The following is a 44,474-nucleotide window of genomic DNA, read 5'->3' as shown; positions in this document are numbered from 1 at the left end:
CCGGCCGCCGACGCTGCGGCCCCCGCCGGCAACGCCACGGCGCCCGCCGCCGAGGACTCCGCGCCCGCCGGTGGCGCCGCCGCCACGGGCCCGGCCGCCGACGCCTCCGCCTCCGCGCCCGCGGAGACCGAGAGCGCGACCGCCCCGGGCGGCGACCAGCTCGCCTCCGCCGTCGCCGACGCCGCGGGCTCCACCCCGGCCGGCGACGCCGCGCCCACGGCCGAGACGACCGCCGACACCGGCACCGCCGCCTCGGCTCCCGCCGGCCAGGGCGCGCCGCAGGGCGCCCCGCGCGGCGACCGTCCCCCGCGTCAGGGCGGCCAGGGCCAGGGCCGTGGCGATCGCCCCGAGCGCCCGCGCCGTCGCCGCCTGACGGCCGCCGAGCGCCACCGCCGCACGTTCTTCGCCAAGCTCACCGAGCTGCGCAAGGCCGAGCAGGCCGCGCTGGAGGCCGGGCTGGAGCCGCCGTCGGACGAGCCGGAGCCCGCCGAGGGCGAGACGGCGCCGGTCGCCGAGGGCGAGGAGCAGCCGGTCGCCGAGGGCGGCGAGGAGCAGGCCGCTCCGCAGCAGCAGCAGGCGCCGCAGGCGCCCGCGACGTCGCCGACCCGCTCCGCGCGGGCGCAGGCGCGCCTCGCGGCCGCGATCGAGCGCGTCGGCGGCCCCGAGGCCGTGCTTGAGGCCCTGCAGCCCAAGCGCCGCGACGACGGCGAGACGATGAAGTGGTCCTCGGTGTGCGCCGAGCAGGCCCAGGGCGTCAAGCCCGGCGACCCGACGTTCACCGCCTGGGTGCGCCTCGCCGCGACCCCGGTCCGTGACGTGAAGGCGATCGTCAACCCGCGTCCCGCGTTCGATCGCGGCGGCCGTGGCCGCGGCGGTGGCGGCGGCCAGGGTGGCCGCGGCGGCGGTCGCGGTCAGGGCGGCGGCGGCTACGGCGGCGGCCGTGGCGGCGGCTACGGTGGCGGCCGCGGCGGTCGCGATCGCGGCGGCTACGGCGGCGCGGGCCGCGGTGACATCGAGCAGCACGGCCGCGACGGTGGCTTCAGCTCGCGCGTCCGCATCATCGGCCTGGAAGCGCTCCAGGACGCCGTGTCCAACAACGCGCCGGCCGAGTCCGAGGACGCCGGCAACGGCAACGGCGCCGAGAGCGGCGCCGCCGAGAAGCAGAACTCGTAAGTCGCGGCGCGCGCGGCCCGGCGACGGGCCGCGCGCCGTGCGAACCGCGAGTTCGTGGGGCTCAGCCCGACGAAGTCGCGGTTCGCGTCCACCGCGCCATCCGCCCGCGCGCCGGACCCGTACACCTGGCATATGCGAGTGACCATCACCGGCGCGAGCGGGCTCATCGGGTCCAAGCTCGCCGAGGCCCTCAAGCAGCGCGGCGACGAGGTCATCCCCGTGTCGCTGCGGACCCCCGGCCCGATCGAGCTCGGCGACGTCGTCGTGCACCTCGCGGGTGAGAACGTCGCCCAGCGCTGGACGGACGAAGCCCGGCAGCGCATCGAGCAGTCGCGCGTGGAAGGCACGCGGCGCGTGGTCACCGCGATCAACGAGGCCGGCCCGAAGCCGCGCGCGTTGATCAGCTCCAGCGCCGTCGGCTACTACGGCAAGCACGGCGACGAGCGCCTCGACGAGAGTCAACCGCCCGGCGACGACTTCCTGGCCAAGGTGTGCGTCGCGTGGGAGCACGAGGCCCAGCAGGCGGACACGCGCGTCGTGCGCGTGCGCACGGGCGTCGTGCTCGACCAGTCGGCCGGCGCGCTCGCGAAGATGATTACCCCGTTCAAGCTCGGCGTCGGTGGCCCGGTCGCGAGCGGCAAGCAGTACATGCCGTGGATCCACCTCGACGACGTGGTCGGCATCTACCTGGCCGCGATCGACGACGAGCGCTGGACCGGCCCGGTCAACGCCACCGCCCCCGAGCCCGTCACGAACAAGGAGTTCAGCCGCGCACTGGGCCGTGCGCTGCACCGCCCCGCGATCGCTCCGATCCCCGCGTTCGCGATCCGCACCCTCTACGGTGACATGGCGGAGATCGTGACCGAGGGCCAGCGCGCCGTTCCCAGGCGCACGTTGGAGCTCGGCTATCGCTTCCGTTACACCGATCTGGACGAGGCGCTCAAGAAGGCGACATCAGCCTCGGCCTAACGGCATGATTGAAGAAGAATGGGTCTGACGCCGGAACTGGATCAGCTCGGTGGAGTGTTGACGCACGCCGCCGCACGCCAACGCACACGCGAGGAGCGGCGCCGCCGCATCACGGGCGGCATCGCCGCCGGCCTGCTCGTGTTCGCGGCCATGACCCCCTCGCAGCTCGAGCGCGCCGACCAGCCGATCCTGCGGCTCGCGATGGGCTCGAGCGCCCACGCCGCGGAGCTGTGTGACCAGCCCCGCGGCCCGAGCTTCGACGCGGACGACAACTGCGCGGACATCCCCGCGCCGCAGGCCGTCCGCTAAGCGGCGACCTTCTTCTGCCGGCCGAACGGGCCGAGCACCTTCCACTTCGACTCCGGCTTGGCCGGGACGATCAGCCAGATGATCGCGCCGACGGCCGACAGGATCAGGCCGGTCGCCAGGCCCGGGCGATCGCCGTAGCCCTTGCGCTCCGACAGGTACGAAGCGGCGATGGTGGACGCCAGCCAGAGGTACATCCAGAACAGGTTCCAGGCACCGTCGGTGAGTCCAGCGATGAGGAGGGTCATGTTCCGAGGTACGCCTTCTGCACGTCGGGGTTGGTCCGCAGCGTGTCGGAGTTGTCCGTCATCGCCACCTTGCCGGTCTCCAGCACGTAGGCGCGCTTGGAGACGTCGAGCGCGAAGTTCGCATTCTGCTCGACCAGCAGGATCGTCATGCCCTGCTGGTTGATCTCCGCGATCGTCTCGTAGATGCGCTCGGTGAGCACGGGCGAGATGCCCATCGACGGCTCGTCGAGCAGCAGCACCTTCGGGTCGGCCATCAGCGCGCGCCCGATGGCGAGCATCTGCTGCTCGCCGCCGGACATCGTGCCCGCCTTCTGGGCCTGACGCTCGTCCAGGCGCGGGAACAGCTCGAACACCCGCTGCAGATCCGTCTGGATCTGCGACGAGTCCCGGCGCAGGTAGGCGCCGAGCTCGAGGTTCTCGCGGACCGTCATGCGCTGGAAGCACTTGCGGCCCTCGGGCGACTGGGCGATGCCCTTGCCCGTGATCTCCTGGGCGGGGAGATGCGTGATCTCCTCGCCGTCGAGCGTGATCGTGCCCGTGCGGGCGGGCGTGAGGCCCGAGATCGAGCGCAGCGTCGTGGACTTGCCGGCGCCGTTGGAGCCGATCAGCGTCACGCACTCGCCCTGTTCCACGGTCAACGAGATGCCCTTGAGCGCCTGGATGTTGCCGTAGTAGGTGTGGATGTCTTCGACCTTGAGGAAGCTCATCCCTTGTTCCTCTCTCCCGTCTCGGCCGCCGCCTTGCCCAGATAGGCCTCGATGACCTTCGGGTTGGCACGGACCTCGGCGGGCAGGCCCTCGGCGATCTTCTCGCCGTGGTCGAGCACCGTCAGGCGCTCGGACACGCCCATGACGACCTTCATGTCGTGCTCGATGAGCAGGATCGTCATCCCCCGGTCGTCGCGCAGCTTGTGCATGAGGTCGGTCAGCGCCGCGGACTCCTGCGGGTTCATGCCGGCCGTCGGCTCGTCGAGCAGCAGGATCTTCGGATCCGACGCCAGCGCGCGAGCGATCTCCACGCGGCGCTGGTCGCCGTAGGAGAGGTTGGTGGCCAGCCAGTCGTTGTGGCGCTCGCGGATGCCCACGTACTGGAGCTCGGCGCGCGCCTTGTCCCGCGCCTCACGCTCCTCGCGGATGACCCGCGGGGTCCGGATGATCGAGCCGAACAGCCCCGCCTTCATGCGCGAGTGCTCGCCGATCATCACGTTCTCGGTCGCCGTCATGGTCGAGAACAGGCGGATGTTCTGGAACGTCCGCGCCATCCCGGCCTTCATGACGATGTCCGGACGCGCGCCGGTGATGTTGCGGTCACCGAACGCGATCGTGCCGAACGTCGGGCGGTAGAAGCCTGTGAGGATGTTGAAGAACGTCGTCTTGCCCGCGCCGTTGGGACCGATGATCGAGACGATCGAGCGCTCCGGGAGGCTGAACGAGACGTCGCTGACGGCGGTCAGGCCGCCGAACTGCTTGGTGATGTTGGCCGCGTCGAGGACCGCCGGATTGGCGAGCGACGGCGCCGGCGTCGAACTTTGCGTCGCGCTCATGACCGTGCCGTGTAGAGGGTTTCGTCCGTCGTCTCGGCGTGCTCGGTGAGCTCCATCTGGTGCCTTCGCTCCGGGAGCAGGCCCTGCGGGCGCAGGATCATCATCAGCAACAGCAGGAAGCCGTAGATCGCGAACGTGATCTGCGTCATGTCGAACTCCAGCCCGACGTTGGACGGGAGGTCGTTGATGACGTCTGGGATCAGCCAGTTGTTGAGGATCGACAGCACGATCGCGCCGATCACGACGCCCCAGATCGAGCCGAGGCCGCCGAGAATGACCATGGCCAGGACCAGGATCGAGAACGAGAACTGGAACTGGTCGGCGTTGACCGTGTTCAGCAGCGACGCCAGGTAGGCGCCGGACAGCCCGCCGAACGCGGCACCCGCGCCGTAGGCCATCAGCTTGGTCTTGACCGCCGGGACGCCCATCGCCACCGCGGCGATCTCGTCCTCACGCAGCGCCACCCAGGCTCGGCCCATGCGCGAATCTCGCAACCGGAAGTTCACGAACAGCACGAGCACGACCAGGAACAATGCGAAGTAGAACCATGGTTTCTTGTCCAAGACCGTGAACGGGTCCAGGAACGGCAGGTCGATGCGGTCGACCGGCGAGATGCCCTGGCGGCCGGCGGTCACCGGGGTGCCGCCGAGGATCGTCGTCCCGTCCAGGTTGACCGCGAGGCGGCCGATGATCTCGCCGAACGCCAGCGTCACGATGGCGATGTAGTCGCCGCGCAGACGCAGGGTGGGCAGGCCGATGATCATGCCCGCGATCGTGGTCAGGATGACCGCGATGACCAGCACGATCAGGAAGTTGAAGTGGATGCCCGGCAGGTTGACGGTGTTGCCGCCGACCAGCAGGTGGATGCCCTGCTCGTTGTTGACGTAGGCGAAGTGCCCGGACGCGAACCAGCCGACCGCGAAGGCGCCGAAGGCGAAGAACGCCACGTAGCCGAGGTCCAGCAGGCCGGCGAAGCCGACGATGATGTTCAGGCCCAGCGCCATCACCACGTAGGCGAGCGCGACGGCCATCTGCTGCATGAGGGCCGCGTTCTCCCCGATGGAGGGGATCAGCGGCAGGACGATGGCGATCAACAGGACGATCGCCGGAATCAGGATCTTCTCCGCCCAACCGGGCAGCTCGAAGCCCTTCTTCTGCTCAGGCGGCGTCTGCTGCGCCTCGGAAGCCGCGACGCTCATCCCGCATCCCTCGTCTGCTCGCCGAGGAGACCCGACGGCTTGAACACCATGATCAGGACCAGATAGCCGAACACGATCGCCGGCGTCCACTCCGTGCCGATGCGGTTGTCCGACATCTGCTGGATGAAGCCGATGATCAGGCCGCCGAGCACGGCGCCCCGGAGGTTGCCGATGCCGCCCATGACGGCCGCGGTGAACGCGATCAGACCGCCCGTGAAGCCCTGGAAGAACCAGATCGTGGTCTGGTACATGGCGTAGATCAGGCCGGCCGCGCCGGCCAGCATGCCGCCGAGCAGGAACGTCAGCGAGATCGTCGTGTCGACGTTGATGCCCATGAGGCGCGCGGCCTCCGGGTCCTGCGCCGTCGCGCGCATGGCCTTGCCCAGGCGCGAGCGGTTGATGAAGCTCGTCATCACGATCAGCAGCGGGATCGTCACGACCACCGACAGCACGTCGGCGTTCTCGATCGTGACGCCGAAGACCGTGAACAGCGTGTTCTGCGCGTTCAGGAGGTCCGGCACACCCTGTTGGTTGCCGCCCTTCCAGAGCAGGCCGACGTTCTGCAGGATGAAGGACATGCCGACCGCGGTGATCAGCGGCGCCAGCTTGGGCGCGCTGCGTAGCGGTCTATACGCCACTCGTTCGATCAGCACGTTGAGCGTTCCCGAGCCGATCATGGCCAGGAGCAGCGCAGCGAGCAGACCGAAGAAGACGGGGACCGCGGCCGAGTCGACCGTGAGGCCGAGCGTCACGATGAGCGACGCGGAGATGAACGAGCCGATCATGAAGATCTCGCCGTGGGCGAAGTTGATCAGCTCGACGATGCCGTAGACGAGCGTATAGCCGATGGCCACCAGCGCCCAGATGGCGCCGTTGGAGAGGCCCGCGACCAGATTCTCGCCCAGGCGCACGAGATTGCCTTCGTCGGTCAGGTCCTGGATGGCGAACCAGACCGGCATGATGAGCAGGACGGCGGTAAGCCCGTACGTGCCGATCAGCTGCTTTACGCGCTGAGAGGCAGGCGGGCCCGCAGGGATGCTGGCGGCTTCCATTGATGAGTCTGTAGGTGTGGGTTGAGGTCCGACCGGGACAAAGGCGACCGGCCGGGAGCGGAAAAGTTCCGCTCCCGGCCGAGCATACGCCTATGTGGGGCGGTGGCCTATGGCCACTTGGGTGCTTAGCCCGCCTGCGCCTTGATCGTCTGGTCGAACGTCAGCTCGCCGTCCTTGACGCTGTAGGCGCCGTAGTCGGTGAGCGTCGTGTCGCCGTTCTCGTCGATCGAGTAGGTACCGAGCACCGAAGCGCGATCCTTGGTCTCGAAGATGGCCTTCTTGATGTCGGCCTTCTCGCCGGTGCCGGAGCGCTCGATGGCGTCGAGGGCCAGCTTCATGGCCTCGTAGCCGTAGATCGCGTACGGGTCCGGGTTGTCCACGCCGTACTTCTCCGTGAACTGCTTGAAGAACTCCTGGCCCTCCGGCGGGTACTGGTCCGGGGACAGCGTGGCGACGGTGACCTTGACCTGCGGGTTCAGCGAAGCCGGGATGCCGCCGTCCTTCTCGGAGACGAAGCCGGTCTCGGCGACGCCGTCCGGGCCGTACAGGCCGGCGTCGGAGCCGAGGGCGGCCGCGAAGTCCTTGAACTGCTGGACCGCGTTGTTGGCGGTGATGCCCGAGTAGACGAAGCAGTCAGCGCCGGCCGCCTTGGCCTTCTGGGCCAAGGAGCGGTAGTTGGACGCGTTCTTGTCGATCGCGTCGTTGCTCGTCAGCTCGAGGCCCTGCTCCTTGGCGGACAGCTCGATGACGCGAGCCAGGCCGGCGCCGTAGACCTCCTTGTCGTTGGTCATGGCGACCTTGGTGCAGCCGTCCGTCTTCATCAGCGTGACGAGGGCCGCAGCCTGGATCGTGTCCTTCGGGACGATGCGCGCGAACGTGCGGTCACCCGTCGGGTAGTACTTGTCCGGCTCGCCCGGCTCGGAGCCCGGGTCGTTCGTGGTCAGACCCACGTACGTGTTGGCCGGGGAGATCTGCGGGACGCCCGCCTCCGAAAGAATCGGGATCGACACCTTCGAGGCGCCCGAGTTGAACGCGCCGATGTAGACGGCGGTCGCCTCGTCCTGAGCGGCCTTGAGCGCGTTGGCGGACTCCGCCTCCGGCGTCCAAGAACCGGCCTGGGCCGTCGAGTCGTCCAGCGACTCGTACTTGACCCTGTGCGGGCCGGCCTTGCCACCGGCCTGCTCGAGCGCCAGCTTGGCGCCGTTGACGAGGGCCTCCGTCTGGACGCGCGAAGCGCCCTGGAGCGGCAGCGACGAGTAGATCGTCAGGTCCTTGCCCTCAGCCGTCTGCTCGTTGCCTTCGCCGCCAGGCGTCGGCTCCTCTTCATCCCCACACGCTGCTACGCCGAGCGCAAGCGCGGCGAGCAGGCAGCTCGTCGCTGCCATGTACTTAGAACGCAAAGAACCCCTCCTCATGAGGCTCGTATTCGGGCGGCGATTCTACGCATGCCCCGATCAGGCGTGCAACAGCGTAGACCGCAACCCAGCGGAACGTGCGGTCCCGGGAGGGGCTTAGCGCGATTACAACGCGCGCTTAATCGTTGCCGCGCGGGAGGTACTTGACGACGATCGCGAACGTCGCCGCCAGCAGCGGAAACGCCATCGCGATGAGGAACGCGTCGAACGACTTCATCAGGCTCGCGCCCCAGAGCACGACCCAGAGCACCAGACCAGCGATGAGAGCAAGGAAGATCCCCATGTCCGCCAGAGGCTAGCGGACCAGGGCGTCAGCGAGTTCGGCCACCACGGATCCCGCTGCGGATGCGGGATCCGCACCCTGATCGACCGCTTCCGCGACCGCGCGGACGAGCCGTGAGCCGACGATCACGCCGTCCGCCCCGGCGTCGGCGGCGGCCTTCGCCTGGGCGCCATTGGAGATGCCGAACCCGAGCGCGACGGGAACCGTGCTGTGGTCCTTCACGCGGGCAAGGAGCGTGGCCGGATCGGACTGGTTGGACGTACGCTCACCGGTCGTCCCGGTCACCGAGACCGTGTAGACAAATCCACGCGCAGTCCGTCCGATCGTGGCCATCCGGTCGTCCGGCGTGGTCGGCGCGACGAGCGGCACGAGCGCGACCCCGTGCGCGTCGCACGCGGCGAGGATCGGCTCGGACTCCTCGAGCGGGAGATCCGGGACGATCAGTCCGCTGATGCCGCGCTGCGCGAGCTCGGCCGCGAAGCGCTCGGGCCCGCGCGCGAGGATCGGGTTGACGTAGACCATCAGCACGACCGGGATCTGCTCCGCGATCCGCGTTCCGGCCTCGAGCACGCTGTGCACGGTGGCGCCGCTCTCGAGCGCCCGCGTCGCCGCGGCGTGGATGACCGGGCCGTCCGCGAGCGGGTCCGAGAACGGGACGCCGAGCTCGAGCAGGTCCGCGCCGGCGTCCGCGTACGCGGTCGCGATCCGGACCGACGTGTCGATGTCGGGGAAGCCCGCCATCAGGTAGGGCATGAGCGCGGCGCGGCGCCCGGAGTCCGAGAACGCGGCGGCGATGCGCGTCGCGCCGTCACTCATGCGTCAGGCCCAGCTTGTCGAGCGCCTCGGCCAGGTCCTTGTCGCCGCGGCCGGACAGGCAGATCAGGTCGACCGTGTCCTCCGTGGCCGTCTCGCGGCCCGCCGCGAGCACCCAGGCGACGGCGTGCGCGGACTCGAGCGCGGGGATGATGCCCTCCAGCTCGGCGAGGCGCTTGAACGCCGCCAGCGCCTCGCCGTCGGTCACGCCCGCGTAGTGGGCGCGGCCCGTGTCGCGCAGGTACGCGTGCTCGGGGCCGGTGCCGGGATAGTCGAGGCCCGCGCTGATGGAGTGGGCCTCGAGGATCTGGCCGTCCTCGTCCTGCATGATCGCGCTGAAGGAGCCGTGCAGGACGCCGCCGCGGCCGCCGACGGTGAGCGGCGCACCGTGCCGGCCCGACTCGATGCCCTCGCCCGCCGCCTCGGCGCCGATCAGCTGCACGGACGCGTCCTCGACGAAGCCCGTGAACGTGCCGATCGCGTTCGAGCCGCCGCCGACGCAGGCGATCACGCGGTCGGGCAGCCGCCCGGTCTTCTCCAGGATCTGCGCGCGCGCCTCGTCGCCGATCACGCGCTGCAGGTCGCGCACGAGCGCCGGGAACGGCGCGGGGCCGACGCAGGAGCCGATCACGTAGTGGGTGTCCGAGACGTTGGAGACCCAGTCGCGGATGGTGGCGGAAACCGCCTCCTTCAAGGTCCGCGACCCTGCGTCCACGGGCGCGACGCGCGCGCCGAGCAGCTCCATGCGCAGCACGTTGGGCTGCTGGCGGCGCATGTCCTCGGTGCCCATGTAGACGATGCACTCCAGCCCGAGCAGCGCGCACGCCGTGGCGGTCGCGACGCCGTGCGAGCCCGCGCCGGTCTCCGCGATGATCCGCGTCTTGCCCATCCGCTTGGCCAGCAGCGTCTGGCCGAGCGCGTTGTTGATCTTGTGCGCGCCCGTGTGGTTGAGGTCCTCGCGCTTGAGATAGACGGCGTGCCCGGCCTCTTCGCTCAAGCGGCTCGCCAGATACAGCGGCGAGGGCCGGCCGACGTAGTCGTTGAGCAGCGCGTCGAGCTCGGCGCGATAGCCCGCGTCCTCGCGCGCGGCCACCCACGCGGCCTCGAGCTCGACGAGCGCCGGGATCAGCGTCTCGGGGACGTACTGCCCGCCGTACGGGCCAAAGCGGTGCTCAACTGCCGACACGTTCATTGCCTCCTTGCGGCGGGAGCACGAGCCCGCCGGGCGAGCTGCTCCCAGCGACCGAGTCCTCCGGACGAGTGTCGCCTTCTACGGCCGCGAACAGCGCTTCGACCTTCGCGGGGTCCTTGACGCCCGGAGCCGACTCCACCCCGGAGGCCACGTCGATCCCCCACGGATGCGCGGTCGCGATCGCCTCGGCCACGTTGTCGGCGTTCAGGCCGCCCGCGAGCAGGAACGGGATCTTGTTCCGGCGCTGCTTGAGCAGGTTCCAGTCCCACGTCTTGCCCGTGCCGCCGTACTCGCCCGGCTTGGCCGGCGTGTCGAGCAGGTGCAGGTCGGTGTGGAAGCGGTCCATGTCCTTGAGGTCCGCCGCGTGCGCGATCCGCGCCGCCTTGATCACCTTCGCGCCCGTGCGCTGGGTGACCGCCTGGCAGAACGACGGGCCCTCGTCCCCGTGCAGCTGCACGTAGGTGAGGCCGATCGTGTCCACCCACCCCGCGATCTCGTCCAGCGGCTGGTTGACGAACACGCCCACGAGCTCGACCTGGCGCCGCAGCACGCGGGCGATCCCCGCCGCGACGGCCGGGTCCACGTGGCGCTTGGAGCCGGGCCACAGGATGAAGCCGATCCCCCACGCGCCGAGTGACGCCGCGAGCTCGGCGTCCTCGAGCCGGGTCATGCCACACACCTTGACGTGCATCACGTCAGCTCGGCGAAGCCCGTCAGGTCCCGCACCGCGGCCTCGATGTCGGGCGCGCGCATCAGCGTCTCGCCGATCAGGACCGCGTCGACGCCCACGCGCTCGAGCTCGTCGAGCTGGTCGCGCGTGCGGAAGCCAGACTCGCTCACCACGGTCTTGCCCGCCGGGATGTCCGCCAGCAGCTCGTAGGTGCGCTCGATGTCGACGCTGAAGTCCGACAGGTTGCGGTTGTTGATCCCGAGCACGTCGGCCTCGATCTCGAGCGCGGCCTCCAGCTCTTCTTCGTTGTGCACCTCGACCAGCGCGTCCAGGTCGAGCTCGCGCGCCTCGTGCAGCAGCTCGGACAGGTCCTTGACGTCGAGCGCGGCGACGATCAGCAGGATCGCGTCGGCGCCCGCGGCCGCGGCTTCGTAGAGCTGGTAGCGGTGGACGATGAAGTCCTTGCGCAGGATCGGCAACCGCGCGGCGGTGCGCGCCTCGCGCAGGTCGTCGAGCGAGCCCGCGAAGTGGAACGGCTCGGTCAGGATCGACAGCGCCGCCGCCCCGCCGCGCTCGTAGGCCTGCACGACCTCCTTGACCTCGGAGCCTTCGCGGATGAACCCCGCGCTCGGCGAGCGCCGCTTGTGCTCGGCGATCAGCGACACGCCGGGCCGCGTGAGCGCCTCGCTGAAGGGCCGCGCGCCGTCCGAACGCCGCTCGATCTGCTTCTTGAGCTCCTTGATCGGGAGCTCCTTCTTGCGGCGTTTGACCTCGTCGCGGGTGTCGTCGACGATCCGGTCGAGGACGCTCACGGCGCCAGCTCCTTCGTCAGGTTCACAAGGTTTTCCAGGGCGGCCGCGGCGCGACCGTCGTCGATCGCGGCCTCGGCGGCGCGCACGCCTTGCTCGAGGGTGTCCACGGTGCCGGAGACGTAGATGGCGGCGCCGGCGTTGAGCACGGCGACGTCGCGCGCCGGGCCCCGGTCACCGGCGAAGATGCTGCGGGTGATGCCGGCGTTGACGTCCGGCGTGCCGGCGCCGAGCGCGGTCGGCTCCGCGCGGGCGATGCCCAGGTCCTCCGGGGCGACCTCGTAGGCGCGGACGTCCTCGCCGTCGACCTCGACGACGCGCGTTGTCGAAGACGTGCTCATCTCGTCCAGACCGTCGGTGCTCGACACTACCAGTGCCTTGTCCGCACCCAACCGGGCGAGCGCGCCCGCGATCGGCTCCAGGAAGTTCGGGTCCGAGACGCCGATCACCTGGCGCTTGGCGCCGGCCGGGTTGGTCAGCGGCCCGAGGAAGTTGAAGATCGTGCGCACCGCGAGCTCCTTGCGCACCGGGACCACGAAGCGCGTGGCACCGTGGTGCGCGGGCGCGAACATGAAGCCGAAGCCGACCTCGTCGATGCAGCGCCCGACCGCGTCGGGCTTGAGGTCGATCCGCACGCCGAGCGCCTCCAGCACGTCGGCGGAACCCGACAGGCCGGTGGCGGAGCGGTTGCCGTGCTTGGCGACCGCGCAGCCGTGGCCGGCGGCGATCAGGGCGGCGGTGGTCGACACGTTGAAGGTGGGCCTACCCCCACCGGTGCCCGCCGTGTCGATCAGATCGTCGCGGGCGGCCGTGACGGGCGTCGCGAACTCGCGCATCGTCGTGGCCAGGCCGACGAGCTCGTCGATCGTCTCGCCCTTGGTCCGCAGCGCGATCAGGATGCCGCTGGTCTCGACCTCGGACGCGTTGCCGCCCATGATCTCGGCCAGCACGGCGGCCGTCTGCTCGGACGTGAGGTCCCGGCGCGACGCCAGGGCGTCCAGCGCCGCGGTGAGGATCTTGTTAGGCAAGGAAGTTCCGCAGCAGTTGCTTGCCGTCCGGCGTGAGCACGGACTCGGGATGGAACTGGACACCGATCGCGGGCAGCGTCTTGTGGCGCATGGCCATCAGCACGCCGCCGCCGTGGGCGGTCGCCTCCAAACACTCGGGCAGCTCGGCGTCGACGACGAGCGAGTGGTAGCGCGCGACGGGCAAGGGGCTCGGGAGCCCGGCGAAGATGCCCTGGCCATCGTGGGTGATCTCGGTCGTCTTGCCGTGCACGGGCAGATGGCGGATGACCTTGCCGCCGAACGCCTGGCCCATCGACTGGTGGCCGAGGCAGACGCCGAGCGTCTTGATCCCGGCCTCGGGGAAGCGGCGCATGGCCTCGACGCTGATCCCGGCCTCGTTGGGCGTGCACGGCCCGGGCGAGACCACCACGCGGTCGTAGTCCTTGGTCAGCAGCTCGTCCACGGTGGCCACGTCGTTGCGCACGACCTCGAGGTCGGCCCCCAGCTCGCCCAGGTACTGGACGAGGTTGTAGGTGAACGAGTCGTAGTTGTCGACCATCAGGACCTTCATGGCCACGCCGCCTGCTTCGCCGCCAGCTCGATCGCCTTCACGACGCCCGCGGCCTTCGCGCGCGACTCCTCGTACTCGTAGTCCGGGCGCGCGTCGGCGACGGTGCCGCCACCAGCCTGGATGTGCGCCTGCCCGTCCTTGGTGACGACGGTGCGGATGCAGATGCACGTGTCCAGCTCGCCCGCGTAGGAGAGCCAGCCGACCGCGCCCCCGTAGGCCCCGCGCTTGACGGGCTCGAGCTCGTCGATGATCTCGATCGCGCGGATCTTGGGCGCGCCCGAAAGCGTCCCCGCCGGCAGCACCGACGCCAGCGCGTCGATCGCGCGCACGTCCTCCTTCAGGGTGCCGGCGACCTGGGAGACGATGTGGATGACGTGCGAGTACGTCTCGACCTCCATCAGGCGCTCGACGTGCACGCTGCCCGCCTCGCACACGCGGCCGAGGTCGTTGCGGCCGAGGTCGACGAGCATCACGTGCTCGGCGCGCTCCTTCTCGTCGGCCAGCAGCTCGGCGGCGATCGCGGCGTCGTCCTCCCCGCGCGGCCGGGTGCCCGCGATCGGACGGGTGCTGACGTAGCGGCCGTTGACCGTCAGCAGCGGCTCCGGGCTCGCGCCGACGATCTGGAAGTCCTCGAAGTCGAGGAAGTACATGTACGGCGACGGGTTCACCGCGCGCAGGCCGCGATAGATGCTGAACGGCTCGACCGGGTTGGGCGCGCTCCAGCGCTGGCTGGGCACCACCTGGTAGGCGTCGCCCGCGCGGATGTACTCGATGATGCGCGCGACGTTGCCCTCGAACGTCTCGCGGCTCATGTTGGACTCGAACGCGGGATCGGGCCGCGCCGCGTGGGTCTCCAGCGGCGGCAGCGGGCCGGCCAGCCGGGTTCGAACCTGGCGGATCGCCTCGACCGCGCGGGCGTGCGCGGCGTCGACGTCGGTGTCCTCGTCCAGATAGGCGTTGGCCAGGATCGTGACCGTGTGGCGCAGGTGGTCGAAGGCGACGATCACGTCGGTGAGCATCAGCGCCATGTCCGGCAGGCCGATCACGTCCGGGTTGGGCTCGGGCAGGCGCTCGACGGCGCGCACGCAGTCGAAGCCGAAGAAGCCGACCGCGCCGCCCGCGAACGGCGGCAGCCCGGCGATCTCGGCCTGGCGGACCTGCGACACGGCGTCCCCGGCGATCGCGTACGGGCTGCCCTCGTCGCCGAGGCTCCAGCGGATCACCTGCTTGGGCCGCCAGCCGATGAACGAGAAGCGGCCGACCTGCTGGCCCTGCTCGGCGGACTCCAGCAGGAACGCCGGGCCGTCCCCGCGCAGCTTCAGGAACGCGGAGACGGGCGTCTCGCAGTCCTCGATGAACGAGTGCGTGACCGGGATCAGGTTGTGGTCCCCGGTCAGGGCGCGCGCCTCGTCCAGGGTCGGCGACACCTCCAGATGCTCAGCGACGGCGGTCAAGCAGCACCTCCTCGGCGTCCTTGAGCGTGAGCCCGCGGCTGTGGAGCAGGACCGTGAGGTGGTAGAGGACGTCGGCGGCCTCGTTGGCCACGCGCTCGTCGGTCTCCTCGCGCGCGGCGCGCGCGACCTCCTCGGCCTCCTCCTCGACCTTCTCGCCGATGAACGGCGGGTCGGCCAGCAGCCGGTTCGTGTACGAGCCTTCCTGCGGGTTGAGCTTTCGGTCGACCAGCGTCCGCTCGAGCCCGGGCAGCGCCTCGTGCGGGGTGGCCTGCAGGTCGCCGTTGTGGAAGCACGTGCGCGCCCCGGTGTGGCAGGCCGGACCGGCCGGCTCGACGAGCGCGAGCACGGCGTCGTTGTCGCAGTCGAACCGCAGCGCCTTGACGGCCTGCGTGTTGCCGGACGTCGCGCCCTTGTGCCAGAGCTCGTTGCGGCTGCGGCTGAACAGGTGCAGCTCGCCGGTCTCGCGGGACAGGCGCAGCGCTTCCTCGTTCATGTAGGCGAGCGTCAGGACTTCGCCGGAGCGCCAATCCTGGATGACGCACGGAACGAGGCCGCGGTCATCGAAGCGGAGTGAGTCTGGACTGGGAGGCTCCATTCGGAGCGTGCAGTCTAGGCGACGTTATCCGCCCACGGGGATCGGCGGCCCAGCGGAGCCGAGCGGCCGACGAGCGGGCGGCGGTTCCAGTCGCGGGCGGAGCCGCTGTGCAGCCGGTGCACGGCCCACAGGAAGTAGAAGGACGCGGGCACGCCGATGTTGTCCAGCGCGACGCTCCACGCGTCGGCCTGCATCATCATCCCGGCCAGCAGGTGCGAGCCGGCGCAGGTGAAGAACACGCCGCCCATCGCGACGCCGGACAGCGACCAGCCGCCGAGCAGCGGCCGCCGGGCGACCTGCGTCCGGGCGGTGAAGACGCCGACGAGCATGTAGTTGGCGAACAGGACGAGGTTCGGGATCAGCGCGCGCAGGTCCACGCCGTGACCGTGGGCGTGGCGGATGCCCTCCCACAGCGTCGCGCCGGCGGCGGCCGCCATCAGCATCGGCAGCGCCTGCAGCCACAGCGGGGTGCGGACGATCAGCCGGTCCCCGCGCCCGCCGAGCAGGGCCTCGGCCCGGAGGGCGATGAAGACCACCGCGGGCGTGCAGCCGAGCGCCAGCGCGGCCAGGTGCGGCCCGTGCGCGGCGTACCCCGCGAGCAGGTGGCGGTGGGCGTGGACCAGATGGTGCGGGCCGCAGGTGAGCGCCATCACCAGGAACGCGACGCCGAAGTGGCTGAAGCCGCGCGCGCGGTGGCGCACCAGCTCGTAGCCGGTGACGAGCGCCAGCGCGGTGTAGGCGAGGCCGGTGACGAGCGCGAGCAGGCCGGTGAGCAGCGTCACGGGCGCGTCTCCTTGGCGATCCCGAGCTGGTGCATCATCTCGTCCACCAGGCTCTTCTCACCGCGATGCCCGCGGCGGGCGGTCGTGGCGACCGCGCTGAACGTGTGCAGCTCGTCGGCCGGCACGGCGGGCGACCACAGGAAGCCCTGGGCGACGGCGCAGCCGAGCGCGATCAGCTGGTCGGCCTGCAGCGGCGTCTCCACGCCCTCGGCCACCACGTGCAGTCCGAGCGCGTGCGCGAGGCTGAGGATCGCGGCGACCACGGCCGAGTCCTCGGGCTCGGTGCCGAGCCCGTCCACGAACGAGCGGTCGACCTTGAGCACCTCCACCGGCAACTCGCGCAGGCGCGCGAGGCTGGAGTGGCCCGTGCCGAAGTCGTCGATGCCGACGTAGACGCCGAGCGCCTTGCACTCGCGCAGGGCGTCGAGCGCCTCGCTGCGGGCCATCATCAGCGCCGACTCGGTCAGCTCCAGGCACAGGTGGCGCGGCTCCAGGCCCGCCTCCCCGAGCGCCTGCTGGACGATCCGCGCGAACTCCGGGTCCTCGAGCTGGCGCGTGGAGACGTTGACCGTGATCGTGAGCGGCTTGAGCCCGTCGGCGTGCAGCTGGACGAGCGTCCGCGTGGCGGTGCGCAGCACGAACTCGCCGAGCGGCGCGATCAGGCCCGTCTCCTCCGCGAGCGGGATGAACTCCGCGGGCGAGGCCTCGCTCCAGCGCACGAGCGCCTCCGCGCCGACGAGATGGCCGCTGCTGAGGTCGATCTGCGGCTGGAACGCGACGGTCAGCTGCTCGTCCTCGATCGCCGCGCGCAGGCGCTGCTCGAGGTCCAGGCGGCGCAACAGCTTGGCGCGGGTCTCGTCGCTGAACAGCTCGACGCGGTCCTTGCCGCCCGCTTTGGCCTGGTACATGGCCGTGTCCGCGTCGCGCAGGACGGCGTCGGGCGTGTCCTCGCCCGGTGCGGCGACGCGGCAGCCGATGCTCACGCGCACGTGCCGGCGCTGGCCGCCGACGTCGAACGGCGCCGACAGCGCGCCGCGGATGCGGCCCGCGGAGATCGTCGCGCCCGCCTCGTCGGTGTCGGCGCACAGGACGGTGAACTCGTCGCCGCCGAGCCGCGCGACGAGGTCACCGTCGTGCACGGCGCCGCGCAGGCGCTGGGCGACCTGGATCAGCAGGCGATCGCCGGCCTCATGCCCGAAGCCGTCGTTGATCAGCTTGAAGTCGTCGAGGTCGAGGAACAGCACGGCCAGCGGCGCTTCACGGCCGAGCGCGGCGCGCAGGCCGGCGAGGAACGCGGCGCGGTCCGGGAGTCCGGTGAGGGCGTCGTATCCGGGGCGGCTGTGGAAGACGAGGGTCGACACGTGGGACTCCCCTCCTCGATCGTCCGCAGGCGCCGTCGCCTAAGGGTTTGCGAACTTTGGGTCGGCGAGCGTGAGATACCAGCCGAACAGCCGCCGGCACGGCCGCTCGCGGCCCGTGACGCTCAGCGCGCGCGCGAGCAGCTTCGGCGGCAGCCGCGGGATCGCGTGCTGGAGCCCGCGCGCGAGCTCGTACACCGGGCGGTGCCGGTGTGAGAACGCGTGGTAGTGGGCCAGCGCCTGCTCGCGGGTCTGCGCGCCGGCGTGGGCGGCGCGGATCTCGCGCGCGGCCGCGATGCCGAAGTAGAACGCCGTGCGGATGCCCTCGCCAGAGAGCGGCAGGCAGTGCCCGGCGCTGTCGCCGGCGAAGAAGACGCCGTCCTCGGTCGCGGCCCGCAGCCTGTGCGGGAACCAGTTGCCCTGGTAGCGCACCGCCTCGCGGTCCAGGCGGCGCGCGATGTCCTGGGTCGGCGCCTTGACGTGGTGGCGCGGCTCGTAGGAGCCGACGCCGATCCGCTGCTCACCCGCGGCGGGCACGCTCCAGGCGTAGCCGTAGCGGACGAGGGAGCGGTCGATCCAGACGTCGAGGTCGGTGCCCTCCCCGTGCGGGTGGACCTCCAGACCGCGGCTGAGCGGCGCTTCCGGCGGCTGGTAGTGGGTGGCGAGCACGCGGCGCCAGCCGAGCGCGTCGACGATGAACGGCGCCGTGAGGTCCCCACGGTCGGTGTGGACCGTGCGGCCGGTCCGGCCCTCGACCTTGGCGATCGCGAAGCGGGCGTCGGCCTGGGCGAACAGCTCCTCGCACAGCGTCCGGTAGTCGAAGCTCGACCAGCTCCACGGCAGCCGGAAGCGCGCGGAGCCGTGCGGCGTGTGGAACGCCATGCACGGAATCTCCTGCCGGATGCTGCGCTCCACCCCCATCGCGTGCAGCCACGGCGTCGGCGCCGCGCACGCGCTCGTGGCCCGCTCGCCGATCTCGTAGCGGTCGACGATCAGCACGTCCGCCCCGCTGCCGCGCAGCTCCCGTGCGAGCGCGAGCCCGGCGAAGCTCGCGCCGCAGATGAGCACGTCCGGCCGCTCGTCGAGCGGCGTGCGCTCGGCGCCGCGCAGCGTGGCGCGCTTCATCGCAGCGTCTCGAGGGCGGCGCCCGGCACGTGCCAGACACGGACGCCGGTCGGGCGCGGGCTGTCGAGCATCCGGCGGTAGAGCGCGACGGCGAGGCGCACCCCCGGGCGGACCGAGGCGGGCGCGGCGGCGATCGCGGGCGCGGCGGCCGCGAACAGCGCGCGGGCGCGCTCGGCCTCGTGGCACAGCAGCGCGCACAGGCGCGGGCTCGAGCCGGCGAGGTCGGCGTCGGTCACGCCGAAGCGCGCGCGGTCCTCGGCGGGCAGGTAGATGCGGTCCAGGCTCTGGTCCTCGCGCACGTCGCGGATGAAGTTCGCGAGCTGGAACGCGACGCCGAGCCGGCCCAGGTCGCCGTGGTGGTCGGGCGGGACGCCGAGCAGCGCGGCCATGATCCGCCCCACGGTGCCGGCGGAGCCGTCCATGTAGGTGGCGAGCTGGTCGTAGGTCTCGATCCGGATCGGCGGCTCGCAGTCCGTGCGCATCGAGCGCATGTAGGTGGCGAGCTCCTCCAGCGGGAGCCGGTGGCGGGCGGCGGCGTCCGCGAGCGCGAGCGCGAGCGGGTGCGTCGGCGCCGCGAGCTGCGCCTCCCACGCGTCCAGAGCGGCGCGGCGGGCTTGAGCCGTGGCCGGGCGACGCGGCCCGTCGACGAGCTGATCGGCCGCGCGCACGTAGCCGTAGAGAGCGTATGTCGCGGGGCGCAGCGCAGCGGGCAGGCGGCGCGTCGCGAGGTAGTACGTCGGGTCGTGGCGCCGGAGCATCCGCTGCGCCGTCTCGTATCCGTGCCGTACCGCTGAATCCATGCCTCCCACTAGGGTGCCCTACGTGGACGCGCTGCTGCGAGATCGCTCGGTTCTTTACGTGACAGGCAAGGGCGGCGTCGGAAAGACGACCGTCGCCGCCGCCCTCGGGCTGGCCGCCGCGCGCACCGGCCGGCGCACCATCGTGTGCGAAGTCGCCGAGCAGGACCGGATGTCGCGCGCCTTCGCGCGCCAGGGCGTGCGCTCCGAGCAGGAGGTCGAGCTGGCCGAGGGCCTGTGGGCGATCACGATCGACCCGCAGGCCGCACTCGAGGAGTGGCTGGCCAAGCAGGTCGGCGGCACGGCGCTGAAGGTGCTCGGGCACTCGCACGCGTTCCAGTACTTCGTGGCGGCCGCGCCGGGCGCCAAGGAGCTGATCACGATCGCGAAGGTGTGGGAGCTCGCGCAGCCCCAGCGCTGGAGCTCCGGCAACCGCACCTACGACCTCGTGGTGGTCGACGCGCCCGCGTCCGGGCACGGGATCGGGATGCTCACGACGCCGCGGACGTTCGGCGAGATCGCGCGTGTCGGCCCGATCCGGCGCCAGGCGTACAAGGTCTCGGAGCTGCTCTCGGACCCGGCCCGCACGGCCTACGTCGGTGTGGCCCTGCCGGAGGAGATGCCGGTGACCGAGACGATCGAGCTCGAGGCGCGGCTGCAGCGTGAGATCGGTCTCTCCTTCGACGCCGTGGTGATGAACGCGATGTGGCCCGAGCGCTTCTCCTCGGCGGACGTGACCAAGCTGCGCGCCGCCCCGCGCGAGGGCGCCGTACGGGCGGCGCTGGAGGTGCACGAGCGGGTGAAGGCCCAGCGCGCGCACGTGCGGCGCCTGGAGGGCGCGACCGACGCGCCGGTCACCTCGCTGCCGTTCGTCTTCGAGTCCGACCTGGAGCGCGACCACTACCACCAGCTCGCCGACGCTTTCGCATGAGGTCGCTCTCCCCCATCGCGCGCCGCGTCTGGCGGCTGTCCGCGCTGGTGTTCTGGTTGCTGGTGCTGATCGCGGGCGTGATCGTCGCGCTCGCCGTGGACGGGGCGGGTCCGTGGCCGTGGATCGGCCCGCTCGTGCTCGGCGCGGCGTGGGTGATCGTCGTTCCCGAGCTGCGCTGGCGGCGCTGGCGGTGGGACCTCACCGAGGAGGGGATCGACATCCAGCACGGTGCGCTCACGGTCAGCCGGACGTTGATCCCGTGGGTGCGCGTCCAGCACGTCGAGACCCAGCGCGGCCTGTTCGAGCAGGCGTTCGACCTCGCGACCGTGAACGTGTTCAACGCCGCCGGCTCGCACACGATCCCGCTGCTGGCCCAGGCGGACGCGGAGGAGCTGCGCGAGCGGATCGCCGCCCGCGCGGAGACCGACGACGAGGATGCCTGATCCCGACGGCACCCAGCTCCAGGCGGGAGAACGAGCCCCCGGGGCGAGTGCTCCCACCGGCGCGAGGCCGCCGGCCGAGCGTCGGCGGTTGCATCCGGCCGCGTTGGTCGTGTACTCCGCGGCCGCGCTGCGCCAGGGCCTGTTCCCGCTGCTGATCATCGTCGTCATGCCGCTGCTGGGCGGCGAGTTCGAGGCCCGCGAGCTGGTTCGGGCGGCGGCGTTCGCGGGCGCCGGGCTCGTGATCGCGGGCGTGAGCGGCTACGTGCGCTGGAGCACGACGAGGTGGTGGATCGACGAGGCCGCCGTCCACCACCACACCGGGCTGCTGCGCCGCAGTGAGACCAAGGTCCCGCTCGAGCGCATCGAGGGCCTGGACGTCCACCAGGGCCCGCTGCAGCGCGCGTTCGGCGTGTTCGCCGTCGACGTGCAGACCGGCGCGGGCAAGAAGGGCGGCGAGGTCGCGCTGCCCGCGCTGGCGCCCGAAGCCGTGGAGGACCTGCGCGCCGCGCGGCTTGGAGCCGTCCCGGTCGCGGCGGTCGAGGAGACGGGACGTTCGCGCCGCCTGACGGGCCGGGAGCTGGCGATCACCGCGCTCACGGCGGGCCAGCTCGGCGTGCTCGTGCCGGTCGTGGCCGCGCTCGGCCAGGTGGTCGGCCAGGTCGGCGAGTCCGAGCAGGAGGACGCCGTGCGCTTCCTCCCCCAGTCGGTCACCGCCGCCGTGCTGGTCGTCGTCGGCCTGCTGGCGCTCGCGTGGCTGCTGTCGATCGCGGGGTCGGTGATCGCGTTCGGCGGCTTCACGCTCGTACGCGATCAGGAGCGCCTGCGCGTGCGGCGCGGCCTGATCTCGCGCAACGAGGCGACCGTGCCGGTCGGCCGGGTGCGCGCCGTGCGGGTGGTGGAGGGCCTGCTGCGGCGCCCGTTCGGCCTGTGCGCCCTCACCGTCGAGGTCACGGGTTACGCGGACGAGGCGAGCGCGGCGCGGACCCTGTTCCCCGTCCTGCGCGTGCGCGACGTGCGCGCGTTCCTGGACGAGTTCCTGCCCGAGTTCGCGGACGAGCTGGTGGTCGAGCGCCCGCCGCGGCGTGCGCTGCGCCGCTACGTGCTCGTTCCGGCGCTGGTCGCGCTCGCACTGACGATCGGCGGGTGGCTGTTGCTGGGCCCGTGGTCGGTGATCGCGCTCGTGGTCTCGCTCTACGGCTGGGCGCGCTGGCGCGACGCGGGCTGGCACGTCGCGGACGGCCGGCTCGCCGTGCGCTCGCTGCTGATCGCGCGCACGACCGTGCTCGCGCCCGCGCGGCTGCGCGAGTCGCACACCGTCTCCCAGAACCCGTTCCAGCGCCGGGCGCAGCTCGCCACGCTGGCGGTGGCGTTCGGGAAGAGCACCACCGCGCGCATCCGCCACCTGGAAGCGACAGACGCGCGCAGCGCGCTACGTGATCCCCAGCCGGTCCAGTAGCGCGTCGTCGGCGCGCCAGGAGCGGCGAACGCGGACGGACAGGTCCAGGTGGACGTGGTCGGCCAGCTCGCGCTCGATCTCCTTGCGCGCGGCCGTGCCGATCGACTTGATCATGCGGCCGTGGTGGCCGATCAGGATGCCCTTCTGGGACTCGGTCTCCACCCACATGATCGCGCGGACCGCGGTCACATTGTCGCGCTCCTCGATCTCCTCGACCTGGACCTCGACCGCGTGCGGGACCTCCTGACGGGTGCGCAGGAGCACCTGCTCGCGGACGAGCTCGGCCAGCAGGACGTCCTCGGGCTGGTCGGAGTGGTCTTCGGGCGGGAAGTAGAACGGGCCCTCGGGGAGCAGGCTCGCGAGATGGTCGACCAGCGCGGGCACGCCCTTGCCCGTGCGGGCGGAGATCGGGAACACGTCGGCCTCGGGGAGGCCGAGCTCCTCCGTGAGGACCAGCGACTTCACCGTCTTGTCGTGGTTCATCCGGTCGATCTTGTTCACGGCGATGACGATCGGGACCCTCGCCTGGCTGAGCGCCTCGGCGATGAAGCGGTCCCCGGCACCGCCGATGCCCTGGTCGCCATTGACCACGAACAGCGCGGCGTCGGCCTCGCTCAGCTCCGTCTCCACCCGCTTCTGCATGCGGGAGGTCAGCGCGTCGCGCGGCTTCTGCACGCCCGGCAGGTCGGTCAGCACGAGCTGGAACTCCGGCGTGGTGACGACGCCGCGGATCGCACGCCGCGTCGTCTGCGGCTTGTCGGACACGATCGCGACCTTGCGGCCGACCATCGCGTTCACGAGCGTCGACTTGCCGACGTTCGGCCGGCCGGCGAGCGCGACGAAGCCGGAACGGGTCATCGCAGCCACCCCATGATCTCGGCCTGCAGCGCGAGCATCTCGCCCTCGTCGGTCTCGTGGTCCATGCCCGTCAAGTGCAGCACGCCGTGGACGACGGCCTCCATCAGGTCCACCGTGTGCTCGGGGCAGATGAAGACGTCGCCGAGCTCACGCTCGCCGAGCGGGTCCTCGTCGTCCTCGTCGATCGGGAAGGAGAGGACATCAGTGGGGCCTTCCTTCCCGCGCCAGGTCTCGTTGAGCTCGGCGATCCGCTCGGGCGTCACGAACGACACCGCGACGTGACCCTCGGAGATGCCCGCGGAGGCGGCGGCGTAGCCCACCGCCTCCTCGACGCGCTCCCGCGGGAGCGCGCTGCCGATCACGTCAACCTCTAACAATGTCCAGGTCGGATGATCGGGGTGGGGCGGCGGGGGTGTCTCGACTTCGCGTTCAAGCGGTACGTCTTGCCGGCCGCAGACCGGACGGCTGATCGGCCGCATGCTGGTCGTAGGCCTCCACGATCCGCTGCACGAGCTTGTGGCGGACGACGTCGTCGCCGCCGAAGCGCACGAACTCCACACCCTCGACCTCCTTGAGGATGTCGCCCACCACCACGAGGCCGGACTTCTGGTCGCGCGGCAGGTCCACCTGCGTGACGTCGCCGGTCACGACCATCCGCGAGCCGAAGCCGAGGCGGGTGAGGAACATCTTCATCTGCTCAGGCGTCGTGTTCTGGGCTTCGTCCAGGATCACGAACGAGTCATTGAGCGTCCGGCCGCGCATGAACGCGAGCGGCGCGACCTCGATCACGCCCTTCTCGAGATGCGTGGCCACGCGCTCGGGGTCCATCATGTCGTTGAGCGCGTCGAACAGCGGGCGCAGGTACGGGTCCACCTTGGCCATCAGGTCGCCCGGGAGGAAGCCGAGCCGCTCGCCCGCCTCCACCGCCGGCCGCGTGAGGATGATGCGGTTGACCTCGCGGCGCGACAGGGCCGCGGTGGCCATCGCCATGGCCAGGAACGTCTTGCCGGTGCCGGCCGGGCCGACGCCGAAGGTCACCGTCGAGCGACGGATCGCGTCCACGTAGCGCTTCTGGTTGACGGACTTGGGGGCGACGCGCAGGTTGCGGTGGCGCCACACGACGTCCTCGAGCACGCGCGAGGGCGACTCGCTGGACTCGAGCACGCGCGCGACGGCCTCGACCGTCGCGGGCCCGATGTCGTGCCCGCGCTCGACCATCGCCGAGAGCTCGCGGATGACGGTCGCGCCAACCTGCACCGCCTCGGCCTCACCGTCCAGCGTGACGATGTTGCCGCGCAGGAACACCTCGCAGTCGAGCTGCTCCTCCAGCGTGCGCAGCGCGGCGTCGCGGGAGCCGGCGAGCTCCGCCGCGACCTCGTTCGATACCTCCAGCTGCCTACGTGCCATCTAGGAAAGCGCTTCCTTCACCTTGGTCGAGACCCTCTTGCCGTCGGCGCGGCCGCCGGCGGCCTCCATCACGTGCTTGATCACCCGGCCCATGTCGCGCGGGGACGACGCTCCGGTCGCCTCCACTCCCGCGTTGACGAGGGCTTCCAGCTCCGCGTCCGACAGCTCCTGCGGCAGGTAGGCCTCGATGATCTCGGCCTCCGCGGCTTCCTTGTCCGCGAGCTCCGCCCGGCCGTTCGCGCGGAAGGTCTCCTCCGCTTCCCGGCGCCGCTTGCGCTCGCGCCGCAGGACGGCCTGCTCGTCCGCCCCGCCTTCTTTCTCCGCCTTCTGGAGCTCGGACAGGATCAGCCGGAGCGCCGCGACGCGATCGCGCTCCCCCGCCTTCATGGCGGTGGTCACGTCCGCTCTGATGCGCTCGGCTATCTGCAACACCATTCAGTGTACGTCGCGATCCGGCAGCATTCTCCTCCGTGGTCGCACGACTGGACGCCTTACCAGCCCGTGAACTCCCCGGTGGGCTGCGGATCGCCGCGGCTCGAACCCGCGCGACGCGAGGAAAAGGGCTGTCGCGGATGGACGAGATGCCGCCCGACGTCGGGCTCGAACTGGCGCCGTGCCGGTCCGTGCACACGTTCGGGATGCGATTCGCGCTCGACCTGATCTGGCTGGACCGGTCCGGCGCGGTCGTGCGGGTGGACGAGGCGGTGCGACCGCGCCGGTTTCGCACGTGCCTGGCGGCCCGGTCGGTGATCGAGGTCCGCGGCGGTTGCGCGGCCGGGTTCGTCGCCGCTATCGCACGGACGCCGTGATCCAGCGCAGGTACGCGTCGTTGCCGGCGTCGATCGCCGTCGCCACCAGCTCGAACACGTCGTACGGATGGATCTCGTCGAGCAGCGTGCGCAGGCTGTCGAGCCGCTCCTCGGTCGTCTTGACCACGAGCAGTGCCTCCTCGTCGCGCTCGACCTTCCCCTCCCACCAGTAGACCGAGTCGACGGTCGGGACGATGTTCACGCACGCGGCCTCGCGTGCGGTGACGATCGCGTCGGCGATCCGCGCCGCGTCGGCGCGCGGCGTCGTGACGAGGCACAGCATCGGCGTGGGCACGTGGCCTATCCAAGCACGACGGCGGCGATGCCGAGCGCGACCAGCAGCGAGCCCGCGAGCCGGCGGCGCCCGCCACCCGCGCCGGCCAGCAGGACGCTGGTCTCCCGCAGCGCGGCCACGGGCGCGGCGGGGGCGCGTTCGAGCGCGGCCAGCACGAGGATGTAGGCGGCGGCCATCGCGCCGCCCGCGGGCAGCGAGCGCCGGTCGACGGCGCCGCGCAGGCGGGCGGGTCCGACGACGGCCGCGTAGGGGATCGCGGCGGCGAGCAGCACGACCACGAAGTACGGGATCGGCGCCGCGTGCTCGACGCCGTGATCGTCGACGAGCGTGTAGCCCGCGATGCACGCGCCCACGCCGAGCGCGAACAGCAGGCTCGTCGCGTCAACGGCCTCCGTGCCGACGCCGCGCACGAGCAACACGCCACCGGTGACGGCGAGGATGCCGGCGATCGCGAGCGCCGAGACGTCCGCGCCGAGCGCGACGACGCTGACCAGCAGGACGAGCACCGGCGCCGCCCCGCGCGCGACCGGGTAGGCGAACGAGTAGTCCGCGCGGCTGTAGGTCGAGGCGAGCAACGCGAAATAGGCCAGCTCGAGCCCGGCCGAAGCGGCGATGTACGGCCACGCCTCGGCCTCCAAGCGCCACGTGAGCGCGGCGGGCACCGCGAACACGGCGACCCCGGTGAGCATCGCGACGGCGGCGGTCGCGTGCGTGTCGCGCGCGCCTGCGACCAGCGCGTTCCAGCCCGCGTGCAGCACCGCGGAGCCGAGCACGATCACGAGCGCGGCCGCGCTCACCCCCGCAGGCCGCCCCGAGGAAGCCGTCCACTGCGCGGCTCCTGCCGGGCGGCCGGCGCTCCGACCACGGCGCTAGCCGACCAGTTCCGCGAACCGCGCGGCGGTGACGTTCCCACCCGAGATCGTCACGCCCACGCGCAGCCCCTTCGCGTCGACCTTGCCCGCCAACAACGCCGCGAACGCGGACGCGCCGCTGGGCTCGGCGACGACCTTCGCCCGCTCGAACAGCAGCTTCATCGCGGTGACGATCTCAGCGTCGGACACGGTCACGACCTCGTCCACCAGCTTCCGCACCACCGGGAACGTGAGCTCGCCCGGCGCCGGTGTCTGCTGGCCGTCGGCGATCGTGCGCGGGACGTCGATGCGGACGATCTCGTTCGCGGCCAGCGAGCGCACCCAGTCGTCGCCCGCCTCCGGCTCGACGCCGATGATGCGCGTGTCCGGCGACAGCGCCGCGGTCGCCGTGGCGCAGCCCGACAGCAGCCCGCCGCCGCCGAGGCACACCAGCAGCACGTCGAGCGGTCCGGCGTCCTCGATCAGCTCCAACGCGGTGGTCCCCTGGCCGGCCATCACGTGCACGTTGTCGTACGGGTGGATCGGCGTGAGCCCGCGCGCCGCGACCAGCTCCTCGAGCAGCTCGTCGCGTTCGACGGCGTAGCGGTCGAACGGCACGATCTCGGCGCCGTAGCCGGAGGTCGCCGCCAGCTTGCCCTTGGGCGCGTCCTCGGGCATCAGGATCACCGCCGGGATCTGATGCAACCGCGCGGCCAGCGCGACGGCCTGCGCGTGGTTTCCGCTCGACACCGCCGCCACCCCGCGGCGGCGGTCCTCGTCGCTCAGCGACGCGACCGCGTTGTAGGCGCCGCGGAACTTGAACGCGCCGACGCGCTGCAGGTTCTCGGCCTTGAGCAGCACCCGCGCGGCACCGGTCGCCTCGTCGAGCGCCTGCGCGGTGATGACCGGGGTGCGGTGCGCGACCCCGTCGAGCCGCCGCGCCGCGGCCTGGACGTCGTCAAGCGTGATCACCCCTCAATCCTAAAGCGGGACAGTCCCGCTTCAGGTCCGGACGAGCTCGATCGCGGCCCAGCCGCCGCCCTCGCGGCGGGCGCGTTGGGTGAGGCCGTGCCGGGCGAAGGCGGCGAGGACCTCGTCGACCTCGTCCAGTTCGAGGCCGCTGACGATCAGCCGGTCGGGCACCGTGCTCAGGTTCTGGGCGACCTGCAGGAGCAGCGGGCGGACGAGGTTCGCGAGCACGGTCGGCGCCGGTGGCCCTCCGGCGCGCACGTCGCAGCGCGTGACCTCCAGCTCGACCTCGTTCACGCGTGCGCTCTCGATCGCCTCGGCCACGGACTCGGGCTCGATGTCGCACGCGAGCACCGGCGACCAACCGAGCTTCGCGGCCGCGATCGCGAGGATGCCGCTGCCGCACCCCCAGTCGGCGAGCGCGCCCTCCGGTTCGAGCTCGGTCAGCAGCTCCAGCGTCAGCCGGGTGGTCGCGTGCGAGCCGGTGCCGAAGCCCTGGCCCGGCTCGATCACGACGTCGAGCGCGCCGTCGCGCGGCTCGTGCCACGGCGGACGCACACGAATCGGTCCTACATCGATCGGCACGTGGAACGAGTGCCAGTCGACGTCCGGCACCTCGCTCGTGGAGACGTCCACCACCGCGTCCCCGGCGGCCGCGCGCACATCGCCGATCTCGGGCAACTCGCCGGGCGCGCCGTAGAGCACGTACTCGACGAAGTCGCCGTCCTCGATCTCCTCCAACCCGCCGGGCGCGAAGGCCATCAGGTCCAGGAGCACGACCTCGGCGTGCTCGCGCCGGACCCGCACGGCCAGCCGGATCACGCGGCCTCCATCACGACCGCGGCCCACCCTTCCAGCTCGCGCCGCTCACGCTCGACGAAGCCGAGCGGACCGAACGTCGCGATCGGGACGTCCGCGTGAGCGACCAGAACGCCCGACATGACGACCGTGGCGGGCTCCGTCGGCGCGGGTTGGCCACCCATGTTCGCGATCAACGCCGCCGTCAGGTTCGCGACGACGGTGCGCGCCCACGGCACACCCGTGGTGACGTCGGCGACGTGCGCTTCGACACCGTTCCCGCGGGCCGTCTCGACCGCTGCGGGGTCCAGCTCATAGCCCGCCACCGGAGTGAACCCCAGCTGTGCGCCGACCGCGGCCAGCACGCCGCACCCGCAGCCCCAGTCGGCCAGCGCCGTCGGCGGGAGCTCCTGCAGCAGCGCGAGGCACAGTTGCGTCGTGGGGTGCGACGCGAGCCCGAACGTGTCGCCCGGGTCGACGACGAGCCCGGGCCCGGGCAGCCACGGCGGCCGGACCGTCACCGAGCCGACCGTCACCGGCGCGAGGTGCTCGTGCCAGGCGGTGCTCCAACCATCGGCGATCAGCGTCCGCGACACTGAGACCAGCTCTGGGAACGACACATCGGGCACGTCCTTGCCATAGACCACAAGCTCCACATGCTCGCCATCCGCGACTTCTTCGAAACCCGCGGCGAGCAGCGGTTCCAGCCGGACATAGGCGACTTCCGCATCCTGCGCCCGGACCCGGAAGCCGATCCGGATCACCCGGCCAGCGCCCGCTTGAGCTTCGCGATCATGCCTTCGTTCTCGCGCAGGTTGTCCTCGGTCATGGACTCCGCGAGCTTCTCCATCAGGTCCTTCTGCTTCTTGGACAGCCGGCGTGGGATCACGACGTTCACGACGACCTTCAGGTCCCCGGTGCGCCCGCGCCCGACGGGCGGCATGCCGCGCCCCGCCATCACGATCGTCTCGCCCGGCTGAGTGCCGGCGGGCACCTCCAACGGCACTTCGCCGTCCAGCGTCGGCACCTGGATCGTCGTGCCCAGGGCGGCCAGCGGCGCCGCCACGTCGACCACGGTGATGAGGTCCTCGCGGTCGCGCAGGAAGCGCTCGTCCTCGCGGACGCGCACGACCACGTACAGGTCGCCGGGAGGCCCGCCACGCTCACCGGCGTGGCCGCGACCCGTGATCCGCATCCGCTGCCCGTCGGCGATGCCGGCCGGGATGTCCACCTTCACCCGCCGCTCGCGCGCGACCATCCCGCGCCCGTCGCACGTGTGGCAGGGCTGCTCGGCGATCTTGCCGTCGCCGCCGCACTTGTCGCACAGCGCCGTACGCACCATCTGGCCGAAGCGCGTGCGCTGCACGGCCTGGATCTGGCCCGCGCCGCGGCACTTGTCGCAGGTGACGATCGGCGTGCCCGGCTCCGCCCCGTTGCCGTGGCAGGTCTCGCACAGCGCGGTCGCGTCGTAGGTGACCTCGACCTCGGCGCCGCGCGCCGCGTCCTGGAGCGAGATCTGCACCGCCAGCGCGACGTCCCCGCCCTGCACGGCGCCGCCGCGCATGCGCGTGCCACCGAACGCGGTGTCGAACCCGCCGGACCCGAAGAACGCGCTGAAGAGGTCGCTGATGGACCCGAAGTCCTGGAAGTTGGGCTGGTAGCCGCCGCCCTTGAGGCCCTCGTGCCCGTAGGCGTCGTAGGTCTGCCGGCGCTCGGTGTCGCTCAGGACCTCGTAGGCCTCGGCGGCCTCCTTGAACTTCTCCTCGGCCTGCGGATCGTGCGCGTTGACGTCCGGGTGCAGCTCGCGCGCGAGCCGCCGGAACGACTTCTTGATCGTCGCCTCGTCGGCATCACGCGGCACGCTCAACACTTCGTAGTAGTCCCGGGGCAACTAATACAACTCCTCGACGAAGCGCGACAGCTCGTGCGCGGCCTCGCGCACCGAGCGGATCGCGCGGGAATAGTCCATCCGCGTCGGCCCGATCACCGACACGGTTCCAAGGTTGCGCTGCGGCAGACCGTAGTTGGCCGCCACCAGCGAGAGCGACTGCAGCGCCGGCTCGTCGTTCTCGACGCCGATCCGCACGTACGCGCCGCGAGAGCTCAAAGCGGTGGAGAGCACGCCGAGCATCGACACGCGCCGCTCGAGCATCTCCATCAGCGCGTTCAGCTGCGACACGTCCTGGAAGCGGTACTCGGAGATCAGCCGGTGCGCGCCGTCCACGTACAGCGTGTCGTCCGCGGTCTCCGCGAGCTCGGTGAACGCCGGCGCGAGCTCCATCAGGAACGCGCGCTCCGTCACCGGCAGCGACGGGTCGCTCAGGCGCGAGCCCAACATCCGCGCGCCGAGGCCGATGCCCACGAGCCGCTCGTTCAGGTACGAGCCGGCCCAGTCCGCCAGCCCCGCGTCCACGGGCCGGTCGAACGTGAAGACCTTCTTCGACACCCCACCCGTCGACGTGATGACCACGACCATCAGCACCTGCGGCTGCAGCAGCAGCACCTCGATGTGGCGGATCGTGGTCGTCGCGATCGGCGGCGCGGTCACCAGCGCGAGCAGGTTCGTGACCTGCGACAGCGTCTCCGTCGTCACCTTCATCGCCTCGTCGACCTCGCGGCGGACGAGCGAGAGCCCCAGCTCCTCCTTGCGCGGCGCCTCCGGCAGCAGCTGGTCGACGTAGTAGCGGTAGCCCGCGTCCGTCGGCACCCGCCCCGCCGACGTGTGCGGGTGCGCGAGCAGCCCGCGCTCCTCGAGCACGGCGAGTTCGTTGCGGATGGTCGAGGGCCCGGCGGTGACGTCCGGGTCGGCGGCGAGCGTCTTGGATCCCACCGGCTGGCCGGTCCGCGCGAAGCCGTCCACCACTTTGCGGAGGAGGAGGGCCTGACGGGGCGAAAGCACGGACTCAGATTCTAAGAACTGCTTTGCCGCGGCGAACGAGCTTGTTGCCGTCCTGCACCGCTTCGCAGTCGAACACGGCCTCGCCGTCGGCCTGCGACTTGAGCTTGGACGTGATCGTGATGTCGCGCTCGGGCACGCCCATCCCGCGGAACTGCACGGACAGCGACTTCAGCGCGAGCGGGTCGCCGACGACGTCCGTCTGCGCCCGCGCGACCTGCGCCATCGTCCACAGGCCATGCAGGATCTTCCCGGGAAGGTCGACCGACTGGGCGAACTCGTCGTCCAGGTGGATCGGGTTGAAGTCGCCGGACGCGCCCGCGTAGTGGTACGTGGTGTACCGGTCGGGCGTGATCGTCACCTCACGAAGTTCGTCCATGTCCCCTCGCAGACGAGCTCCCCGCGCTGGTTGGTCGAGCGCGAGCTGAACGTGTAGACCCTGATCTCACCGCGCTTGGCCTCGTCCACGAACGCGGCCTCGGTGGTGATCTCGTCGCCGGCGATCACCGGCAGATGCCAGGTGAACTCCTGCGCGCCGTGCACGAGCCGGGAGAAGTCGATGCCGATCTCCGGATCCAGCACGGCCGGGCGCATCGCGCGCCACTTGTAGACGGCCGCGAACATCGGCGGCGCGACGACGTCCTCGTAGCCCGCCTCGCGCGCCGCGGCCACGTCGAAGCACAGCGGGTTCTGCTCGCCCACCGCCGCGGCGTACTCGCGGATCTTCTCGCGGCCCACCAGGTAGGTGTCCGAGTGGGCCATCTACTTGTCGTCCGCCAGCTCGAGCACGGCCAGGAAGGCCTCCTGCGGGACCTCGATCCTTCCGACCTGCTTCATCCGCTTCTTGCCCTCCTTCTGACGCTCGAGGAGCTTGCGCTTACGGGAGATGTCGCCGCCGTAGCACTTGGCGGTGACGTCCTTGCGGAAGGCCTTGACCGTCTCGCGGGCGATGATCTTCGCGCCGACGGCGGCCTGGATCGGCACGTCGTACTGCTGGCGCGGGATGCGCTTGCGCAGCCGCTCCGTGAGCTCCTTGCCGACGCCGTAGGCCTTGTCGCGGTGGACGACCATGCTCAGCGCGTCCACGGCGTCGCCGCCGAGCAGCACGTCGAGCTTGACCAGGTTGGAGGGGCGCAGCCCGATCGGCTCGTAGTCCAGCGACGCGTAGCCCTTCGTGCGCGTCTTGAGCTGGTCGAAGAAGTCCAGGACGACCTCGGCGAGCGGGAGGTCGTACGTGAGCTGGACGCGGTCCGCGCTCAGGTAGTGCATGCCCGAGTGGTTGCCGCGCCGGTCCTGGCACAGCTCCATGATCTGGCCGATGTACTCCTTCGGCGTGAGGATGCTAGCCCGGATGTACGGCTCGCGGACCTCCGCGATGCGCGCCGGGTCGGGCATGTCGGTCGGGTTGTGGACCGGGATGACGTCCCCGTCGGTGAGCGTGATCTCGAACTCCACCGACGGCATCGTCGCCATCAGCTCGAGGTCGTACTCGCGCTCCAGGCGCTCACGCACGATGTCCATGTGCAGCAGGCCGAGGAAGCCGCAGCGGAAGCCGAACCCGAGCGCGTCGGAGGTCTCCGGCTCCCAGCTCAGCGCCGCGTCGTTGAGCGTCAACTTCTCCAGGGCGTCGCGCAGCTCCGGATAGTCGTCGTTGTTCATCGGGAACAGGCCGCAGAACACCATCGGCTTGACGTCGCGGTAGCCCGGCAGCGGCTCGTCCGCCCCGCTGATCTTGGTGGTCAGCGTGTCGCCGACCGCCAGCTGCGTGACGTCCTTGATGCCGGTGATCAGGTAGCCGACCTCGCCCGGGCCGAGCTGCTTGGCCGGGAGCTGGGCGGGCGTGAAGAAGCCGATGTCGTCGATCTCGGCGACCGTGCCGGTCTCCATGCCGACGATCGTGTCGCCCTTCTTGAACGTGCCGTCGACGACGCGGATGTACGCGATCACGCCGCGGTACTGGTCGTACTCGGAGTCGAAGATCAGCGCGCGCGGCGGCGCCTCCGGGTCGCCGGTGGGCGCCGGCACCCGCTGCACGATCTGCTCGAGCACGTCGAGCACGCCCTCGCCGGTCTTTGCGGAGATCCGGCGCACGTGGTCCGGGTCCTCGCCGATCAGCTCCGCGATCTCCTCCCCCACCCGCTCCGGTTCGGCGCCCGGCAGGTCGACCTTGTTCATGGTCGGGATCAGCTCGAGGCCGGCGTCGATCGCGAGGTAGGTGTTGGCGACGGTCTGTGCCTCCACGCCCTGGGAGGCGTCAACGACCAGCAGCGCGCCCTCGCACGCCGCGAGCGAGCGGCTCACCTCGTAGGTGAAGTCCACGTGGCCGGGGGTGTCGATCAGGTGGAACTGGTAGGTCTCACCATCCTGGGCCGTGTAGAAGACGCGCACGGCCTGGGCCTTGATCGTGATGCCGCGTTCGCGCTCCAGATCCATGGAGTCGAGCAGCTGGGCACGCATCGACCGGGGGTCGACGGTGTGAGTGAGCTCCAGGATGCGGTCGGCCAGCGTCGACTTGCCATGGTCGATGTGGGCGATGATCGAGAAGTTGCGGATGTGCGACTGGTCGGCCAATTCGTCCCTTAGGTTACGAGCGGCGACGCAATCTGCGGGCGAAGAGATCGAGAATCTGCCTCGCCTCCGGGATCCTGAGTCCCAAGACCACGCCCGCGTAGGCCGCCGAGCCGACGCCGAGCGCCACGCTCACCGCGGTCGCCTGGGCGATCAGCGACGTCCCGAGCAGCGCGTCCAGGCCGTCCCACACGAAGTGGGAGACGGCCGCGAGCGCGGCCGCGGCGAGCAGCATCTTCGCGATCGCGACCAGCGTCTCGCGCGTCTCGAACCCGCCCAGCGCCCGGCGCAGCCAGACCGCCTCCGCGATCACCAGCGCGGCGTTGGACGCGATCGTGCCGAGCACGATGCCGCCGATCCCGTACGGCTTGGCCAGCAGGTAGGAGCCGATGGCGTTGATGGCGAGCGAGCCGACCGCGAGCGTCGTCGGGACCCACGGTCGCTGCAGCGAGAAGAACCCGCGCGTGAGCATCAGGACGAAGCCGCTGAACGGGAGGCTGAACGCGAACCAGAACAGCGCGTCGGCCGTCAGGCTCGTCGAGTTGCCGGTCCACTCGCCGCGCTCATAGACCAGCCGCACGATCGGCTCGGCCAGGGCGAGCATCGCCGCGCCGGCGGGGATCAGCAGCAGCGCGATCTGCCGCAGCCCGGTGCCGATCGTCGCCCGCATCCCGGCGAAGTCCTCGCGCGTGGCCAGGCGGGCGAGCTGCGGGAACAGCACGGTCGCGACCGCGACGCTGAACATCCCCTGCGGAAGCATGTAGATGCGGAACGCGGCGTCGATCGCGCGCGGCACCTGCTCGTCGACGATCGAGCCGATCGTCGAGTTCAGCAGCAGGTTGATGTTGATCAGGCCGAGCCCGATCGACACCGGCAGCATCAGCATCAGGATCCGGCGGACGCGCTCGTCCCCGCGCCGTGGCAGCCGGATGTGGCCGATCGGGAAGCCCATCCGGCGCAGCGTCGGCAGCATCATCAGCAGCTGGACGAGCGTGCCCGCGACGACGCCGATCGCATAGGCGTAGAGCCGGTCGTCGCCCTCGAACAGCGGCGTCAGCCCGACCATCCCGGCGATGATCACAACGTTCCAGACCAGCGGCGCGATCGCGGGGATCGTGAAGTGGTCGTGGACGTTGAGGATGCCGACGACCAGGCCCGTGAGGCCGAGCAGCACGACGATCGGGAACAGCACCTGGCTGAGCCCGATGCACAACGTGTCCAGGGCGGGCGTGAACTCGTCGCCCGTGATCGGCGGGATGATCACGGGCGCGAGCAGGATGAAGACGACCGTGATGACCGTCAGCGCGACGAGCATCAGGCCCGCGAGCGCGCCGGCGAGCTCGATCGCCTCCTTGCGTTTCTTGCGCTCGATCAGCTCGGAGAAGACCGGGACGAACGCGCTCGAGAGCGCGGCGTCGGCCACGAGCGCCCGGATCAGGTTCGGGATCTGGAACGCGAGCGTGAACGCCGAGATCGGGCCGAGGGTGCCGAAGTACGCGGCCGCGACGACCTCACGGATCAGGCCCGCGACGCGGGAAAGCCCCGTCGCCGCTGAGAAGATCAGCGTGTTGATCGCCGTGCGGCGGGAGGTTGCGGAGGGCTGAGAGGCCAAGCCGGCGCGCTATAGTACGCCGCCGTCGCAGTCGTCTGCGGCCTTTTTCACCATGGCCAACATCAAGTCACAGATCAAGCGGAACAACCGCTCCGAGCGCGAACGCGTCGAGAACCGCCACTACACGTCGCAGATCAAGACGTACTTCCGGCGCCTCGAGACCGCCGTGACGGAGGGCAACGACGAAGCGGTGGCCACTGAGCACCGCAAGCTCGTCTCCCTGATCGACAAGGCCGTCAAGCGCGGCGCGCTGCACGCCAATACCGGCGCGCGCAAGAAGGCGCGTGCCGAGCGGCTGCGTCGCGGCGCCCCCGTCGCCTAGCGCGCCACCACACCTCTCTTCGCTCAGGGCGTCGGTTCTCACCGGCGCCCTTCGCGTTTAATCGGCCGATGACGCTCACGCTCGTGGATCTTGGGCCGAACCCGGCGGCCGTGGTGGAAGCGGTGGCGGCGGTGCTCGACGTCGGTCCGCGGCGAGCGTCCGAGCTCGTCGAGCAGCTGCCCGCGTACCTCGGGGACGGGCCCATGGCGGACGTGCTGCGCGAGGAGCTCGAGCGGCTCGGCGCCGTCGCCGAGGACCGTGAGCGGCCGCCGGCGCCGCCGGTCCCGGCCGCGACGCCGGATCGCTCCGCCTCGGTCACGCTCCTCGCCGCCGGCCCGGACCGCGTGCGGGTGGCCAAGGCGGTCCGGCTGGCGACCGGCTACACGCTCGCCGAGGCCAAGCGGCTCGTCGCGGCGGCGCCCACGACGATCGCGGTGCCGCCGGATCGGGCGGCGGAGCTCCGGCGCGCTTTGGAGGCGGCCGGAGCTCGTGTCGGCTAGGCGGAGCGCTTCTTCTTCGTCGGCGCGACCTTGACCGGCTCGGGGCTGTCCGGGACGGTCTGCGCCGACAGCGGCTGCAGCCCGGCGGCGAGCTTCTCGTCGGCGCGGATCACGTGCATGACGGCGTTGATCAGCGCCAGGTGCGTGAACGCCTGCGGGAAGTTGCCCAGGTGGCGGCCGCTGCGCGGGTCGATCTCCTCCGCGTACAGGTGCAGCGGGGACGCGTAGCCGAGCAGCTTCTGGCACAGGTCGCGCGCCAGGTGGTGCTCGCCGATCTCGCTCAGCGCGCTCACGAGCCAGAACGAGCAGATCGTGAACGTGCCCTCCTCGCCCTGGAGGCCGTCGTCGGTCTCCTCGACCTTGTAGCGCAGCACGAGGCCGTCGACCGTCAGGTGGTCGGCGATCGCCATCACGGTCTTGCGCACGCGCTCGTCGTCGGGCGGCAGGAAGCGCACGAGCGGGATCAGCAGCGCGGACGCGTCCAGCGCCTCGGTCTGGTAGTGCTGCGTGAAGATCCCGTCCTTGCAGCCGTGCTCGAGGATGTCGGCCTTGATCTCGTCGGCCTTGGCCTGCCAACGCGCGGCGTGCTCGTGCGCCTCGCGCAGCGTGGCCAGGCGGGCGCCGCGGTCGCACGCGACCCAGCACATGACCTTCGAGGACACGAAGTGCTTGTCCTCACCGCGCACCTCCCAGATGCCGCGGTCGGGCTTCTGCCAGTTCTCGATCGCGGCCTCCACGAGCCGCTCGATCAGCGGCCAGCGGCGCTCGGGCAGGTGGTCGCGGGACTTGGCGTGCAGGAAGATCGAGTCCAGCATCGTGCCCCACACGTCGTGCTGGCGCTGGTTGTAGGCGCCGTTGCCGATCCGCACGGGGCGGGCGTTGTCATAGCCGGACAGGTGGTCGAGCGTGTCCTCGACCAGCTCCCGCTCGCCCTGGATGCCGTACATGACCTGCAGGTCGTCCGCCTGCGCGGCGTCCTGCATGAAGTAGAAGTAGTCGTTGGCCTCCCACTCGAAGCCGAGCGAGTGCAGGCCCCACAGCATGAACGTGCTGTCGCGGACCCAGCTGTAGCGGTAGTCCCAGTTGCGCTCGCCGCCTGGCGTCTCGGGCAGGGACGTGGTGGCGGCCGCGATCATCGCGCCCGTGGGCGAGTAGCTGAGGCCCTTGAGCGTGAGGGCGCTGCGCTGCAGGTACTGGCGCCACGGATGGTCCGGGAACGTCCCGTGCGCGAGCCACTGGTGCCAGTAGTCCGCGGTCTTGACGAGGCGGTCGTAGGCCTCGTCGTAGGTCTTCGGGCCGGGATGGTCGGAGAAGGCGAGGGCGACGAACGCGGTCTCCCCCGCCTTGAGCGTGCTGACGGCGCGCACGCGCGAGCCCTCGAAGCCGACGCGCAGGTCCGTCGTGAGCCGCAGCTTGGTGCCCCAGCCGTCCGCGGACGCGACCGCCTCGTGGTAGCCCGTGCCCTCGTACTCCCACTCGGCGTAGCGGCGGCCGTAGTCGAAGATCGGGTCGCACTCGAGCTGGACCTCGACCGCGCCGTTGACGCAGCGCATCGTGCGCAGCAGGACGTGGTCGGCGTCGTAGTCCGTGGGCGCCCGGCGGTGCGTCGTCGAGCGCTCCTGCTTGTCGTGCCACGGGCCGATCAGCAGCACGTCGCGGACGATCAGCCAACCGCGGTCGGTGCCCCACGTGGTCTCGAGGATGTTCGTGCCGGGCAGATAGCGCCTCGCGGCCGGGACCATCGTGTCCGCGGGACCGAGCCGGAACGTCCCGGCGTCCCGGTCCAGCAGCGCGCCGAACACGCTCGGGCCGTCATAGCGCGGCAGGCACATCCACTCGATCGCGCCGCTCGGTGCCACCAGGGCACACGTCTCGCAGTCCGAGAGGAAGCCGTAGTCCGCGATGGGCGGGAACGGCGAGGTCAGCGGGGGGTTGGCGTTGTCCAGCGACATTGCCGCGAGATGCTAGGGAATCGCCCGCGGCGGGCGCGCCCGCGGCTCCCCGCGCGGTGCCGCCCGACGCGGCGCGCCTGGCCGCGCGGCGCTGCCACCCCCGGCGCGATCGGCTACGCGGCGGCTGCGAGGACCGCTCGCAGCGCGACGGTGTCCTCGTTGAGGCCGCCGCCCAGGTGGCCGCGGGTCGCGGCCTCGAGGTCGGCCATCGCCGCGAGCGCCTGGCGCAGCGCGTGCACGTCGCGGCCGGACACGTCACGGATGAACTGATCCGCGGCCCGCGGCGGCATGCGCAGGTTGCGCTTGATCTGCGCGGGTGCCTGGCCGGCCTCGATCGCCTCCGCGACCGCGACGGCGTCGCGCAGGCGCTTGACCATGTTCCAGATCAGGCCGGTGGTGCGCTCGCCCTGCTGGCGCAGCTCCAGCAGCAACTCGACCGAGTGGCGGCGGTCGCCGGCCACGAGCGCGTCGCCGAGGTCCCAGATCTTGCGTTCGGCCGAGGACGCGCACGCCGCCTCGACCTCCTCGACGCCGAGCAAGGCGCCCGGCCCGTGTTCGAGCGCCAGCTTCTCCAGCTCGCGCGCGAGCCGCTGCTGGCGCGTGCCGACGTGGGCGACCAGCGCCTTCGCGGCTTCGTGCTCGAGCTCGATCTGCAGCTTCTTGGCCTCCGCCTCCACCCAGCGCGGCAGCGCCTTGACGAAGACGTTCTTCTCCTCGGCGACCTGCCCGCCGACCTTCTCGACGGCCTTGTGCAGCTTCGCGGGCGCCTTGTAGCGGCTTTCCTCGCGGGCGAAGAACGCGACCGTGATCGTCTCCGGGTCGGCGGCGAGCAGCGCCTTCACGACCGGGTCGACCTCGCTGTCCTTCCAGCGCTCGACGCCGTCGGCGATCACGAACCGCCGGCCCATCGCGAACGTCATCGTCGAGAGCGCGACCTCCAGCGCCGCGGGCGTGCACTGGTCGCCCTCGTAGACCTCGACGCCCGCGGAGCCGGCGGCTTCCTCCGCCATCGCGCGCAGGCGGGCGCGCCGCTCGGCGATGCGGCCGTGGTCGTCGCCGTGGATGAGGTACGCCGCGCGGAAGCTGGGCACGGCGAGAGAGGTTAGAGGCGGCGCCGGTCGGCGCCGCCTCGCCTCATGGTCTACGGAGCGGTGGTGCTCAGCGTGAACGTGAGCGTCTTGCCGTAGCTGCCGGTGCGCAGGCCCTCGTCGGCCGCGATCGACTGCTTGAAGCCGACCTGCACCGCGCGCGAGGCGACCGGCTCGTTCCAGCTGATCAGCGTCAGCGGGCCGTTGTCGGTCCGCAGCGGCGCGAACGCGCCGTCGTTGACGTTGACCTGGACGGGCGAGCGCAGCGCGTGCGTGCCGTTCACGAGGCGGCCGGTCGCCGTCGAGCTGGCGTCGAGGACGCTCAGCGTGGCGTCGGCGCCCGTCGAGGTGACCTGGGCGGTCAGCGAGCCGTCGTAGGTGCCCGGGATGCCCGGGATGAACGTGCCGAGGGTGGCGTCGCCGATCGTCAGCGCGAGCGTCGCGGGCACCGAGCCCGTGAGGTTGCTCGGCTGCGAGACGCTGGCGCCCTTGGCGAGCTCGAAGGTGACGACCGGCGGGTCGTGGTCGGAGATGCCGGTGCCGTCGCCCTCGGGACGCTCGTAGTAGTCGTTGTCGAAGTGCACGTAGCGGAAGTCGGTCACGCGCGATTCGAGGCCGGCGCTGACGAAGATGTGGTCCAGCGTCTGCAGGTGGCCGTTGAACTTGTACGAGTAGGCCTGGCCCGCGGGCGCCTTCGTCCACAGGTTCGCCAGCACGTTGCCGCCGGCAAGGGTGCTGAGCGCCTCCGAGAACTCGAAGTCGTTCAGGTCGCCCGTGACCAGCACGTTCCTGCCCTGCTGCTGGAGCGCGGCGGCCGCCTCACGCACGTACGCGGCCTCGTCGATGCGGCAGCGGTTCTCGTGCGTCTGCGACGCCCAGTGGTTGCTGAGCGCGACGAAGCTCAGGTCGCCCTTCTTGAGCTCCAGCTGGTACGGGGCGCGGTCGAACAGCTTGCCGCTGCCGTTGGCGCGCCACAGGTCGCACGTGTTCTGCCAGGCCGCCGGGGCGGGCACCTCGGCGCCGACGACCTTGCCGCCGGTCGCGGTCGTGCCGTCCTTGACCAGGAAGCCCGTGGCGATCCCGCGCTCGTCGTTGTTGGTGGCGATGTAGCCGGTGTAGTTGCCGAGCGCGGCCGCCAGCCCGGTGAGGGCGTTGGCGCCGTCGGCGAACACCGCGACCTCCTGGACCGCGATCACGTCCGGCTCCTTGAGGAAGTTGCGGATCGCGAGCACGAGCGTGCGGACGCGCTCGTTGTACTCCTCCTGCGTGATCACGTGACCGTCGTTGGACTTGCCGACGGGGAACAGGTTCTCGACGTTGAAGGAGGCGACGCGCAGCGTGTTCTCGGCCGGCGTCGGGACGGCCGGCGGGTACGCGGCGTTGATCGGGCCGCGCTCGACCGCCGGAGCCGGCGCGCCCGTGAGCTGCGGGACGATCTTGAAGTAGCTGTAGCTGTAGCTCAGCGGGCCGGTGACGTTGCGGACGACGTCGAACAGGTCGAGATCGACCTGCGTCGTGCTGCGCCACGGCAGGCGCGGGTCGGCCGGGTTGCCGGCGCCGCCGTCGGGCGAGATGCCCAGCTCGGCCGGGGCGTCGTGCCAGGGCGTGGAGATCGCCGCGGCGTCGTTCTTGCGGAACAGGCGCGTCGCGTCCGTGCCCGGCTCGACGAACACGTCCCGGAACTTGGTGGTGCCGCCGCCGGTGGCGATGCCGACCGGGAGCGTCACGCGCATGCCCTGCAGCGCCCGGTAGTAATTGCGGGCGATGCCCTGGTTCTCGGCCTGCGTCTGGTCGAGCACGACCGGGGCCGGGAGCGGCTTCTTGTCCGTGCTGACCGAGACGGCGACGGCGCTCAGGTCGACCTCGTTGGCGCACGGGCAGGTCGTGGAGCCCACGCCGTCCGGCACGATCTCGACCTGGCCGAACTTCGCGTTCGCGCGGCCCTCGATCACGACCTCGCGGCCGATGACGTCCTCGGGGTTGGTCGCGGCGCGGCGAATGCCCGCGACGAAGATCGCGCTCGACGTCGTCGCCGTGTCCGGACGGGTCGCCTCCTGGATCCAGAGGCCCGAGTCGCCCTTGTAGATGGCGTCGTAGCTGGAGCCGTAGAGGTTGTCGATGCCCGTCACGATGCCCTTGATGCGCACGCGGGTGCCGTTGCACGCCGACTGCGTGCCGAGCGTCTGGACGCTCGTGATCGGCGTGACCGCCGGGACGGGCTGGCAGCCCTCGGTGGGCTCGCCGCCGCCCTGGCAGGCCGTGCCGCAGTTCTCGGGCGCGAACGCCTGCGGGCCGACGAAGTCGTTGGCGTTGTTGTCGGTGTCGACCGGCGCGGTGCTCTTGCGCAGGAAGGCGTTGTTGCCGTTCGCGGTCGGGAACGCCAGGCCGGTGCCCTCGCGGTAGGCGGCGACGACGCCGGTGTGACCGACGGCGTCGATGACGGTGCCGGCGGCGTTGCGCAGCTGGATGCCGCCCGTGTCGCCCACGCCCGTGGTGAAGATCTGGTCCCCGGGCACGGTGCCCGAGTACGAACCGCCCGTCGGGGTGCCCGGCTGCACGTTGGTGAACAGGTAGGACTTGCCGGCGGGCAGCGTGACCCCGGCCGGGATCTTCGCGCGCGAGCTGACCGACGTGCCGCCGGCGTTGGAGCCGAAGATCTCCCACTCGCCGATGTTCTGCGGCGCGCTCGAGATGTTCTTGATCTGGATGTACTCGTCGTTGCCGCCGGTCGGGCCGCGGAACGCGACGCCCTGGATGACGACGGTGTCCGAGGCCGCTTGGGCGGCCGGCGCCGCGACCGCTACCGCGGCGAGAGCCGCAGCGGCGATGGCGAGGAGGCGGGGTTTCACGAGTTGGGAGTCCTTTCCACCGGGGGATCCGTAAGACGCCGGAGGAACCTATAGGTGGGCGCGGCGTCCCTGTGACCGTTTGGTGATCGACGGCTCTGCCCTGTACTGACGGCGTGTTCGTACTCAGACCACTTCATCCGTAGGTCACCCTCCCGTCATCCGCATGGATGACGACCGTGCCCTGTTCGTCGGTGCGCGTGACGGTCGGTACGGCGGCGTTGAGCGCTTCGAGCGTGGAGGGCGCCGGGTGGCCGTAGGTGTTCTCCTTGCCGACCTCGATCGCGGCGAACGCGGGCTTGAGCTGCGTCAGCAGCCGCGGCAGGCCCGGGTCGGCGCTGCCGTGGTGGGAGACCTTGAGCACGTCCACCGGTTCCGGGCGCAGCGGGAGCAGCACGTGCGATTCGGCGTCCGCGGTGAGCAGCACCGAGATCTGCTCCGCCTCCAGGCGCATGACGAGCGCCTGGTCGTTCGGGTTGCCGGCGGCGCGCCAGCCGGGCGCCCGCCGCGGCGGCCACAGCACGTGGAACGTCAGGCGACCGAGCGTGATCGTCTCACCCTGCGCGGGCGCGTGGATCCGGGCGCGTGTCGCGGCGAGCGCGCGCTGGACGGGCGACTCCCAGCCGGCCGCCCCGTCGACGATCAGGCGCGGGCGGTGCTCGGCGATGACCGCGGGCGCCGCGCCTTCGTGGTCATTCTCGGCGTGGGTCAGCATCAGCGCGTCGAGCTGGTCGACACCCGCCTGTCGGAGGCGCTCGAGGATCGGGCTCTCCGGCTTGCCGGTGTCGACGAGCACCGTCGTACCGTCGAGCTCGATCAGCGTCGCGTCGCCCTGGCCGATGTCCAGGAACGAGATCCGCAGGACCGACGGCGGCGGCGGAGCGAGTCCGCGCTGCGCGGCGGCGGTCGCCGCGACGACGGTGGCCGTGGTGAGCCCGAGCGCGAGCGTCGTCCGCAGCGGACGCGGCCGCCGCCGGGGATGGCCGTAGCGGCGCACCGCGACGGTCACGGCCGTGGCGAGGAGGACCGAGGCCGCCAGGATCGTCAGCGGGTGCGCCTTGACGTCGACGACGGAGACCGGCGTGTCAGCCGTGTACTGCGCGACCCGCTGGATGTAGACGAGCAGCGGCGCCGTCAGCGCGGTGAACGGCGCGGCCAGGGCAGGCGCGACCTGCGCCGCCGTCGACGCGAGGACGCCGAGCCACATCACGGGCGCGATCGCCGGCGCCGCCAGCAGGTTCGCGGGCAACGCCGCGAGCGAGACCTGCTCGAAGTGCAGCGCCATCAACGGCGCGGTCCCGAGCGTGGCGGCGGTCGTGATCGCCGCCACGTCGGCCACCGGGCCCGGCATCCGGTGCGCGAACGCGTCGCGGAGCGGCTTCGCGCCTGCCAGCAGCGCCGCCACCGCCGCGAACGACAGCTGCCACCCGGGTTCCTCCGGCGCCCGCGGGTTGAGCGCGAGCGTCGTCGCCGCCGCGAGCAGCAGCGCGTACCAGCGCTGGCTCGGCCGGCCCGCGAGCGCGGCGACCAGGCCGGCGATCCCCATGACCCCGGCGCGCTGAATCGACGGCCCGGCGCCGGTGAGCGGGACATAGAGCGCGATCAGCGCCGCCGCGACGAGCAGCCGCGCGCGGATCGGCAACCCGAACAGCGCCCCGGCCGCGAGCACCAGCGCGGCGAGCAGGATCACGTTCTGCCCGCTCACCGCCAGGATGTGCGCCAGCCCGGACGCCTGGAAGTCGTCCTTGACCTGCTCGCTGAGCCGCTCGTCCTCGCCCAGCACCATCCCGCGCAGCAGCGCGCCCTCAGGCGCGTCGAGCCCGGCCTCGAGCCCCGCATCCGCACGCCGCCGCACGCTGTCGAGCGCGCCGGCGAGGCCACCGCGCCGGTCGCCCGTGGCGCTGATCCGCGCCGCGTCGATGGCCGCGTGCGCGTTCCGCGGCCGCTGATACGCGTCCGCGAAGCCGAGCGGCGCGACCCGTCCCTGCACCGCGACGATATCGCCCACCGCGACGCTCGACGGCACGCCCACGGCGCCGCCTGGTGCGCTTGTGTTCGCGCGCGGCCAAGCGCGGGAGCGAAGCACGGCCTGCTCTCCCGCGCCCGGGCCGTCGATGAGGCGCACGCGGGCGACGGAGGGTCCGCGCAGGCGGTCGCGGACCGGCTCGAGCACCACCGCGCGCGTCTGAACCGAGCGGCCGTGCAGGTCCGCGAGCACGCCGGCGTCGAGCGCCGCGAGCCGGACGTCGGCGCACGTCGCGCCGCCGAGCACGGCCGCTGCGGCGAGCGCCGCCGGCCACGGGCGGCTCGCGAGCGTGGCGAGAACGAACGCGGCGACCAGGACGGCGAGGGCATTCGCTCGACCGAGCAGCAGCCCGGCGACCAGCGCGGCGAGCACGAGATGCCGCGGATGCGCACGCACGACGGCGAGGCCGCGCGCCACGAGCGCGCGAGCGCCGGCCAGGCCGCGCGGCGCCGCGGCGGGCCGACCGCCATCGCGACGCGAACCCGC

At 71.5% G+C, this 44,474-nt stretch carries 46 protein-coding genes and 1 pseudogene; 9 read left to right on the top strand and 38 right to left on the bottom strand.

The window, feature by feature from the left end; all coding sequences use genetic code 11:
* The 3 genes and pseudogenes from OJ962_RS28720 to OJ962_RS28710 all read left to right on the top strand — a co-directional run.
* Positions 1-1,173 (top strand): annotated as a pseudogene (locus OJ962_RS28720) (hypothetical protein); the annotation flags it as partial.
* Positions 1,174-1,305: 132 nt separating this feature from the next.
* Positions 1,306-2,142: a TIGR01777 family oxidoreductase gene (locus OJ962_RS28715; protein ID WP_202954298.1), complete on the top strand. Its 837-nt coding sequence runs from the start codon at positions 1,306-1,308 to the stop codon at positions 2,140-2,142.
* 18 nt (positions 2,143-2,160) lie between these two features.
* A complete protein-coding gene (locus OJ962_RS28710) occupies positions 2,161-2,451 on the top strand; it encodes a hypothetical protein (protein WP_202953927.1) in 291 nt (96 codons plus the stop codon).
* On the opposite strand, the gene OJ962_RS28705 is transcribed toward OJ962_RS28710, so the two are convergent.
* From OJ962_RS28705 to OJ962_RS28615, 19 genes are all read right to left on the bottom strand, one after another.
* A complete protein-coding gene (locus OJ962_RS28705) occupies positions 2,448-2,696 on the bottom strand; it encodes a hypothetical protein (protein WP_202953926.1) in 249 nt (82 codons plus the stop codon). The two genes, OJ962_RS28710 and OJ962_RS28705, sit on opposite strands and share 4 nt — an antisense overlap.
* Complete coding sequence (locus OJ962_RS28700; protein ID WP_202953925.1) at positions 2,693-3,403, bottom strand: ABC transporter ATP-binding protein; 711 nt, start codon at positions 3,401-3,403, stop codon at positions 2,693-2,695. Before OJ962_RS28700 ends, OJ962_RS28705 begins: the two co-directional genes overlap by 4 nt.
* A complete protein-coding gene (locus tag OJ962_RS28695; RefSeq protein ID WP_202953924.1) occupies positions 3,400-4,239 on the bottom strand; it encodes an ABC transporter ATP-binding protein in 840 nt (279 codons plus the stop codon). The genes OJ962_RS28700 and OJ962_RS28695 overlap by 4 nt, the downstream gene beginning before the upstream one ends.
* A complete protein-coding gene (locus OJ962_RS28690; RefSeq protein ID WP_202953923.1) occupies positions 4,236-5,438 on the bottom strand; it encodes a branched-chain amino acid ABC transporter permease in 1,203 nt (400 codons plus the stop codon). The genes OJ962_RS28695 and OJ962_RS28690 overlap by 4 nt, the downstream gene beginning before the upstream one ends.
* Entirely contained in the window at positions 5,435-6,490 is a 1,056-nt protein-coding gene (locus tag OJ962_RS28685; protein WP_202953922.1) for a branched-chain amino acid ABC transporter permease, read from the bottom strand. The genes OJ962_RS28690 and OJ962_RS28685 overlap by 4 nt, the downstream gene beginning before the upstream one ends.
* A gap of 125 nt (positions 6,491-6,615) precedes the next feature.
* The gene (locus OJ962_RS28680; RefSeq protein WP_202953921.1) at positions 6,616-7,875 is read right to left on the bottom strand and encodes a branched-chain amino acid ABC transporter substrate-binding protein; all 1,260 of its coding nucleotides are present in this window, start codon (positions 7,873-7,875) and stop codon (positions 6,616-6,618) included.
* Between the two features lie 148 nt (positions 7,876-8,023).
* Positions 8,024-8,188, bottom strand: a complete 165-nt coding sequence (locus tag OJ962_RS28675; RefSeq protein ID WP_202953920.1) for a hypothetical protein — start codon at positions 8,186-8,188, stop codon at positions 8,024-8,026.
* 12 nt (positions 8,189-8,200) lie between these two features.
* On the bottom strand, positions 8,201-9,004 hold the full coding sequence (gene trpA / locus OJ962_RS28670; protein ID WP_202953919.1) for a tryptophan synthase subunit alpha: 804 nt from the start codon (positions 9,002-9,004) through the stop codon (positions 8,201-8,203).
* Positions 8,997-10,193 (bottom strand): tryptophan synthase subunit beta, encoded by a 1,197-nt coding sequence (trpB, locus tag OJ962_RS28665; RefSeq protein WP_202953918.1) that lies wholly within the window; start codon positions 10,191-10,193, stop codon positions 8,997-8,999. Before trpB ends, trpA begins: the two co-directional genes overlap by 8 nt.
* Positions 10,174-10,884, bottom strand: coding sequence for a phosphoribosylanthranilate isomerase (locus OJ962_RS28660; RefSeq protein WP_255525838.1), 711 nt, complete (start codon positions 10,882-10,884; stop codon positions 10,174-10,176). The genes trpB and OJ962_RS28660 overlap by 20 nt, the downstream gene beginning before the upstream one ends.
* Complete coding sequence (trpC, locus tag OJ962_RS28655; RefSeq protein ID WP_202953916.1) at positions 10,884-11,675, bottom strand: indole-3-glycerol phosphate synthase TrpC; 792 nt, start codon at positions 11,673-11,675, stop codon at positions 10,884-10,886. Before trpC ends, OJ962_RS28660 begins: the two co-directional genes overlap by 1 nt.
* Positions 11,672-12,700 carry an anthranilate phosphoribosyltransferase gene (gene trpD, locus OJ962_RS28650; RefSeq protein WP_202953915.1) on the bottom strand — a complete coding sequence of 343 codons (1,029 nt, stop codon included), beginning with the start codon at positions 12,698-12,700 and terminating at the stop codon, positions 11,672-11,674. The genes trpC and trpD overlap by 4 nt, the downstream gene beginning before the upstream one ends.
* Entirely contained in the window at positions 12,693-13,250 is a 558-nt protein-coding gene (locus tag OJ962_RS28645; RefSeq protein WP_202953914.1) for an anthranilate synthase component II, read from the bottom strand. Before OJ962_RS28645 ends, trpD begins: the two co-directional genes overlap by 8 nt.
* A complete protein-coding gene (trpE, locus tag OJ962_RS28640; protein WP_202953913.1) occupies positions 13,247-14,704 on the bottom strand; it encodes an anthranilate synthase component I in 1,458 nt (485 codons plus the stop codon). Before trpE ends, OJ962_RS28645 begins: the two co-directional genes overlap by 4 nt.
* Positions 14,688-15,299 carry a bifunctional phosphoribosyl-AMP cyclohydrolase/phosphoribosyl-ATP diphosphatase HisIE gene (gene hisIE / locus OJ962_RS28635; protein WP_202953912.1) on the bottom strand — a complete coding sequence of 204 codons (612 nt, stop codon included), beginning with the start codon at positions 15,297-15,299 and terminating at the stop codon, positions 14,688-14,690. The genes trpE and hisIE overlap by 17 nt, the downstream gene beginning before the upstream one ends.
* Positions 15,300-15,313: 14 nt before the next feature.
* Positions 15,314-16,081 carry a hypothetical protein gene (locus OJ962_RS28630; RefSeq protein ID WP_202953911.1) on the bottom strand — a complete coding sequence of 256 codons (768 nt, stop codon included), beginning with the start codon at positions 16,079-16,081 and terminating at the stop codon, positions 15,314-15,316.
* Positions 16,078-17,442: a putative bifunctional diguanylate cyclase/phosphodiesterase gene (locus OJ962_RS28625; protein ID WP_202953910.1), complete on the bottom strand. Its 1,365-nt coding sequence runs from the start codon at positions 17,440-17,442 to the stop codon at positions 16,078-16,080. Before OJ962_RS28625 ends, OJ962_RS28630 begins: the two co-directional genes overlap by 4 nt.
* A gap of 39 nt (positions 17,443-17,481) precedes the next feature.
* Entirely contained in the window at positions 17,482-18,564 is a 1,083-nt protein-coding gene (locus OJ962_RS28620) for an NAD(P)/FAD-dependent oxidoreductase (protein ID WP_202953909.1), read from the bottom strand.
* Positions 18,561-19,364 (bottom strand): phytoene/squalene synthase family protein, encoded by an 804-nt coding sequence (locus OJ962_RS28615; protein ID WP_202953908.1) that lies wholly within the window; start codon positions 19,362-19,364, stop codon positions 18,561-18,563. The genes OJ962_RS28620 and OJ962_RS28615 overlap by 4 nt, the downstream gene beginning before the upstream one ends.
* Here OJ962_RS28615 and OJ962_RS28610 point away from each other — a divergent pair.
* The 3 genes from OJ962_RS28610 (at position 19,363) to OJ962_RS28600 (ending at position 22,191) form a co-directional block, all read left to right on the top strand.
* A complete protein-coding gene (locus OJ962_RS28610) occupies positions 19,363-20,292 on the top strand; it encodes an ArsA family ATPase (protein ID WP_202953907.1) in 930 nt (309 codons plus the stop codon). The two genes, OJ962_RS28615 and OJ962_RS28610, sit on opposite strands and share 2 nt — an antisense overlap.
* Entirely contained in the window at positions 20,289-20,735 is a 447-nt protein-coding gene (locus tag OJ962_RS28605) for a PH domain-containing protein (protein ID WP_202953906.1), read from the top strand. Before OJ962_RS28610 ends, OJ962_RS28605 begins: the two co-directional genes overlap by 4 nt.
* Before the next feature lie 88 nt (positions 20,736-20,823).
* A complete protein-coding gene (locus tag OJ962_RS28600; protein ID WP_270006769.1) occupies positions 20,824-22,191 on the top strand; it encodes a PH domain-containing protein in 1,368 nt (455 codons plus the stop codon).
* Here OJ962_RS28600 and era read toward each other — a convergent pair.
* The 4 genes from era to OJ962_RS28580 are packed head-to-tail and all read right to left on the bottom strand — an operon-like array spanning position 22,165 to position 24,885.
* Positions 22,165-23,049, bottom strand: a complete 885-nt coding sequence (gene era, locus OJ962_RS28595; protein WP_202953904.1) for a GTPase Era — start codon at positions 23,047-23,049, stop codon at positions 22,165-22,167. The two genes, OJ962_RS28600 and era, sit on opposite strands and share 27 nt — an antisense overlap.
* Positions 23,046-23,426 (bottom strand): rRNA maturation RNase YbeY, encoded by a 381-nt coding sequence (ybeY, locus tag OJ962_RS28590; RefSeq protein ID WP_270006768.1) that lies wholly within the window; start codon positions 23,424-23,426, stop codon positions 23,046-23,048. The genes era and ybeY overlap by 4 nt, the downstream gene beginning before the upstream one ends.
* 52 nt (positions 23,427-23,478) lie before the next feature.
* Positions 23,479-24,456 carry a PhoH family protein gene (locus OJ962_RS28585; protein WP_202953902.1) on the bottom strand — a complete coding sequence of 326 codons (978 nt, stop codon included), beginning with the start codon at positions 24,454-24,456 and terminating at the stop codon, positions 23,479-23,481.
* A complete protein-coding gene (locus tag OJ962_RS28580; protein ID WP_202953901.1) occupies positions 24,457-24,885 on the bottom strand; it encodes a GatB/YqeY domain-containing protein in 429 nt (142 codons plus the stop codon).
* 41 nt (positions 24,886-24,926) lie between these two features.
* Between OJ962_RS28580 and OJ962_RS28575 the strand changes: the two genes are divergently transcribed.
* Positions 24,927-25,265 (top strand): DUF192 domain-containing protein, encoded by a 339-nt coding sequence (locus tag OJ962_RS28575; RefSeq protein ID WP_202953900.1) that lies wholly within the window; start codon positions 24,927-24,929, stop codon positions 25,263-25,265.
* On the opposite strand, the gene cutA is transcribed toward OJ962_RS28575, so the two are convergent.
* From cutA to murJ, 11 genes are all read right to left on the bottom strand, one after another.
* A complete protein-coding gene (cutA, locus tag OJ962_RS28570) occupies positions 25,246-25,560 on the bottom strand; it encodes a divalent-cation tolerance protein CutA (protein WP_202953899.1) in 315 nt (104 codons plus the stop codon). The genes OJ962_RS28575 and cutA overlap by 20 nt on opposite strands.
* 5 nt (positions 25,561-25,565) lie before the next feature.
* On the bottom strand, positions 25,566-26,357 hold the full coding sequence (locus OJ962_RS28565) for an EamA family transporter (protein WP_202953898.1): 792 nt from the start codon (positions 26,355-26,357) through the stop codon (positions 25,566-25,568).
* A gap of 72 nt (positions 26,358-26,429) precedes the next feature.
* Positions 26,430-27,383: a pyridoxal-phosphate dependent enzyme gene (locus OJ962_RS28560; protein ID WP_202953897.1), complete on the bottom strand. Its 954-nt coding sequence runs from the start codon at positions 27,381-27,383 to the stop codon at positions 26,430-26,432.
* Positions 27,384-27,413: 30 nt separating this feature from the next.
* A complete protein-coding gene (locus OJ962_RS28555; RefSeq protein ID WP_202953896.1) occupies positions 27,414-28,202 on the bottom strand; it encodes a 50S ribosomal protein L11 methyltransferase in 789 nt (262 codons plus the stop codon).
* Complete coding sequence (locus OJ962_RS28550) at positions 28,199-28,942, bottom strand: 50S ribosomal protein L11 methyltransferase (protein ID WP_202953895.1); 744 nt, start codon at positions 28,940-28,942, stop codon at positions 28,199-28,201. The genes OJ962_RS28555 and OJ962_RS28550 overlap by 4 nt, the downstream gene beginning before the upstream one ends.
* Entirely contained in the window at positions 28,939-30,069 is a 1,131-nt protein-coding gene (gene dnaJ, locus OJ962_RS28545; RefSeq protein ID WP_202953894.1) for a molecular chaperone DnaJ, read from the bottom strand. Before dnaJ ends, OJ962_RS28550 begins: the two co-directional genes overlap by 4 nt.
* Entirely contained in the window at positions 30,070-31,077 is a 1,008-nt protein-coding gene (gene hrcA / locus OJ962_RS28540) for a heat-inducible transcriptional repressor HrcA (RefSeq protein ID WP_202953893.1), read from the bottom strand.
* Positions 31,078-31,081: 4 nt separating this feature from the next.
* Positions 31,082-31,453: a MaoC/PaaZ C-terminal domain-containing protein gene (locus OJ962_RS28535; protein ID WP_202953892.1), complete on the bottom strand. Its 372-nt coding sequence runs from the start codon at positions 31,451-31,453 to the stop codon at positions 31,082-31,084.
* Positions 31,432-31,836 carry a MaoC family dehydratase N-terminal domain-containing protein gene (locus tag OJ962_RS28530; protein ID WP_202953891.1) on the bottom strand — a complete coding sequence of 135 codons (405 nt, stop codon included), beginning with the start codon at positions 31,834-31,836 and terminating at the stop codon, positions 31,432-31,434. The genes OJ962_RS28535 and OJ962_RS28530 overlap by 22 nt, the downstream gene beginning before the upstream one ends.
* Positions 31,837-33,645, bottom strand: a complete 1,809-nt coding sequence (gene lepA, locus OJ962_RS28525; RefSeq protein WP_202953890.1) for a translation elongation factor 4 — start codon at positions 33,643-33,645, stop codon at positions 31,837-31,839. It lies immediately after the preceding gene.
* A gap of 13 nt (positions 33,646-33,658) precedes the next feature.
* Positions 33,659-35,254: a murein biosynthesis integral membrane protein MurJ gene (gene murJ / locus OJ962_RS28520; protein WP_202953889.1), complete on the bottom strand. Its 1,596-nt coding sequence runs from the start codon at positions 35,252-35,254 to the stop codon at positions 33,659-33,661.
* Positions 35,255-35,306: 52 nt separating this feature from the next.
* On the opposite strand from murJ, the gene rpsT reads away from it, so the two are divergent.
* Together rpsT and OJ962_RS28510 are read left to right on the top strand one after the other, a co-directional pair.
* Positions 35,307-35,576 carry a 30S ribosomal protein S20 gene (gene rpsT / locus OJ962_RS28515; protein ID WP_202953888.1) on the top strand — a complete coding sequence of 90 codons (270 nt, stop codon included), beginning with the start codon at positions 35,307-35,309 and terminating at the stop codon, positions 35,574-35,576.
* Between the two features lie 68 nt (positions 35,577-35,644).
* The gene (locus OJ962_RS28510; protein WP_202953887.1) at positions 35,645-36,076 is read left to right on the top strand and encodes a ribosomal protein L7/L12; all 432 of its coding nucleotides are present in this window, start codon (positions 35,645-35,647) and stop codon (positions 36,074-36,076) included.
* Here the strand turns inward: OJ962_RS28510 and OJ962_RS28505 are convergent.
* The 4 genes from OJ962_RS28505 to OJ962_RS28490 all read right to left on the bottom strand — a co-directional run bounded on the left by OJ962_RS28505 (position 36,073) and on the right by OJ962_RS28490 (position 44,360).
* Complete coding sequence (locus OJ962_RS28505) at positions 36,073-38,028, bottom strand: glycoside hydrolase family 15 protein (protein ID WP_202953886.1); 1,956 nt, start codon at positions 38,026-38,028, stop codon at positions 36,073-36,075. The genes OJ962_RS28510 and OJ962_RS28505 overlap by 4 nt on opposite strands.
* Positions 38,029-38,141: 113 nt before the next feature.
* Complete coding sequence (gene holA, locus OJ962_RS28500) at positions 38,142-39,119, bottom strand: DNA polymerase III subunit delta (protein ID WP_202953885.1); 978 nt, start codon at positions 39,117-39,119, stop codon at positions 38,142-38,144.
* A gap of 50 nt (positions 39,120-39,169) precedes the next feature.
* Positions 39,170-41,965 (bottom strand): endonuclease/exonuclease/phosphatase family protein, encoded by a 2,796-nt coding sequence (locus OJ962_RS28495; protein WP_202953884.1) that lies wholly within the window; start codon positions 41,963-41,965, stop codon positions 39,170-39,172.
* A 133-nt stretch (positions 41,966-42,098) separates the two neighbouring features.
* Positions 42,099-44,360 (bottom strand): ComEC/Rec2 family competence protein, encoded by a 2,262-nt coding sequence (locus tag OJ962_RS28490; RefSeq protein ID WP_270006767.1) that lies wholly within the window; start codon positions 44,358-44,360, stop codon positions 42,099-42,101.
* Between the last annotated feature and the right edge of the window lie 114 nt (positions 44,361-44,474).

This window comes from Solirubrobacter deserti, from assembly GCF_027587175.1.
Taxonomy (GTDB): Bacteria; Actinomycetota; Thermoleophilia; order Solirubrobacterales; family Solirubrobacteraceae; genus Solirubrobacter; species Solirubrobacter deserti.
This window is presented reverse-complemented; position numbering and strand designations above follow the sequence as displayed.

Bases quoted from the DNA above. Each gene is read 5' to 3' on its own strand.
- OJ962_RS28715 (WP_202954298.1), top strand. From the start codon at position 1,306: ATGCGAGTGACCATCACCGGCGCGAGCGGGCTCATCGGGTCCAAGCTC.
- OJ962_RS28710 (WP_202953927.1), top strand. From the start codon at position 2,161: ATGGGTCTGACGCCGGAACTGGATCAGCTCGGTGGAGTGTTGACGCAC.
- OJ962_RS28705 (WP_202953926.1), bottom strand. From the start codon at position 2,696: ATGACCCTCCTCATCGCTGGACTCACCGACGGTGCCTGGAACCTGTTC.
- OJ962_RS28700 (WP_202953925.1), bottom strand. From the start codon at position 3,403: ATGAGCTTCCTCAAGGTCGAAGACATCCACACCTACTACGGCAACATC.
- OJ962_RS28695 (WP_202953924.1), bottom strand. From the start codon at position 4,239: ATGAGCGCGACGCAAAGTTCGACGCCGGCGCCGTCGCTCGCCAATCCG.
- OJ962_RS28690 (WP_202953923.1), bottom strand. From the start codon at position 5,438: ATGAGCGTCGCGGCTTCCGAGGCGCAGCAGACGCCGCCTGAGCAGAAG.
- OJ962_RS28685 (WP_202953922.1), bottom strand. From the start codon at position 6,490: ATGGAAGCCGCCAGCATCCCTGCGGGCCCGCCTGCCTCTCAGCGCGTA.
- OJ962_RS28680 (WP_202953921.1), bottom strand. From the start codon at position 7,875: ATGGCAGCGACGAGCTGCCTGCTCGCCGCGCTTGCGCTCGGCGTAGCA.
- OJ962_RS28675 (WP_202953920.1), bottom strand. From the start codon at position 8,188: ATGGGGATCTTCCTTGCTCTCATCGCTGGTCTGGTGCTCTGGGTCGTG.
- trpA (WP_202953919.1), bottom strand. From the start codon at position 9,004: ATGAGTGACGGCGCGACGCGCATCGCCGCCGCGTTCTCGGACTCCGGG.
- trpB (WP_202953918.1), bottom strand. From the start codon at position 10,193: ATGAACGTGTCGGCAGTTGAGCACCGCTTTGGCCCGTACGGCGGGCAG.
- OJ962_RS28660 (WP_255525838.1), bottom strand. From the start codon at position 10,884: ATGCACGTCAAGGTGTGTGGCATGACCCGGCTCGAGGACGCCGAGCTC.
- OJ962_RS28645 (WP_202953914.1), bottom strand. From the start codon at position 13,250: ATGAAGGTCCTGATGGTCGACAACTACGACTCGTTCACCTACAACCTC.
- hisIE (WP_202953912.1), bottom strand. From the start codon at position 15,299: ATGGAGCCTCCCAGTCCAGACTCACTCCGCTTCGATGACCGCGGCCTC.
- OJ962_RS28620 (WP_202953909.1), bottom strand. From the start codon at position 18,564: ATGAAGCGCGCCACGCTGCGCGGCGCCGAGCGCACGCCGCTCGACGAG.
- OJ962_RS28610 (WP_202953907.1), top strand. From the start codon at position 19,363: ATGCCTCCCACTAGGGTGCCCTACGTGGACGCGCTGCTGCGAGATCGC.
- OJ962_RS28615 (WP_202953908.1), bottom strand. From the start codon at position 19,364: ATGGATTCAGCGGTACGGCACGGATACGAGACGGCGCAGCGGATGCTC.
- OJ962_RS28605 (WP_202953906.1), top strand. From the start codon at position 20,289: ATGAGGTCGCTCTCCCCCATCGCGCGCCGCGTCTGGCGGCTGTCCGCG.
- era (WP_202953904.1), bottom strand. From the start codon at position 23,049: ATGACCCGTTCCGGCTTCGTCGCGCTCGCCGGCCGGCCGAACGTCGGC.
- OJ962_RS28585 (WP_202953902.1), bottom strand. From the start codon at position 24,456: ATGGCACGTAGGCAGCTGGAGGTATCGAACGAGGTCGCGGCGGAGCTC.
- OJ962_RS28535 (WP_202953892.1), bottom strand. From the start codon at position 31,453: ATGGACGAACTTCGTGAGGTGACGATCACGCCCGACCGGTACACCACG.
- OJ962_RS28530 (WP_202953891.1), bottom strand. From the start codon at position 31,836: ATGGCCCACTCGGACACCTACCTGGTGGGCCGCGAGAAGATCCGCGAG.
- rpsT (WP_202953888.1), top strand. From the start codon at position 35,307: ATGGCCAACATCAAGTCACAGATCAAGCGGAACAACCGCTCCGAGCGC.
- OJ962_RS28510 (WP_202953887.1), top strand. From the start codon at position 35,645: ATGACGCTCACGCTCGTGGATCTTGGGCCGAACCCGGCGGCCGTGGTG.
- OJ962_RS28505 (WP_202953886.1), bottom strand. From the start codon at position 38,028: ATGTCGCTGGACAACGCCAACCCCCCGCTGACCTCGCCGTTCCCGCCC.